This window comes from Streptomyces sp. NPDC024632 (assembly GCF_055559175.1).
Genome location: NZ_JBVHLD010000002.1, coordinates 1 through 57671, shown reverse-complemented (window position 1 = coordinate 57671; position 57671 = coordinate 1). Strand labels below are relative to the sequence as shown.

Here is a 57671-nt window from a genome sequence, read left to right as displayed (position 1 = left end):
CAGCCGACGGTCGCCCGCGTTTTCGAGATCACCGGGGCGGACACGGTTTTCACCGTGCACGCCACGCTGGACCAGGCGCTTCAGGAGTAGCGGGGTGCGTACGGGGGCCATGGGACGTGAGTGGCGATTTCCTGCGGGACGATGTTTGGTGGGCTCCCAGACGTGTTCCCGGAGATCGACCGGGAAGAAGACCGACGGACACCTGTTGGACATCCGTGAGGTGAGGCGCTGATGAGCACCACCCGGCCTTACGCTGCGGACGACCGCGGCTCGGATTCGGGCGAGGGTGAGTCCGACGTGTCGGCGCCCGAGCGGGCCGGTCCCGACGAACCGGTGCGGAAGCTGGCGCTGTCGGGCGAGAGCGGCATTGTGCCGCGCGCCCGTGACTTCACCCGGCAGGCACTGCGCGACTGGGGCTGGCTGCCCGCCGCGAGCGCGGACCGCAGAGCCGCCGCCGAGGACGTGCTGCTGGTCGTCTCCGAGCTGGTCACCAACGCCTGCCTGCACGCGGGCGGCCCCGACGAGCTGCGGCTGCGCCGCAACCCCAAGTCGCTGCGTCTCGAGGTCGTCGACAGCGGCCCCGGCGAGCCGTCGCCCCGTACCCCGCACCGCGCGGGCCGCCCCGGCGGCCACGGCATGTTCATCGTGCAGCGGCTCTGCCTCGACTGGGGCGTGATCCGCGAGGCCGACCGGCCGGGCAAGACGGTCTGGGCGGAACTGGCCGCACCGGCGTAACCGCGACGGCCGCCGCCCGGCGGCCACGACCGGACCCCTCCCGGTCAGGGCGACCTTTCCGTACGGCCGCGCCCGTACGCCCGCACCGGTACGCGCCCGCCCTGACGCGTTCCCGTCCGCGCACGCGTGCTTCCGTACGCCCACGCTCGCCGTCTGTGCGCCCGAGCTCGCCTTCCTCCGCGCACGCGTGCTCCCGTACGCGCACGCACGCCTGCTCCCGTACGCCCACGCGCGCCTTCGCGCGCCTGCGGGTCCGCCTTCGCGCGCCCGGTTTCCGTCGGTGCGACGCCTCTCTTCCCTCTCCGACCTCACCGGCGTACCCTCACGCCAAATCTGATGTGCCGTCAGATCTGCCGGTGCGGGTGGCGGCGGAGGGAGATGGGCCGATGAGCAGGACCAGGGCGGGTTTCGTGGTGGCCGGGATAGCGGCGGGGGCGGTCGTCATGACCGGCGCCCCAGCCGCGCAGGCGGCCACGGTGAACGTCAACTACCACTGCAAGACGCCGATCGGCGACAAGAGCGCGGTCTCGCCGATCGACATCGCGGCCACGCCCAGCGGCTCGTCGTACCGCCTGAAGATGACCTTCCAGAAGGGCGTCTCGTCCAGTCCGATCGAGCTGGGCAAGGGGGCGATGAACCCGCACGCGACGATCCTGCTCGGCGGCGCGGACAGCGGTTCGCTCACGGTGACGGGACCGTCCAACCCGGCCCCGATCCCGGCCAACACGCCGATCAAGATCACCGATCTGTCGGGCACGTACACCCCGAAGGCGAGCGGCAAGGTCACCTTCACGCCCGGCGTGCTGACCATCCTGGCGCTGGGCACGACGACGACCTGCACGGCCGATCCCAAGCCGGGGGTGTCGCTCACCCTCACCGTCAAGGCGGCGGGCGGATCGAGCGGTTCCGGCGGGTCGAGCGGTTCTGGCGGATCGAGCGCGTCCGGCGGTACGACGGGCTCCGGCGGCTCGTCGGGTTCCGGCGGTACGAGCGGAGGTTCGAGCGGCAACCTCGCGCAGACCGGCTCCGACGACGGCGTGGTCGCCCTCGGCACCCTCGGCGGCACGGTGCTGCTGTTCGGGGCCGGTGGCGCGCTCTGGCTGACCCGCCGCACCCGGCGCCGCGTCTGACGACCTGACGGATCGTCAGATACGGTCGGCGCTCTCCATTGACTTCTCTTGACCGCCCGGCCTCAATGGCCACCGTCGGCGCGGGAAATGGGACGCCGCGTCATGAATACGGATCAAGGGGACGACATGAACGCTCATTCGCGCAGGGCGCCGGGCCGCCGAGGTCCACGAAGACCAGCCACCGTCGCGCGCCGGCTCGTGGCGGTCGTCGGTACGGCGGCGCTCGTCGTCGGCGGCGGGACGGTGCTCGCCGCCTCGGCGCACGCCAACACCCCGGTCGACTTCGCCACGCACTGCGTCCCGCCGGCCGTCGCCGGGCTGCCGCCCATCGACGGCACGTCCACCGCCACGGTCACCGTGGACGACTCGACGCCGAAGGTCGGCGACACCGTCCACGTCACCTACACGCTCAGCCGGGCCGCGGCGAGCAACCCGACCGACATCGCCCTGCCCGCCGACGTGGTCACACCGCACGCCGTCGTGGTGCTCGGCGGCGCGCAGACCGGCGCCGTCACGGTGGACGGCCCCAAGAGCAACCCGCCGATCCCCGGCAAGGGCGCCTTCCCCGCGCTGGTCATGCACGGCAGCTTCACCGCCACCGCGGCGGGCACGATCACGCTGTCGCCCGGCGACTACACCATCCACACCAGCTACATCCTGGAGCTGGACACCGTCTGCACCGTGACGAATCCGCCCGCGCCGGTCTCCGAGACGGTCACGGCGAGCGGCTCGGTGCCGACCAACAACCGTGCCATCGCGCTGAGTTCGGCGTCCGGCGACCGGGGTGCGGCGGTGAGGGTGACCGGCAGCCACTTCACCGAGGGTGCCACCGTCACCGTCGCGGGCCGCTCCGGCGCCGACGGGACGGCCGACCGTACGACGGCCACCGCCGACTCCTACGGCGGCTTCACGGCGTCGCTCACCGTCAACGACCCCGCGACCACCGGGATCGTGGCGTACGAGGGCGGCGCGTACGACCCCGCGACCGCCGCCGGACCCGCCGCGTACACCGTCAATGACAACACCCCCGTACCGCCCGGCGCGCAGAAGGTCACGGCGTCGGTCGTCCCGGGCACGCTGTCGATGACGCAGGCCGGTGACACGGTCACCATGACGCCCGTCGACTTCGGCACGGGCGGCACGTCCAGCGGCGCGCTCAGGACCGTCACCGTCACGGACTTCCGCGGCGGCTCCACCGGCTGGTCGCTCACCGGCAAGGTCAGCGACTTCACCGGCCCGGACGGGTCGCGGATCGGCGCGGACAGGCTCGGCTGGACACCCGCCTGCGCGACCGCGACGGGCAGCCCGAGCAACTGCGTGGCGGGCAGCGCCGGTTCCGTCGGCAGTACGGGAGCCACCCTGGCCTCCGCGCCCGACGCCGCGGCGACCGGCGGCGAGTTCACCGTCGACGCCGGTCTCTCACTCGACATTCCGCGGTTCAGCCCCGCCGGAACCTACTCGGGAGTCTTGACCCTGACCCTGACCTGACGCACAGTCAGATACTGCTGCCGACCGAGGGAGTTGACGAGGATGTCGTGGTCGCGAGCACGGTCGTGGTCACCGCCGCCGTCCCGGTCCCGCCCGCGCGCCGCCCGGGTCGGGACCGACGCGCGGACGCGTACGCGGATACGCGTGCGGCCCCGTCCGCCGCTTCCGGACGTGCCCGCGGGCACACCTGCGGGGACACCCGCGGGCACACCTGCGGGCACACCTCCGGGCGTACTTCCTCGCGGACGGGCGCGGGCGCGGGCACGGTCCGCGGCGGCCACGGGCCTGCGCGCGCTCACCGCGACCGGGGCCGTCGTGGCGGTCGGCCTCGCCGCTCTCCTCGGCCCGGCGGCGGGACCGGCCGGCGCCGCCGACAACGGGCGCTGGTCGGTCTTCCCCGCCCCCGCCGCGGGCACCGCCGACCCCAGTGCCACCGGCCAGGAACGGCAGTTCTTCACCCTCCAGGCCGACCCCGGCACCACCGTCAAGGACAAGGTGTCGGTCTCCAACCTCTCCACCGCGCCGATGACCTTCAGGCTCTACGGCGCCGACGCGTACAACACCCCGCGCGACGGCGGCTTCGCCGTCCGGGGCCCCGACGAGACCAACCGCGACATCGGCACCTGGATCCGGCTCGCCAAGACCACGCTGACCGTGCCGCCGCGCACCCGCGCCGACATCCCGTTCACCCTCACCGTCCCGGCCAACGCCTCGCCCGGCGACCACCCCGGCGCGATCGTCGCCCTGGACACCCGGACCGACGAGGGCTCGGGCAAGGTCGCGGTCGGCGTGCGCCGGGCGGTCGGCGCGCGCGTCTACCTGCGGGTCGGCGGGCCGAGCCTGGCCGCGCTCTCCGTCGAACACCTCACCGTCAGCCACGGCGACCCGCTGCTTCCCGGCACCGGCAGCACGGCCGCCACCATCCACTACACGCTGGTCAACCGCGGCAATGTCACCCTCTCGCCGCGCCTGGCCGTCAAGGCCACCGGCCTGTTCGGCCGCACCCTGCTCAACCGCCCGGCCCGCGACCTGCCCCTCGAACTCCTGCCGGGACAGCAGGTCAGCCTCACCGAGAAGTGGGCGGACGCCCCGGCCTTCGACCGCGTCTCGGTCCGGCTGACCGTCAGCACCGCGACCGGCGGCGTCGACGAGCGCGGCACCGCCTCGTACCTCGTCGCACCCTGGCTCGCGGTGGCGCTCGTCCTGGCCGGACTCGCGGTGTCGGCCGTCTGGTACGTACGCCGCCGGCGGTCGCGGCACCCGGCGGCGGAAGCCGCTGAGGCGGCGGCATCTGGCGCAGGGCCGGACGCGGTGCCGGACGCTTCGGATACGTACACGGGCCCCGGTCCGCGTGCGGGCACGGGCGGGGACACCGCCTCAGGTGCGGATACGGGTGCGGACTCCGGGCCCGGCACCGCCGTCATCGGCGCGCCGACGGGCGGGAGCTGACGTGCGGGCGACGCGAAGCGGGCTCCTGGGACGGCGGTTGGGCCTCGGGCGGCGGGCACGGCTCCGGCGGCCGGTCCTCGCCTTCCTCACCGCCCTTGTCCTGACGGCCGGTTCGGCCATCGCGGCACCGGCAGCGCTCGGCGCGCCCGCCGACTCCGCCGTGCTCCGCGCGCCCGCCGCCGCCACGGCGCCGACCGTCGTGGCGCACCCCGGCGCGGCCCGCCCCGGCGGCGACGTCACCGTGGTCGGCGCGGGCTGGAAACCCGGCACCCTGCTGGCCATCCTGCTCTGCGGCCAGGACGCGATCGGCGGCACCAACTCCTGCGCCAACGCCTCCGGCCGGGCCGTCACCACCGACGCGGCGGGGAAGTTCAGCCGCCGGCTGCCGGTCGTGGCGCCGCCGAAGCCGTGCCCCTGCGTCATCCACGTGTCCACGGTGACCGGTGAACAGCTCACCGTGGACGCGCCGTTCACGGTCACAGGACACCCCACCGCGCCGCTGCCCGCGCGGACCGGCACCGGCAGGCTCGCCGTACTGACCGCGCGGCTGCGCGGCGGCGGCGGACTGCTCACCTGGTTCGGCGCGCCCGCGCACCGCACGCTCGTGTTCACCGTCGGCAATCTGGGCTCGGGCGCCGTCAAGGACCCGGCCTTCGACGTCGGCGCCTCGCACGGCGTCTACGCACCCCAGTGGGACCGCCAGCAGTGGCACGGCACGGTCGCGCCCGGCGGCAAACAGCGGATCGGCTTCCCGGTGGAGCTGGGCTCCGGCGCGCACGGCGCGTACACCGTGCAGCTGCGCTACGGCGGAAAGGTGCTGGTCACCGAGGCGTGGTCGGTCGGGCGGCCGTGGGGCGTCACCCTCTTCTGGATCCTGCTCTTCCTGGTCGTCCCGGCCGCCGTCTTCCGGCTCGGGATGCTGGCGGTCGACCGGCTCAGGCCCGGCGCGGTGGCCGCCGTGCCCGGCGGGCGGCCCGCGTGGCACCCGGCGACCGTACTGGCCCACCTGCCGCTGAAGGCCGCCGTCCCGCGCGGACGCCACGCGCCGCCCGGACCGCCGCCACCGGCCTCCGCGCCCCCGCCGCCCTCGTACGCGCCGGACGCGGGCCCGCTGCCCTGGTTCACCCACGGCGCCCTGCCCGCTCTGCGCGGCTCCGTGCCGCCGCGCTCCTCCGACTCCGACTTCGACTCGGGGTCCGGCTTCGGGTCCGGCTCCGGGCCCGGGTCCGGGTCCGGGTCCGGGTCCGACGAGAGCCCCGCCCCGAGCCCCCCTTCGAAAGGAAGCCCGTGACCATACGACGAAGCGCGTCCGCGGCCGTGGCCGCCCTGCTGCTCGGCGGCGGATCGGTGCTGATGACCGCGGGGGCCGCGCACGCCGCGGAATCCGACTTCGCGACCAGGTGCGTGCCCCCGGCCGCGTCAGGACTCGGCCCCATCGACGGCACCACCAAGGCCGACATCACCGCGCCCGCCACCGCCAAGGTCGGCGACACGGTCACCGTCACCTGGAAGACCGTCCAGGCCGCCTCCAAGAACCCCGACATCATCGACCTGCCCGCCGACAAGGTGCAGCCGTCCGGCAAGGTCACCCTCGGCGGCGCCCAGACCGGCACCCTCGACGTCCAGGGACCGCGCCGGAATCCGGCCATCCCCAAGAACAGCGAAATGAAACTCTCCGACATGACCGGCACCCTCAAGCTCACCAAGGCCGGTGACATCACCCTCTCCCCGGGCGCCTACACCATCAACGTCAGCTACCCGATCTCCACCGACACCGTCTGCACCCCCACGGCCGCCGTGCCGGTCGCCACCACGATCAAGGTGACGGAGGGGGACGCGACTTCCGGCGGTACGACGACGGGCGGCACGACAACCTCGGGCGGTACGACGACGGGCGGCACGACAACCTCGGGCGGTACGACCACCGGGGGCACGTCCGGCGGGACGGGCGGCACCTCGTTCAAGGGGACGTCCGTGGACGTGCCGTACGCCTGCAAGACGCTGATCGGTGACAAGTCGGCCACCTCGAAGGTCGAGATCGACGCGGCGAAGGCGTCCTCCGGCTACGACCTCACCGTGAAGTTCGGCAACAGCGTGATGGACAGCCCGAGTCCGATCAGCAAGGGCATGATCACACCGAGTATGACCGTGCTGCTCAGCGGTGCCCAGACCGGCTCCCTCACGCTCACCGGCTCCCCGAACAGCACCGCCTTCGCCCAGAACGCGCCCATCACCATCGACGACATCAAGGGCCGCTTCGTGCCCGGCAAAACTGGCAAGGTCGGGCTGAGCCCCGGCACTCTCGTCATCAAACTCACCGACGGCGGCACCGCCGTCGCCACCTGCACGCCCACGAAGGCCGCCCCGGTCTCCCTCACCCTCGACACCACCGCCGCCCCCGGCGGCGCCACCGGCTCCACGACCGGCGGTTCGAGCACGACCGGCTCCACCACGGGCTCCACCACGGGCGGCGACCTCGCCGCCACCGGCTCCGACGCCAACGGCCCCCTCCGCGCCCTCGGTTACGTCGCCGCCACCGCCCTCCTCCTCGGCGCCGCCGTCCTCACCTTCACCCCCTGGCGCCGCTTCCTCCGCCGCTGACCCGCGCAGGACGGCCCGCGACATCAGCCGGGCGACGGGCTGTTGTCGCGGCCCGCGGGATCACGTAGCGTCGGCCGACGTGAACACCGGACCGGCGCTACGCGCGGCTGTGTGAGCGCGCCGTCGAGTACGGCTTCAGCGGCGAGGGTGTCACAGGCGGTGCTCGGACAGTTGGGAACACGACTGTGCCGACACGTCGTCGAACGATCCGGCCGATTCGGTTGTGACTGCCCGTCAAGCGAGGTTCCGCGGGAGCGCCCGCTGAAGTTTTCGTCCCGGTCAGATGGGATCAAGCAGTCCTTCGGCTCTGGCCCACTCGATGAAGTCCGAGCCGTCGCACGGCAGAAACGCCTCCGCGTCCCGTAACGCGTCGACGACCGCGCAGGCTTGGTGCTCCGTGAGGAGGCCGCCGCGCAGGCCGTGGCAGATCAGTTGGAGCGTAGTCGAAACCGGTACCCCATGGGCGATCGCGACGTTCCGACCGGCCCGGTCGTCGATGACGGCGGTGCACCCGTGTAGTTGGGCGTAAGCGAGAGTGGCTGCTTCACCAAGGTCCTTGGTGTCTCCCGTGCCGCCACCGAGACGGTTGTGGAACGCACTGAACAATGCGAGGAATTCCAGCGAATCGTCGTTGGATTCGGTCAGCCACACCTGGGCTCCCACCAGGTGCAGACGGCTGTGGCGGGCGGCTCCGCGCCGGATCTCGTGCGCGACGGCGTTGGTCAGCAGGCAGGTTCGGCCTTCGACGAGTTTCGCCAGCACCTCCAGTTGACCGGAACGGGCGAAATAGTTCAGCGGCGAGCTGTCGAACACCAGGCTCGTGTCCGTCATGGCAGGAAGGCTCCGACTTCCCCGCGCAGCGCCTCCAGCGGAACCGGGTGGGGCTGGCCGAGGTCTTCCCTGTGCAGTTGCTTGTCCCGGATGATCTCAAGGGAGCGGGTGGCGGAGATCTTGTAGGTCCGGTAGGCGTGCACGGCTGCCGCTCTGACACCGGTGGGCACATGGCCCTCGGGCAGTTCTTCCACGACCTGTATCCCCGCCTCCATGTAGTCGGCGCGCGTGGGTGAGCTTCGATCGAGGCTGCGGTACTCGTCGCTGTCGATCGCTTCGTAGCCGCGCAGTTGGCGCAGGGCCACGGACCAACTCACCCGGTACTCGGCTGCCAGGACGATGACGGCCGGACGCAGTCTGTGCTCCTCGCGCAGTTGCCGGTAGCGGTCGGTGGCACCAGGCGGGAAAAGGAGGGCTGCGGCGAAAGCGTCGATGGCACGTTCGTGGTCGCTGGTGTCGACGCCCCAGTCGGCGGAGTAGGCGTCGGCGAGGATGTGGTGCCCGAATTCATGGGCCAGGGTGCTGCGTCGTCGGCCCGCGTCCAGGGTGCTGTTGATGACGGCGACTCCGAGGTCGCCCAGGGCCGCGTAGCACCCATCGACCCCCTGCGGCCCGATCGGGGTGGACCAGGCGTAAAGACCTGTCCGCTCCACACAGTTGGCCAGGTTCAAAAGCGGCTTGCCGGGGTCTGCTCCCAGCCGGAACCGGGCATCGCTCGCGGCCGCGAGGACGGCCGGGGCGTCGTCGGCGGTGAAGGGAGCGACCGGTTCACCGCGGCTGGCCGTCCCGAGGGCCGCGGCGTCGACCAGCGTGCGCAGATCACGCAGACAGTCCTCCAGTTCGTACTCGCCTGCTCTGTCGTCCCGCTGCGTCGGCTGGGCACGCCTGCTGGCCACGACCGGCGCGGGTGGAGTGACGAACCATGACAGGGGCCGGTCCAGCGCGGTACCGATGGCCGCCAGTTCAAGCGAGTTCAGCTTTCTCCCGCCGACTTCGATCTTCGCGATGGCGGACCGGTCCATGCCGGTGGTCTCCGCCAGTTGTTCCTGGCTGAAGCCACGGACGGACCGTGCCTCTGCGACTCTCGCGCCTACGTCGGCCCACGTCCACTCATCCATTGTTCCAATATCGCACAACGCGAAGGGCTGAAACCAGCGGGCGAGGCTCACCGGCCGGGAGCGCCGGCCCTTTCCGATGTGATGTGGTCCCGCTCGCGCGTTCCTCTGCCGTCTTCGCCCCTCCTCGTAATCCCTCCTGCGGCCCCCGGAATCCGGCCGCCGCAGGGGGCGCGGCGGGTGGCGTGGGGCGGCTCTTCGTACCACCGCCTCCCCGGCGCCCGGTGCGGACTACCATCAAGCCCATGACCCGCGTACTTCTCGCCGAGGACGACGCATCCATCTCGGAACCGCTCGCGCGCGCACTGCGCCGAGAGGGCTACGAGGTCGAGGTGCGCGAGGACGGACCCACCGCTCTGGAGACGGCACTGCTCGGCGCCGTCGATCTGGTGGTGCTCGACCTGGGCCTGCCCGGCATGGACGGCCTCGATGTGTGCCGCAGGATCCGTACCGAGGGACACACCTTCCCGGTGCTGGTCCTCACCGCGCGGGCCGACGAGGTCGACACCGTCGTCGGCCTGGACGCCGGCGCGGACGACTACGTCACCAAGCCGTTCCGCCTGGCGGAGCTGCTGGCCCGGGTGCGGGCGCTGCTGCGCCGCGGCACCACCGAGTCCACCCAGCCCGCCACCCACGGCGTCCGGATCGACGTCGAGTCGCACCGGGCGTGGATGGGCGACGACGAGCTCCAGCTCACCGCCAAGGAGTTCGACCTGCTGCGCGTGCTCGTACGCGACGCGGGCCGTGTCGTCACGCGGGAGCAGCTCATGCGCGAGGTCTGGGACACCACCTGGTGGTCCTCGACCAAGACGCTGGACATGCACATCTCGTGGCTGCGCAAGAAGCTCGGCGACGACGCGGCCAGCCCCCGCTACATCTCCACCGTGCGCGGCGTCGGCTTCCGGTTCGAGAAGAACTGACACGCTGGCTCCATGCGCCGCCGTCTGATCTCCTCCACGCTGGCCGTGGTGCTCGTCGTGATCGCCGTCTTCGGGATCTCCCTGGTCATCGTGGAGACCCGGACGATCGAGAGCAGCGCCCAGGAGAGCGTGGACTCCGAGGCGGTGCGCCTGGTCGGCATCGTGGAGAACCGCATCCTGGCGGGGGAGAGCATCACCGCCAAGGGCCTGGACCGGCAGATCGCCGCCGACCGTTACGCGGTGGTGCAGGTGCCCGGCCACCCCGAGGTGACGCTCGGCGACAAGCCCAAGGGGCGGGTGCTGGCGTCCCGGCAGTCCGGCGGCCACGGCGAGAAGGTGCTGGTCGAGGAGCCGCGCTCCAAGGTCAGCCAGGAGATCGGCCGCACCCTGCTGGTGATCCTGGCGGTCGCGCTGCTCGCGGTGCTGGCCGCCGTGATACTGGCCGTCCTCCAGGCCCGCCGGCTGGTCAGCCCGCTCACCGATCTCGCCGAGACCGCCGAGCGGCTCGGCTCCGGCGACCCGCGCCCCCGGCACCGCCGCTACGGCGTCCCGGAACTGGACCGGATCGCCGACGTCCTGGACGCCAGCGCCGACCGGATCGGCCGGATGCTCACCGCGGAACGACGGCTCGCGGCCGACGCCTCCCACCAGCTCCGTACGCCGCTGACCGCGCTGTCCATGCGGCTGGAGGAGATCGTGGCGACCGCCGAAGACCAGGAGGCGGTCAAGGAGGAGGCGACGATCGCGCTCGGCCAGGTCGAGCGGCTCACCGACGTCGTGCAGCGGCTGCTGACCAACGCCCGCGACCCGCGCAGCGGCTCCGCCGTCGACTTCGACCTCGACGAGGTGATCAAGCAGCAGGTCGAGGAGTGGCGGCCCGCGTACCAGAACGAGAACCGGACCATCGCGCGCTCCGGCACCCGGGGGCTGCGCGCGGTCGGCACCCCCGGCGCGGTCGCGCAGGTGCTCGCCACGCTGATCGAGAACTCGCTGATGCACGGCGCGGGCACCGTCACCCTGCACACCCGCGTCACCGGCAACCAGGCCGTCGTGGAGGTCACCGACGACGGGCAGGGCGTGCCGCCGGACCTCGGCGGGCGGGTCTTCGAGCGGACGGTCAGCGGGCGCAACTCCACCGGGCTCGGCCTCGCGGTCGCCCGCGACCTGGCGGAGGCGGACGGCGGACGGCTGGAACTGCTCCAGCAGCGGCCCCCGGTCTTCGCGCTCTTCCTGTCCCGCGAGATCCCGTCGCCGCCGCCCCGCGCGGACGTCGTGAGCTGAGGACGTCGTGAGCTGAGGCGGCCGGAAAAGAAACGGCCGGAAAAGAAACGGCCGGAAGAGAAGCGGCCCCGTCGAGCGGGACGAGAAGCGGCTCCCCGGAAGAGAAGCCGCTCAGTTGAAGCGGTCGTCTTCCCTGGCCGCCGCGGCCTGCCGGGCCCTGACAGCGGCGCTGGCGGTCGCACCGGACGCCTTCGGCCCCTTGCCGTCGGCCAGGAACGCCTCGGCCTGCTCCACGGCCTCGCGCGCGGGCAGCGCCCGGAAGACCCAGGTCCGGTAGGACCAGAAGCGGAAGAGCGTGGCCACGCCGATGCCGACGAATTTGAAGATGTTGGCCTGGAGCGAGCTGTCCCAGCCGAAGCCGTACACCGCCGTGTAGAGCACGCCGTTCTCGATCACCAGGCCGATGGCGCTGAAGAAGAGAAAGAGGCTGAGCTCCTTCGTGCGGCCCGCCTTGTCGCGGTCACGGTAGGTGAAGTACCGGAAGCCCACGTAGTTGAAGGCGATGGACACCACGGTCGCCAGGATGCTGGCCCGTACGGTCTGGAGCTCGGTGCTGTGCCGCACCAGGTTGAACACCCCGATGTTGACCAGCACACCGGCGGCGCCGACGACCCCGAACTTCGCGATCTCGCGGTACAACAGCCGCAGTCGGGAACGCAGCTCTCGCAGTCCGCTCATGGTGATCGCTCGGCCCTGTCTGTGGAAGGTGGGGGGCGGGTGCCGTCATGGGTGGGAACGGGGTGGAATCCGCTGAGAAACCGGGTGCCGAGGGGGCACGGTCGGTGTCCCTGCGTGTCGCCCCGTGTCTCCGTGTTGTCTCCACCACATGTTAACCGTGCCGTACGGAGCTACGTCGATCGGAGCCGGTCATTCGTGTCCCCGCGTGGCGGATACCCTGGTGGCACCCCCTACGAGTACCAGCCCGCGCACCTCCGGCAGGAAAAAACGTGACATTCCCGGTAGTCGGCATGATCGGCGGCGGCCAGCTCGCCCGCATGACCCACGAGGCGGGCATCCCGCTCGGCGTCAGGTTCAGGATTCTCAGCGACACCCCTCAGGACTCGGCGGCCCAGGTGGTCGCCGACGTGACCGTGGGTGACTACCGGGACCTCGCGACCCTGCGGGCCTTCGCCCAGGGGTGCGACGTGCTGACCTTTGACCACGAGCACGTACCGGCCGAGCACCTGCGCGCCCTGGAGGCGGACGGCGTCGTCGTACGCCCGGGGCCCGACGCGCTGGTGCACGCCCAGGACAAGGGCGTCATGCGCGCCCGCCTCGCCGAGATCGGCGTGCCCTGCCCGGTCAACCGCATCGTCACCGACCCCGCCGACGTCACCCGGTTCGCCGAGGAGCAGGCCGGGGGCTACCCCGTGGTCCTGAAGACCGTGCGCGGCGGCTACGACGGCAAGGGCGTGTGGATCGCCCGCTCCGAGGCCGACGCCGCCGAGCCCTTCCGCGCGGGCGTCCCGGTGCTCGCCGAGGAGAAGGTGGACTTCGTACGGGAGCTGGCCGCCAATGTCGTCAGGTCGCCGCACGGCCAGGCCGTCGCGTACCCGGTCGTGGAGTCCGTCCAGGTCGACGGGGTGTGCGACACCGTGATCGCGCCCGCGCCCGGCCTGTCCGACGCCCTGTCCGCGCGGGCCCAGCAGCTCGCGCTGACCGTCGCGCGCGAGCTGGGCGTGGTCGGCCACCTCGCCGTGGAGCTGTTCGAGACCCGCGCGGCCGACGGCAGCTCCGCCATCCTCGTGAACGAGCTGGCGATGCGCCCGCACAACAGCGGCCACTGGACCATGGACGGCGCCGTCACCTCGCAGTTCGCCAACCACCTGCGCGCCGTCCTCGACCTGCCGCTCGGCGACCCGCGCCCGCGCGCCCGCTGGACGGTCATGGCCAACGTGCTCGGCGGCGACTTCCCCGACATGTACGCGGCCTACCTGCACTGCATGGCCCGCGACCCGGGTCTGAAGATCCACATGTACGGCAAGGACGTGAAGCCCGGCCGTAAGGTCGGCCACGTCAACACCTACGGCGACGACCTGGCGGACGTGCGCGAGCGCGCCCGGCACGCGGCCGACTATCTGCGAGGAACGATCGATGAGTAACCCCGCCGCTTCCGCCGGGAGCCCGCTGGTCGGCGTCGTGATGGGCTCGGACTCCGACTGGGAGGTCATGGAGGCCGCCGCGCAGATCCTCGACGAGTTCGAGGTGCCCTACGAGGTCGACGTGGTCTCCGCGCACCGCATGCCGCACGAGATGATCGCGTACGGCGAGCAGGCCGACGGCCGCGGCCTGAAGACCATCATCGCGGGCGCGGGCGGCGCCGCCCACCTGCCCGGCATGCTCGCCTCCGTCACTCCGCTGCCGGTCATCGGCGTGCCCGTGCCGCTGAAGTACCTCGACGGCATGGACTCGCTGCTGTCCATCGTCCAGATGCCCGCGGGCGTCCCGGTCGCCACCGTCTCGGTCGCGGGCGCCCGCAACGCCGGGCTGCTCGCCATCCGCATCCTCGCCGCCCACGACCCCGAACTCCTCACCCGGATGCGGGAGTTCCAGCAGTCGCTCAACGAGCAGGCGACGGAGAAGGGCAAGCGGCTGCGCGCGAAGGCGAAGGGCGCGGGCGGCTTCGGCTTCTGACCCGCAAGGCGCGTAAGCCCGTAGGCCCGTAGCCCCGCAAGGCCCGCAAGGGCCGCCGCCCTCGGCTCCCGGCCGCCGACGCCAACACCCGCTCCCCACCCGGAGGTACGACGTGGACCACCTGACGCACGCCCGCGAACTGCTCGCCGCCCACCCCGTGGTGGACGGGCACAACGACCTGCCGTGGGCGCTGCGCGAGCAGGTGGCGTACGACCTCGACCGGCTCGACATCGCCGCCGACCAGAGCGACCGGCTGCACACCGACATCCCGCGGCTGCGGGCGGGCGGCGTCGGCGCGCAGTTCTGGTCGGTGTACGTGTCGGTGGAGCTGACCGGCGGCGAGGCCGTCACCGCGACGCTCGAACAGATCGACGTCGTACGGCGGTTGGCCCACCGCTACCCGGCCGACCTGCGGCTCGCGCTGACCGCCGACGACATGGAGACCGCCCGTACCGAGGGCAGGATCGCCTCCCTGATGGGCGCCGAGGGCGGCCACTCCATCGACTGCTCGCTGGGGACGCTGCGCGGCCTGTACGACCTCGGCGTCCGCTACATGACGCTCACGCACAACGACAACACCCCGTGGGCGGACTCGGCGACCGACAAGCCCGTCGCGGGCGGTCTCACCGCCTTCGGCGAGGAGGTCGTGCGCGAGATGAACCGGCTCGGGATGCTGGTGGACCTCTCCCACGTCTCGCCCGACACCATGCGCGCCGCGCTGCGGGTCGCCGAGGCCCCGGTGCTCTTCTCGCACTCCTCGTCCCGCGCCGTCTGCGACCACGTGCGCAACATCCCCGACGACGTACTGGCCGCGCTGCCCGCCAACGGCGGTGTCGCGATGGCGACCTTCGTGCCCAAGTTCATCCTGCCCGCCGCCATCGAGTGGACCGCGGCGGCCGACGAGAACATGCGCGCCCACGGCCTGCACCACCTCGACACCACCCCGGACGGCATGGCCGTGCAGCGCGCGTACGAGGCCGCCCACCCGCGCCCGGTCGCCACCGCGGCCACCGTCGCCGACCACCTCGACCACATGCGGGCCGTCGCGGGCGTCGACCACATCGGCATCGGCGGCGACTACGACGGCACGGCCTTCACCCCCGACGGCCTCGCCGACGTCTCCGGCTACCCGCACCTGATCGCCGAACTGCTCACCCGCGGCTGGTCCGACCCGGACATCGCCAAGCTGACCTGGCAGAACGCGGTACGGGTGCTGCGCGAGGCCGAGTCGGCCGCCGCGGCGATCCGCGCCCGGCGCGGCCCCTCGACGGCGACGATCGCGGCCCTGGACGGCCCGCGCGCCTGACCCCGTGGAGGCGAAGGCGCCGGCTCAGAGCACCTTGCGCCGCACCAGCGCGCCCAGCGTCAGCGCGGCGGGCACCAGCGGCAGCCAGACCGTGACGATGCGGTAGCCGAGCACGGCGGAGGCGGCGGCGGTCGTCGAGGCGCCCGCCGCCACCAGGGCCAGGGCGAGCGCCGCGTCGACCGACCCGATCCCGCCGGGCGTCGGCACGGCCGCCGCCAGACACGTGGCGAGCAGATACGCGAGCGCGACGTGCGCGGCGGAGACCGGTATCCCCAGCGCGAGCGTGACCGCGGCGAGACCGGTGGCCTGGAGCGCGGGGAAGGCCAGCGAGCCGCCCCACAGCGCGAGCGCGCGGGACGGCCGGGTGTGCAGCGTGCGGGCGTCGGTGAGCGCCGCCGCCAGGAAGTCGCGGATCGTACGGCGCAGCGGCCGGAGCAGCGCCAGCGCGAGCGCCGCCGCGCCGAGCACGAGAACGGCCAGCAGCCCGAGGAGCAGCAGCGCGTTGCCGTCGGGCAGCAGGCCGCGCAGGTGCAGCGCGTGCGGGAAGAGCGCGAGCAGCACCAGCAGCAGCGTCACCCGGCCGACGGACTCCGCCAGCGAGTACAGCGCGAGGGCGGCCGAAGAGCGGAGCAGCGGAAGCCCCTGGGTGCGCAGGAAGCGCAGATTGACCGCGCTCGCGCCGATCCCGGCGGGGGCGAGCTGTCCCGCGGCCGAGGCGGCGAACTGCGTGGCCAACAGGCGGGCGGGCGGCAGCGGTTCGAGCACGGTGCCCTGCCGGGCCACGGCGTTGGCGACCCAGCCGAGGCCGGTCGCCGCGAGCGCGGCCAGCAGCCATCCTCGGTTGGCGGCCAGCAGGTCACGGCAGCCGGTCTCGATCAGCGACCAGTGCTGCGACACCCAGCCGCCGACGAGCAGCACGGGTATGAGCCCGGCGAGGGTGCGCCACGGCACCCGCGTACGCCTGCGGGCCGGTCGCCCGGCCGCTTCCCCGGCGTCCCCCTCGTCGGCGTCCCGCTCTTCCCGCCCCTCGTCCCCCTGATGTATTCGTTCTCGCTGCTCCAGTGGTGCGGCTTCCCCCGGTGGTCGTCGCAGGGATGCCCGCAGCCGCAGTGGAGTTCGGAGCATGGCCACCGCTCTCGGTCGTCCCCGCCAGTCACGCGCCTACCGGATCGTAGTACCGCGAGCAGGATGCAACGGCCGGAATACGGCCGGGCGTCGGACGGCCGATGACCAGGGGGCGGAGCGGTGACCGCGCGGCGACGGCGGCGGGGCCGCCGGGGGACGGCGGCCGTTCAGTAGGCGCAGAGGCAGAACGGGTGCCCGGCGGGGTCCGCGTACACGCGCCAGTTGCGCGCGCCGTCCAGGTCGCCCTCCAGGAGCGTCGCGCCCAGCGCGAGCACCTGCTTCTCCGCGCTGTCCATCGCGGCGCGCTCCACGGCGATGTCGAGGTGGAACTGCTGGGGGCGCTCGGGGTCGGGCCAGCGGGGCGCCCGGTGGGCCGGGGCGAGCTGGAAGGACAGGCGCTGGCCGTCCTCGCGGTTGAGGTCGACCCAGTCGTCCTCCGACGCGTCGACCGTGCCGCCGACCAGTTCGGCGTAGAAGGCGGCCAGCGCGCGCGGGTCGGGACAGTCCAGGACGACCGCGCCCAAGGTGCCGATCATGACGGATTCCTCTCGTGGTGGGCTGCCGTGCCACCGGCCGGTGCCGTGGTCACCGGACAGCGGTTAGCGGTGACCAGTACAGCGGTTACCAGTACAGCGGTCTCAGCCGGTAACGGTTACTTCATCATGGCGGAGTGGCGGTAACGTTTCAAGGGTGGAGCAGCCCGGAGAACGCAGTCCCGCGCCTGGACCGCTGCGGCTGGTCCAGGACCTGGTCAACACCGTCGACCTGGAGAGCGGCGACGACGCGCTGCGCACCCCGGCGGAGCTGGCCGCCTGGGCGGGGGAGCGCGGCATCGAGGGGCCCGGCTTCGGCCCCGGAGGGCTCGCCGACGTCCTCGTCCTGCGCGAGGCGCTGCGCGACGTCTGCCAGGCCCACGCGGGCGTCGACATACCGCCCGCCACCCTGGAGGCGCTGGAACGCCTGCTGTCCCGCGCGCCGCTGCGTCTGACCGTCGACGCCGAGGGCGCCGCCGCCGTACGCCCCGCCCCCGGCCTGACCGGACCCCCGGCCCTCACCGCCCGCGTCGCCGCCGCCGTCGTCTCGGCCGTCGCGGACGGCACCTGGCCCCGCCTCAAGGCGTGCGCGGCCGACACCTGCCGGTGGGTCTACTACGACCGCAGCCCCTCGGGCCGCAGCCGCTGGTGCACGATGGCGATCTGCGGCAGCCGCGCCAAGATGCGGGCGTACCGCAGCCGTACGCGCTGAGGCGCGTGCCGCCCGGCCGTTCCCTTCCGGTACGACGGGCCCGTACGGCGGCCCGTACGGCCGGTCATTGACGTGCGCACGTACGAGACACGTGCGCACGTACGAGGGCCCGTACGCGGTGGTGTCGCGTACGGGCCCCGCGGGTGTCGTCGGTTACGCGGAGGGGCGGCCCATCGCGCGGTAGGTCCAGCCGGCCTTGCGCCAGACCGCGGGGTCGAGCGCGTTGCGGCCGTCGAGGATGTGCCGCTCGCGGGCCACGTCGGCGAGGGCGGCGGTGTCCAGCTCGCGGAATTCCCGCCACTCGGTCAGGTGCAGTACGAGGTCGGCGCCGCGGACGGCGTCCAGCGGCGTGGGGGCGTAACGCAGGGTCGGGAAGAGCTGCTTGGCGTTCTCCATGCCCTTCGGGTCGTAGACCGTGACCTGGCCGCCCTGGAGGTGTATCTGGCCCGCCACATTGAGGGCGGGGGAGTCGCGGACGTCGTCGGAGTCCGGCTTGAAGGTGGCGCCCAGCACGGCGATCCGGCGGCCGAGCAGGCTCCCGCCGACCGCCTCGCGGGCCATCTCCACCATGCTGGTGCGGCGCCGCATATTGATGGAGTCGACCTCGCGCAGGAACGTCAGCGCCTGGTCGGCGCCCAGCTCACCGGCGCGCGCCATGAACGCGCGGATGTCCTTGGGCAGACAGCCGCCGCCGAAGCCGATCCCGGCCCTGAGGAATTTGTGGCCGATCCGGTCGTCGTGCCCGATCGCCTCGGCGAGCTTGGCGACATCGCCGCCCGCCGCCTCGCTGACCTCGGCCATGGCGTTGATGAAGGAGATCTTGGTGGCGAGGAAGGCGTTGGCCGCGGTCTTGACGAGTTCGGCCGTCGGGTAGTCCGTGACGATGAACGGCGTGCCTTCTGCGAGCGGTCCGGCGTAAACCTCCCGCAGGAGTGACTCGGCGCGCTCGCTGGTCACGCCGATCACGATCCGGTCCGGGTGCAGCGTGTCCTGCACCGCGAAGCCCTCGCGCAGGAACTCCGGGTTCCACGCCAGCTCCGCGTCCGCGCCCGCCGGGGCCGTCTCGCGCAGCCGCTCCGCCAGCCCGGCCGCGCTGCCCACCGGCACGGTGGACTTGCCGACCACCAGCGCGGGGCGCCGCAGATGCGGGGCCAGCGAGGAGAAGGCGTTCTCCACGTAGCTCATGTCGCAGGCGTACTCGCCGTGCTTCTGCGGGGTGTTCACGCAGACGAAGTGGACGTCGCCGAACTCGGCGACCTCCTCCCAGGAGGTGGTGAAGCGCAGCCGCCCGCTGGAGCCCTCGATCCCGGCCACATGTCTCGCGAGCAGTTCCTCCAGGCCCGGCTCGTACATGGGGACGCGCCCCTGCGACAGCATCTCGATCTTGCTCGGCACGATGTCGAGGCCGAGCACTTCGAAACCGAGCTCGGCCATCGCGGCGGCATGGGTGGCGCCGAGATAACCGGTGCCGATGACGGTGAGCTTCAGAGGCATGCGCAGAGCATAGTAGGGACCGCGCGGACCAAATAGTGGGTGGTCGGGGGGCCGGGGGTCCACAATGCGTGCAGATATCCAAGGGGTGGGTCGAGGGGTGGGGTGCAATCGTGGGTGACGCGAGCGGCAGAGGCGGCGGGACGGACGAGGGGACGGTCCCGACCGGAACGGACGTGACGACGCCGGATCAGCGGCGGGACCGGGGGCCGGACGAGGGGCGGTCGCCGGAACCGGAGGGGATAACGGGGCGGATATCGGGGCGGATATCGGCCGTCAAGCGCGAGCCGGGGTCCGAGCCGGAGCCGGAGTCGGCACTTGAGCCGGATGCGGAGGACGGCCTCGCGCCCGACGGTCCTGACGGCCCCGACAGCCCGGCGCGCACGACCCGGCGGCGCCGCCGTACCCGCCGCGTGCTGTACGCGGCCGTGATCCTGCTCTGCACCGGTGTGCTGCTGGTCGTCGGCACCGCCTACTGGGCCTTCCAGCACTACACCGGCCGCGTCGAGCGCATCCCGAACGCCTTCCCGACCGACGTACCGGCCGCCGCGCAGCCGCAGGCGTCCAAGAGCGGCAGCCAGACCTTCCTGCTGGTCGGCCTGGACGCCAGGTCCGACCTGCCGACCACCGGCAAGAACGCCAAGGCGCCGGAGTGGAAGCCGGGCGCCCAGCGCAGCGACACGATGATGCTCGTGCACCTGCCCGCCGACCACAAACACGCGTACGTCGTCTCGCTGCCGCGCGACTCCTGGGTGAGCATCCCCGGCCACGGCCAGGCGAAGCTGAACGCGGCCTTCTCCTGGGGCGGCCCGCCGCTGCTGATCGACACCGTGCAGCGGCTCACCAAGGTGAAGGTCGACCACCTCGCGGTGATCGACTGGAGCGGCTTCAAGAATCTGACCAACGCGGTCGGCGGCGTGGACATCACCGTCGACAAGACGGTCGACCGCCGCAACGGCCCCGGCGGGGTCTGGACGGCCGGCCCCCACCACATGAACGGCGACGACGCCCTCGACTACGTGCGCGAGCGCTACGGCCTGCCGCGCGGCGACCTGGACCGTACGCACCGGCAGCAGAATTTCCTGCGGGCCGTGCTGTCCAAGATGCTCTCCGGCGGCACCTTCTCCAACCCGCTCAAGCTCAAGCGGACCCTGGACCAGGTGACGTCCGTGGTGAGCGTGGACGACAGGCTGTCCAACGGCGATCTGCGCGACCTGGTGTGGAACATGCGCGATGTGCGCTCCTCGGACATGGTGTTCATGAACGCGCCGATCTCCGGCTTCGACACCATCAAGAAGCAGTCCGTGGTGCTGCTGGACGCCAACGGCTCCTCCGAGCTGTGGCAGGCGCTCCGCAACGACACGATGAGCGACTATCTCGCGAACAACACCGTCGACCGGCTCGGCGACAAGGTGTCGTGAGGCGTTGCGGGGCGTTGTGGTGTGTCGTGCGGTGTTCCGCGGGTGTCATGAACGTCACGTAGGTGGCGCCGCGGGCGCGGGCCTAGGATCATTGGGTTACTTAACGGTAGTTAGCGCTGCACTCGGGGAGTGAGACACCTTGGCCGGATCCTCCGACTTCGACCTTTTCCGTACGTCCGAGGAGCACGACATGCTCCGGGACGCGGTCCGCTCCCTCGCGGAGGCGAAGATCGCGCCGTTCGCGGCCGAGGTGGACGAGCACGGCCGCTTCCCGCAGGAGGCCCGTGACGCGCTGGAGGCCAACGACCTGCACGCGATCCACGTCCCCGAGGCGTACGACGGCCCGGGCGCGGACGCGCTGTCCACGGTCATCGTGATCGAGGAGGTGGCGCGGGTCTGCGCCTCCTCCTCCCTCATCCCCGCGGTCAACAAGCTCGGCTCGCTGCCCGTACAGCTCTCCGGCTCCGAGGAGCTGAAGACGAGGTACCTCGGCGCCCTGGCGCGCAAGGAGGGCATGTTCTCGTACGCGCTGTCCGAGCCCGAGGCCGGCTCGGACGCGGCGGGCATGAAGACCCGCGCGGTACGCGACGGCGACACCTTCGTGCTCAACGGCGTCAAGCGCTGGATCACCAACGCGGGCGTCTCCGAGTTCTACACGGTCATGGCCGTCACCGACCCCGACAAGCGCTCCAAGGGCATCTCCGCGTTCGTGGTCGAGAAGGGCGACGAGGGCGTCTCCTTCGGCGCCCCCGAGAAGAAGCTCGGCATCAAGGGCTCCCCGACCCGCGAGGTCTACTTCGACAACGTCCGCATCCCCGCCGACCGCATGATCGGCGCCGAGGGCACCGGCTTCGCCACCGCGATGAGGACCCTCGACCACACCCGCGTCACCATCGCCGCCCAGGCCATCGGCATCGCCCAGGGCGCCCTCGACTACGCCAAGGGCTACGTCAAGGAGCGCCAGCAGTTCGGCAAGGCCATCGCCGAATTCCAGGGCATCCAGTTCATGCTCGCCGACATGGCCATGAAGCTCGAAGCCGCCCGCCAGCTCACCTACGCCGCCGCCGCCAGGTCAGAACGCGTCTCGGCCGGCGGCAAGGAGGAAGACCTCACCTTCTTCGGCGCCGCCGCCAAGTGCTACGCCTCCGACGTCGCCATGGACATCACCACCGACGCCGTCCAACTCCTCGGCGGCTACGGCTACACCCGCGACTACCCCGTCGAGCGCATGATGCGCGACGCCAAAATCACCCAAATCTACGAGGGCACCAACCAGGTCCAGCGCATCGTGATGGCGCGAAACCTCCCCTAGGGCGGGGGGTGGTGATAGGCGGGTGACGGGGGTGAAGTGGGTGACGGGGGAGGGCGGTTCGGGGGGTTCAGTACAACGATCGGGGGAAGATCGCTATGTCCGACTATCCGGTGTAGTCCGGTGGTTCGGGCGGGGGGGATCGTCACCCGGCGCCGTTTAGCGGGCGGTTTGCGATCAATTGACAAGCGGACGCGGCGGCTTGTAGAGGTTTGAGGGCCACAGGTGGCGCGGGAGTTCGATCCCGCCCCTTGTGTGCCCTTTCCGCGCTTGTGATCCGATCCCGTGAAGGGAAGACGTGTCCATATCCCGCCGTACCGCAATCGCGGTGCGTACCATCGGCGTTGCCTCCGCCGCAGCCGCGCTCGCGCTGGGCGTTGCAGGCAACGCGTTCGCTTGCAACATCTCCGAGTTCTCCGCCCAAGCCTCGTGCGACAACGGCAAGGGCTCGATCGACGTCACCAACAAGGACTACTCCCACACGCTGGTGAACATCACCGTGTCGCAGGGGCAGACCGAGGTCGGTCACCAGGAGAACCTGACCGGGACGCGTCAGGGCGTCACCGTCAACTTCCCGGTCGACTGGTCGCCGTCCACGACGTACACGGTCACCGTCGTGAAGGCTTCCGGCCAGAAGGTCGGCACCACGGACGTGAAGACGCCGGAGACCGCGTGCAAGGTCGACACCCCGACCACGCCCGCGACCGACACGCCGACCACGCCGGCCACCGACACTCCGTCGGACACGCCGACCACGCCGGCGACCGAAACGCCGTCGACGGCCCCGTCCGACACCCCCACCGCGACGCCGAGCACCAGCGGCGCGGCGGCGGTTGACGACACCAACGCTCCCTCGCCCGCGGCCGGTGGCACCACCGACCTGGCCGAGACCGGCGGCGGCAGCAACACGGGCATGATCGCCGGTGTCGCCGGCGCGCTCGTGGTGGTCGGCGGCGGCGCCGTCTACGGCCTGCGTCGTCGTACGGCCGGTGCGCGTCACTAAGGTCACGATCCGGCCAACTACGCGTCGCTGAGGTCTCGTTCGTCACCGGCGTGTATCAATGCAAACCCTGCGCGTACCTGACAGGCAGCAGGCGATACGCTGCGACGCCGTCGTCATCCGACGGCGTCGCGGCAATCGTCCACACACCTGAAGCAGGGGGACCCTTTATGGCCATTCGCAAGTCCACGATGCAGGAGCAGGTGGCTCAGGCCATCGCGGAGATCAACCCGAGCGACCGTCCGATCGCCACGATCCACACGGTCACCGGACCGAGCCCGTGGCTGATCAACTCGCTCGGCCTGATCGCCCAGGCATTCGTGAAGTACTACTTCGTCACGGTCACCGAGCAGGCCGTGGTCTTCCACAAGGCGGGCCGCATGAGCTCCCGCCCGAAGGAGCTCGTCGCCGCGATACCGCGCGCCGAGGCCGCGGGCCTGGTGTCCGAGGTCAAGCGGAACGCCCTGTGGAGCTCGCTGAAGTTCCAGCTCCCCGGTGAGCCCAAGCCGACCCGGCTGAACGTGGCCCGTTACTGGCGCACCGAGCTCGACCAGTGGGTGCCCGCCGTGACCGGAGCCCCGGCCGCCGTCTGAGCCCGAGGCGTCCAGCCCGAGGCATCTGAGCCCGAGGCGTCAGACCCCGAGGTGTCAGACCTTCGAGGATCAGATCCCGAGGCAGCAGACTCCGTACCGTCACCGAAGGCCCCGGCCCCCGCAGCGACGATTCGCCGCGGGGGCCGGGGCCTTCAGTGTGTGCCGTCCCGTCGGTGCCCGCCCGGTACCTACTTGGTGGCGGTCACCTTCTGGTCGTTCTTCAGCTCGTCGAAGAGCGTCTTCGCCTTCGTCATGTCCCACTTCACGGCGTCGCCGTCATTGGGCGTCATGTAGTTGGCGTTGCCGATCGGGACCGTGACGGAGTTGCCGTCGCCGCCCGTGACGCCCTTCATGGCCCAGAACATCGAGGCCAGGTTCATCAGGCTCATCTTCTTGTCGACGATGAGCGTGTCGAGCCCGGAGCCGATCACCGGGTAGAGCTTGAACGGGTTGAGGATCGTCGTCGGCGAGGCCGCCTGGTGGGCCAGCGTCGACAGGAACTTCTGCTGGTTGCGCATCCGGCCGAGGTCCTGGTCGGCCTCCTGGTGCCGCTGCCGGACGAAGGCCAGCGACTGCTTGCCGTTGAGCTTCTGGCAGCCCGCCGCGAAGTCGGCGCCCGACGCCTTGTCCTTCAGCGGCTTGTCCAGGCACATGTTGACACCGCCGAGCGCGTTCACCAGGTTCACGAACCCGGAGAAGCCGATCTCCGCGTAGTGGTCGATGTGCAGGCCGGTGTTGTACTCGATGGTGCGGGTCAGCAGCTCGGGGCCGCCGTCGGAGTACGCGCGGTTCAGCTTGTGCGTGGAGGCCGCGTACCGCTTGCCCGACTTCTGGCCGGTGAAGGCCGGGATCGTGACGTACGAGTCGCGCGGCAGGCTCATCATGGTGGTCCCGTTGCCGCCGGTGTGCAGGATCATCATGGAGTCGGTGCGCTGGCCGTCCGCGGCGCCGGTGTGCAGGTCCTTCTCGTCCTGCTTGGTCAGCCCCTCACGGCTGTCCGAACCGACGATCAGATAGTTGGTGCCCTTGCCCGTCGGCGGGCGGTCCTCGACCTTGCTCAGGTCGACCTCGCGGCGCACCTTGGAGTCGGCCCAGAAGTACGTGGAGACGGACACCACCAGCAGCGCCACGACCAGACCGAGCGCCGTGATGCCGATCTTCTTGCGGGTGCTCCAGCGGGGCCTGCGGGGGCCGGTGGCGGTCCCGCCGGGCGGGGGCGGGCCGAAGCCGCCTCCGCCCTGGCCGCCTCGGCCGGGGCCCGCGGGCCCCGCGGGGCCGGGACGTCGGACGGGCTGCGGCGGTACCCCGCCCGCCGCGGCGGCGGCCCGGCGCGGCGACAGTTCAGGGGGCAGCGGCGGCTCGGCGCCGCGGCGCTGCTCGGTGTCATCGCTCCAACCGTTCATGGTGGAAAGTGTGCCCGGCCTCGGGCGACGACCGGGAATCCACGGCGGTTCTGTAGCAGACCCGATGCATTCGGCCACCGGCCGCGACCGTTTCGCAACGGACATAAGGTTGCTGTCATGATCGATCGCCCCACCCCCGAGAGCCCGGCAGTCCCCGAGAGCCCAGCCGCCCCCGAAGCCCCGGCCACGCCTGAGGCCCTGGCGGCGCCTGAGGCCCTGGGGGCACCTGAGGCCCTGGCCACGTCCGACGTCCCCGCTCCCGACGGCGCGGCGCTCCCGGGCAAGCCGACCTCGGCGTCCCGCATCACGCTCTCGCACATCATGAGCGCGCACGACACCAATCTGCTGGGCACCGTCCACGGCGGCGTCGTCATGAAGCTGGTGGACGACGCGGCGGGCGCCGTCGCGGGACGGCACTCGGGCGGCCCCGCCGTCACCGGCGCGATGGACGAGATGATCTTCCTCGAACCGGTCAGGGTCGGTGACCTCCTCGCCGTGAAGGCCCAGGTCAACTGGACCGGCCGCACCTCCATGGAGGTCGGCGTCCGCGTCATGGCCGAGCGCTGGAATGAGTCGGGCGTCGCCAAGCAGGTCGCCAGCGCCTACCTCGTCTTCGTCGCGGTCGACGTCGAGGGCAAGCCCCGGCACGTACCGCCGGTCCTGCCCGAGACCGACCGCGACCGCCGCCGCTGGCAGGAGGCCCAGATCCGCCGCACCCACCGCCTGGCCCGCCGCCGCGCGATCGTGGAGCTGCGCCGCCGCCGCGCGGCCGAGGGCCTGGACGACCAGGGCGTGTCCTGAGCGGTTCGGAAAGTCGGCCGGGGGCCCCGGGGACGCACCCCGAGACCCCCGGCCGTCCGGCCCTCAGGCCGTTGAGCAGCCGATCGGGTCAGCAGCGGATCAGTTGAGCAGCCGGTCAGTTGAGCAACCGATCCGATCAGCGTCCGGTCCGATCGGCACCTCATCCGGTCAGCACCCGACCTCGTCACCCGTCAGCGCGGAGTCCATCGTCCCCGACGCCCCGCCGTCGTCCGCCGTCACCGGCGTGACCGCCTTGTAGTCGGAGCCGAGCACCACCTTCATCGTCTTGCCCTGGCCGGGCACGGCCACCAGCTCGGAGCCGGGCAGCGCGGTGGCGAGGGACTGCGCGGAGCGGTCCCAACGGGGGTCGTAGCGGATCACGGTCCGCGCGCTGGGGTGCTCGGACGTCCCGGGGGTGCCGACGGTCGAGAAACCGGTGGCGGCCAGCGCCTTCTGCGCGGCGGCGGCCAGCCCGCTGGTGTCGGTGCCGTTCTGGACCGAGACCCTGATGGTCGCGGGGTCGACGTCCACCTTGACGCCCTTGTGTTTCCTGGCCGTCTTGTGGTGCACCGCCAGCGGCCGGTCCGCGCGGATCGCCGCCCACATCTTCCCGGCCTTGGCGGTGTCCCACTTCACGGTGGAGCCGACGCCCGGGACGGAGTAGTCCGTGTCGCTCAGCGGCACGGAGCCGAACTCCGACGAGCTGGCCGTGAGGCCCTTCATGCCCTCCGCGAGCGCGATCAGGTCACCCGCCTTGAGGTTCTGGTCGGCGCGCACCGACCCGAGCACGGTCGAGGCGACCCGGCTCAGCTCCAGCGGGTTGGCCAGCGTCCCGCCGCTGGTGATCTTGTGGATGACCTGGGCCACGAACCGCTGCTGCCGCTGCATCCGCCCCAGATCCGCCGCCGCGTCCAGATGCCGGGCGCGTACGTACTGGAGCGCCTGTCCGCCGTCCAGCTTCGTGGTGCCGACCGGCAGGTCGAGGCCGGTGTAGGAGTCCTTCAGCGGGCGCGTCGTGCAGACCGGGACGCCGCCGATGACGTCGACCGTCTTCATGAAGCTCGTGAAGTCGACCTCCAGGTAGTGGTCGATGTGCACACCGGTGAGCTGCTCGACGGTACGGACGGTCAGCTTCGGGCCGCCGTCCGCGTACGCCTGGTTGATCTTCGCCGGGTGGGTGTCCGCCTGGACCTCGGCGGCGGGCGCGGCACCCGCTGTACCGGAGGCCGTGCCGGACGGCGTGGCCGAGGGTGCGGCGGACGGCGTGCCGGGCGGTGACGCGCTCGCCGGAGGGGACCCGGAGGACGACGCGTCCGCCGACGGCTGGTCCGGCAGGCGTACGTACGTATCGCGCGGGATGCTCACGATGCTCGCGTGCGAACGGTCCTCCGACAGGTGCACCAGCATGATCGTGTCGGTGCAGTGACAGGGCGCGCCGCCCAGGTGGTACGCCTTCCTCGTCGCCGGGTCCAGGCCGTCGCGGCCGTCCGTGCCGACCAGCAGGAAGTTGGTGCCCTTGGACCCGTCGGGACGCCCCTCCATCCCGCCGAAGGCGTCCACCCGGTCGATCGCGCCGCTGACCCCGTTCAGCACGGCGTGGCCCACTCCGCTCGCGGTGATGATCAGCAGGGCCAGGCCGCCGATGATCCGGGTGCTCCAGCGGATCGGCGGACGTCGGCGCGCGGGGGGCACTCGGGTGGGCGGCACACGGGTGGGCGGCACAGGGAATCCCTCCGTGCGGTGACAGGGGCGTGCGGACCCGTTCAGGCTAGGGACAAATAGGACAGTAGGTCTTGACCCCACGCGCTGGGGTCCCCCATTAGCGGTAACGTTTGCCGCGATGAACGCCGCCGCTCCTGACCCCGCCACCCGTGCCGCCGCGCCGCAGAACCCCGCGCCCCCGGCAGTCTCCGTGATCATGCCGGTGCTCAACGAGGAGCGCCATCTGCGCGACTCGGTGCGGCACATCCTGGAGCAGGACTATCCGGGCGAGCTGGAGGTCGTCATCGCGCTGGGCCCGTCCACGGACGGTACGGACGCGATCGCCGCCGAGCTGACCGCCGCCGACCCGCGGGTCCACACGGTGCCCAACCCCACCGGCCGCACCCCCGCCGCGCTCAACGCGGCGATCAAGGCGTCCCGGCACCCGGTCGTCGTACGCGTCGACGGGCACGGCATGCTCTCGCCCGACTACATCGCCACCGCCGTCCGCCTCCTCGACGAGACGGGCGCGGCGAACGTCGGCGGCATCATGCACGCCGAGGGCGAGAACGACTGGGAGCGCGCGGTCGCCGCCGCCATGACGTCGAAGATCGGCGTCGGCAACGCGGCCTTCCACACCGGAGGCGCCGCCGCCCCCGCCGACACCGTCTACCTCGGCGTCTTCCGCCGCGAGGTGCTGGAGCGGCAGGACGGCTACAACGTGGAGTTCATCCGCGCCCAGGACTGGGAGCTGAACTACCGCATCCGCGAGGCCGGCCACCTCATCTGGTTCTCGCCCGAACTGCGCGTCTCCTACCGGCCTCGCCCCACCGTGCGCGCGCTCGCCAAGCAGTACAAGGACTACGGCCGCTGGCGGCGCGTCGTCACCCGCTACCACCGCGGCTCGGTCAACCTGCGCTACCTGGCCGCCCCCGTCGCCCTGTTCGCCAACGCGGCGGGCATCGTCGTCGGCGCGGCCGTCACCCCGTGGGCGCTGCTGGTGCCCGCCGCGTACGTGGCCGCCATCACCGTCGGCTCGCTCCCGGCGGGCCGCGGCCTGTCCTTCGGCGCCCGGCTGCGTATCCCGCTCGCCCTGGCCACCATGCACATGTGCTGGGGCTACGGCTTCCTCACCAGCCCGCGCTCGCTGGCCCGCCGAGTGATCGCCAGCCGCCGCCCCGCGGTGCGCGACGCGGAGTCGCGACAGCAGGGCCAGCAGGACGGGCAGGGCCAGCAGGACGGCCAGCAGACGGAGACGGCCCGCGCGGAGGCGTGAGCCGCTCCCCGCGCGGGCCGGTCGTACCGCCTGCCGGTCCCGCCCTCTCCCACCCGCGTCCTACCAGCGGTAGATCGGCAGCACCTCCATGCAGCCGGTCGTGTCCGCGCCGTTCACCGCCTCCGCCGTCGTCGGCACGGAACCGCTCTTCGGCAGCGTCTTGCTGAAGTCCGTACCGGTCTTCCAGTCCGCGCCGATGGTCAAGGTGATGGTGTCGACGTCCGCGGACGCCTTCACATTGCCCGCCGGGATCTTCAGCGCCTTGCCCACCGCCGTGGCGTCGGCCTTGCCCTGGTCACCGCTGCTCGTCGGATACGTGAGGGTGGTGCCCGGGCTCGGCTTGGTCTGCTGGCTCGCCTCCGCCTTGGTGAAGCCCGCGGTCTTGAGCGTGGTGGCGATACCGCCCGCGCGGTTCGGCGTGGCCACGCCGTCCGAGGTGCCCGCGGTGCCGTTGACCACGGAGACCGCGATGGTGTCGGAGGCCGCGGCTGGCGGGCCCTGCGGCGCGGTCGTGGCCGGTGTCGTGGCGGGCGCCCCGCTCGCCGGGGTCTTCGCCTTGCCGTTGCCGTCCATCGCCACGTCGTTGCGCAGCAGCGACCAGACCTGGGGCGCGTCCGCCGACGGGATGTAGTGCGCCAGCGGGGCCTTCGGGTCCGCGTCGTGCGGCATCGTCAGCATCGTGATGCGGTCCGACGGCACGGTCTTGAGCTGCATGCCCAGGTCGTACAGCTTCTTCGGGGTGCCGATCTCCTTGGAGACCTCGAACGCCTCCATCGCGGTGGTCGCGATCTTGTTGAGCTTGCCCGGGTCGGTGAAGAGGTTCTGGCTGCGCAACTGCCGGATCAGCGCGCTCATGTACATGTGCTGCGCCTTGGCCCGCGCGGCGTCGCTGCCCCAGGCGTGCCGGGTCCGCAGCCACTTCAGCGCGGTCTCGCCGTAGATCTTCTGCTTGCCCGCCTTGAGGTGCAGGTGCGAGCCGCCGGGCTGGGCCGGGGTCGAGTGGTCGTCCACATTCTGCTTCACGCAGACCTCGACGCCGCCGACGACGTCGGCCATCTTCACCACACCGGAGAAGTCGATGGTCAGCCAGTGGTCGATGTAGACGCCGGTCAGATTCTGCACGGTGGCCAGGGTGCAGCCCGCGCCGCCGCGGCCGAGCGACGCGTTGATGATGTCGTTGACCGGCGCGAACTTCTCGTGCGTCTTGGGGTCGGTGCACGCCGGGATGTTGACGCGGGTGTCGCGCGGGATGCTGACCACGGACATGTTGCTGCGGTCCGCGGACAGGTGCGCGATCATGATCACGTCGGCGCGGGCGGCGTCGCCCACGGTGTTCTTGGCACCGCCGAGCTTCAGATCCTCGGGGTCGTTGCGGCTGTCGGAGCCCAGGATGAGGATGTTCATCGCCGTCTTGCCGGCGGCGTTGGCCTTCGTCTTCGCCACGGTCGAGCTGCCGCTGACGCGCTCGCCCTTGCGGATCTTGCCCGCCAGGTACTCGTAGTAGCCGTAGGCCGCGCCCGCCGAGCCGAGCACCGCGACCGCGGCGCCGATGGACACCCACTTCAGGACCCTGCGCTTACGGCTCTTCGTGCGCCGCCGTGAGCCGCCACGCCGGTGACCGCCACCGCCCGCCGCGCCGCGCTGGCCCGGTATTCGCTCGGGTGGCTCCTGCCCGCCGTCGGAAGAGGCGGGGTCGGCGTCCGGTCCCGCGCCGGAGCCCGCGCCGTCGTCGCCGCCGGAGTCCGTACCTGATGGCGCGCCGGGCGCGTAGGCGCGGGCGTCGTCCCGGTACAGGCTCTCGTCCCATCCCCGGTGGTCCGGGTTGGGTGCCGTACCGAAGCCGTTCCCTCCCACTGTCCCGTCGCGCATCCCGAACCTCCCTGTGGCGCGCATCGTCATCACGGTGACCGGCCGCGCGCCTTCGCGCGGGGTGTACGGACGGTGCACGCCGACGCGCCGCCCTACCCGGGTCATACTGGGTCGCCCCACTGTCAGACGGCTGTGAGCGGCGAGGAGTTGCACCCGGAGATCGTCAATTAGCGGACGCCGGGACTCCGGCGCCCGCCCGGATCACATCAGAGGGTGACGGAGGTCACGGCATTCGCCGCGTTCACCGGATTGACCGTATTCACCGCGTTTACGGTATTCACCGCGTTCGTCGCGTGCGCGACATCCGTGACCTCACTTCACGCACGCCGTGTCGGCGGCCTCGGTCTTCGGGAGGTCCGAGGGAGCCGCGGTGGGCGGGCCGATCGGGGTGCCGGGCGCCGTGAAGTCCTTGCCGAGAGTCAGCTTCATGTACGCGAGCGGCGCCGCGTCCGTCGTGCCCTGCTTCAGCGCGGAGGCGGGCAGCCCCATCATCGCGGCCAGCGAACGCGCCTGGTCGGCCTGGTTCGGCGCGTACTCCAGGACGGTCCTGGCGGTGGCGGGCGCGTTGCCGCCGTTCGCCGAGCGGTTGACGCCCTGGGTGTTCTGGAGCCAGTTGACGGTGCTCTGCGCCGCGCCGAAGGTCCCGCTGCCGTTGAGCACGTTGACGCGGGTGTCGTGCGGGGTCGCCTTCGGCCCGCTCAGCCGGGGGTCGGGCGTGGCGGACGGCTTCTTCACCGCGGTCAGCGACACGTCGTTCTTGATCAGCGCGAAGAGCTGCGGGGCCTTGACCGGGTCGACGACGACGGTGGCGTGCACCTTCTCGTTCGGGTTGTCGAGCACCGGCAGGGTGGTGAAGCTGATGTGCTTCTCGTCCACCTCGCTGAGGTCCTTGGCCAGGCTGGTGAGCTTGCTCACGCTGCCGATCGCGCTGTCCACGGTGAGCGCCTTGGTGGCCGCGTCCGCCAGCGTGAACAGCTTCTTCGGGTTGGTCAGCGTGCCGCTCGACTTGATCTTCCGGATCATCGCGCTCAGGAAGTTCTGCTGGAGCTTGATCCGGTCCAGGTCGCTCTGGTTCTTGAGCGCGTGCCGGGTCCGTACGAACTCCAGCGCCGTCTCGCCCTGGATGTTGTGCGGTCCCGCGCTCAGGTTCAGATGGGACTTCGGGTCGACCAGCGGCCGGGCGAGGCAGACGTCGACACCGCCGACGGCCGTCGACAGGGCCTTCACCGCCTCGAAGTTGACCATCATGAAGTGGTCGATCGGCAGCCCCGTCATCGCCGTCACCGCGCGCATGGTGCAGCCGGGGTCGCGGCCGTCCACGCCCAGGCTCTCGTTGAACTTGGGCGTGGTGAGCTGCGCGGGCGTGCCCGGAACCGTCTTGGTGCTGCCGTCCTTCTGCTTCGTCGGGCAGTCGGGGATGGAGGTGACGATGTCGCGGGGGATGCTCATCGCGGTCGCGTTGCTGCGGTCGGCCGACACATGGAAGAGGATCGTGGTGTCCGCGTGGCCGACGCTGCCCGCGTCGCCGTACTTCTTGCCGAGGCCGACCCGGCTGTCCGTGCCGATCACCAGCACGTTCATCGGACCGGTGTGCGTGACGTCCTTGCTGCCCGCGTTGCCGACGTCCACCGTCGTGATGTTGTTGTTGAAGTGCTGGTAGACGAGGTAGCCGCCGACGCCGACCGCCACCAGCACGAAGCTCACCGTGCCCGCGGTCCACAACAGGACCTTCTTCTTACGGGACTTCTTGTTCCTCGCCTTGCGACGGCTGGTCGGCGTGGACACGTCGGCCGAGCCGCCCCCCAGTCGCGCCGAGCCGGTGGTGGAGGTCGTGGCACCGGTCCTGGCCGCGAGGCGGGCCGCGCGCCGGCCGCCGGGGGGCGGGGCGGGGCTGTCCGTCGGGCCGGTCCCGGCCCCGGTCGCGTCGTCGTCCCCTGCGGTAGGAGCTGAGTCGCGCCCTTGGCCGCGCCCGGCGTCCCGCGGTGCGGGGGAGGCGTCGCGATGACCGCTCTGCCCCGGCACGGTGGGCCTCGGCGCCGCGTCCGGCTCCAGCCGCAACTGGTACGTACCGGTCGCCGGGTCCAGGACCCACTGGTCCGCCGGGTCGATGTTCCTACGGCCTTGCGTGTCCACGGTCGCTCGGGTCCTCCATCCGGGATCGGCCGGATCGCTCACACTAGCCCCACAGTTCAGCGCCGATGCGCGCCCGTGACAAATCGAGCGCCCCTACAACCGGACAAAGCTGCCGATCCCGCCTGCCGACCAGGTGGACTCTTTAGCGGGATTTCACCCGCTCTTGCCACAGATGTCGCGGTCCGCGGTCGTCCCGCGGTACGTGGGGCCCGTGGGGGTGGTCGTGGGCGTGGCCGTAGAGGTCGAGCCCGCGGACGGGGTGCCGGGCGTACGCGTACCGCCCGCGCTGTCACCGCCGCCGTCTCCGCTGTCCGGCGCCTTGTCCGACACGTTCACCGGCCGGTCGTCGCGCAGCGTCTTGAAGAGGGTGTCGGCGGCGGGCTGGACGAGCTGGTCGCGGTTGATGTCGTTGACGTACTGCTCGCGCGGCACGGTCAGGAAGTGCACGTTCCCGGTCGGTATCTGCTGGAGGCTGTGCGCGAGGGTGTACAGCTCGCTCAGCGAGTCCAGGCCGGGGTCGGCGGTCAGCGACGAGGTGGCGGCCGACAGCAGCGGGTAGAGCTTGGTCGGGTTGAGCAGCACGCCGTTGCTGCTCACCTTCTTCAACAGCGAGGCGAGGAACGCCTGTTGCCGGTCCATCCGCATGGTGTCGCTGCCGTCGCCGATGCCGTGCCGGGCGCGTACGTATCCCAGCGCCTGCTCGCCGTTGAGCGTCTGCCGTCCCGCGGGCAGGTCGAGGTGCGCGTACGTGTCGTGCACCGGCTCGGCCAGGCACACATCGACACCGTTCACCGCCCCGACCATCTTCTTGAAGCCGTTGAAGTCCACGATCAGGTGATGGTCGACGCGGATGCCGGTCATCTTCTCGACCGTACGGATGGTGCAGGCCGCGCCGCCCGACTCGAACGCCCAGTTGAACTGCTCGAAGCGCTCGTGGTCCTCCTTGCCGCTCGGCAGGGTGCAACGCGGCACGTGCGTCATCAGGTCACGCGGGAGGCTGACGGCGGTGGCGCTCTTCCGGTCGGCGGATATGTGCAGCAGGATCGTGGTGTCCGAGCGCTGAGTGCCGCTGTCCTGGCCGTACTTGCTGTTGCCGTTCCCGCGGTTGTCCGAGCCGATCAGCAGGATGTTCTGGGCCTCCGTCGGGCCCTGCGTGGGGCGCTCGGAGGCGTGCACCTTCAGGTCGTTCTCGGTCGCGGTGTCGGTCGTGATGTTGCCGTTGAGCCGCTGGTAGAGGTACCAGCCGGTGCCCGCGCAGGCCAGCACGAGTACGGCGGTGCACAGGGCGACGACCTTCAGCCAGCGCCAGTTCTTGGGGGTGGCGGGCTCCTCCGCCGGGGCGGCGGGACCTTCGACCGGCGGCGTATCCGTCTCCGTATCGGCAGCCGGCTCCGCGGCCTTTTCCGTATCGGCGTCCGGTTCCGTCCCCGCGTCCGCGTCCGTCCCCGCGTCCGCGTCCGCTTCGGTCTCGGCCTCTGGTTCTGCCTCAGCCTCGGCTTCGGTCTCGGTCTCGGCCTCTGCCTCTGGTTCTGCTTCCGCTTCGGTCGTCGGCTCGGCGGGCTCGTCCGACCGCGCCTTCTGTGTGCCGGACGCGTCGTCGGAGCCGTCGGAGGCGGGGGGAACGGAGTCACCCTGCGGAGGCTCTGCTGGCGTGGTCACGTCGGGGCCCGTCTCTCGGAAGTCGCCGGTTACCGGGGACAGGCTTGCGATTACCCGCCCGGCATTCGTTCAGACAGCCGAATACGGTGGTTGGTTGCCTGGGTACCCGAAATCCACAGACAGCTGTTGACGAGATGTGACGGAAGTGACGACAGAGGCGTCCGGCGAGGCCGGGGCGCGTGACCGCTACAGAGATACGGTGACGCGCTCGGCGTCCTTCCGCTTGGCCAACTGCTCCTCGGGCAGCCGGTCGAGGTTGCGGCAGAGCACCACGGAGGCGTCGGCGGCGAGCGGCGCGAGCAGCCCGGCCGCGAGCCCGTCCCACGTGTCGAAGGACAGCGGCGACAGCAGCCGTCCGCCGCGGCCGAGCCCGAGTGCGGCGGCCGACGCGCGCGCCTTGGCGACGACCTCGGACGCGGTCAGCACACCCCCGCCGTCCGGCAGTACGAGCGCGGGCGCGTCCGGGCCGACCGGCGCGTAGGGCGCGAAACGGTCGCCCTGGCTCGGCACCTCCACCGCGTAGTCGACGAAGCCCGCGGGCGGCTGCGGGAAGCGTCCGCCCAGCGGCCGGAGCGCGAGCGCGACCCGCTCGCCGCCGCAGGCCCGCGCCGCGTCCAGGGTGTCCGGGCCGCTGACCACCAGGTCGGCACCGGCCGGATCGCCGCCGGGCGCCACGACGACGCCCGCCGAGAAACCGGCCAGCACCCACACGGCCGTCTGCCAGTGCGCGGGCAGCAGCAGCGCCAGCCGGTCGCCGGGCTGCGCGCCCAACTCGTCCTGGAGCAGATTCGCGGTCTTCGCCACCCAGTTCCCGAAGGTCGCCACCGACAACTCGACGCGTTCACCCGTCGCGTCGTCGTAGAAGGTGACCAGCGGGCGGCCCGGATCACCGCGCAGCGCGGCGTCGAGCAGCCCGGCGGGAGTCGCGGGGCCCTGGGGAGTGCGGGGCGTGTCGGGCGTGTTGGCGGTCGGCGTCACGCGTGTCAGGCTACCCCCAGCGATCACCACGGCCTGTGCCCGTACGGGTACGGGGCCGGTTCCCCGTGCGGCCGTCGCGGGTGGCGTCCCCGTCCGACTCGGCGCGTCCGACTCGGCTCGTCCGTACGGGTGTCAGTGCGGCGGCGCGGCCGACTGTCCGTCAGTTCGTGAATACTCATCTTTACGGCTTATGTCACTATGCTTGCCATGCGAGCACACCCCGCCTCCGCCGTCAGCGCGGAGCGCCCCGTGGAGAGCCCTGCGGCAACCGAAGCGATCCTCCTGGTCGGGGGCAAGGGCACCCGGCTCAGGCCGCTGACCGTGCACACCCCGAAGCCGATGGTCCCGGCGGCCGGAGTCCCGTTCCTCACCCACCAGCTCGCGCGCGCCAGGGCCGCCGGGGTCGAGCACGTGGTGCTCGCCACCTCCTACCTCGCCGAGGTCTTCGAACCGCACTTCGGCGACGGCTCGGCGCTCGGCCTGCACCTCGAATACGTCACCGAGACCGAGCCGCTGGGCACCGGCGGAGCCATCCGCAACGTCGCCCACCGGCTGCGCTCCGCGCCCGGCGACCCCGTCTTGGTCCTCAACGGCGACATCCTCACCGGCCTCGACATCCCCGCCCTCGTCGGCACCCACCGCGCCACCGGCGCCGACATCTCGCTGCACCTGACCAAGGTCGCCGACCCGCGCGCCTTCGGCCTCGTCCCCACCGACGCGGACGGCCGCGTCACGGCCTTCCTGGAGAAGCCGCAGACGCCGGAGGAGATCGTCACCGACCAGATCAACGCGGGGTGTTACGTCTTCACCCGCTCGGTCATCGACACCATTCCGGCCGGGCGGCCGGTCTCCGTCGAACGCGAGACCTTCCCCGACCTGCTCGCCGCCGGCGCCCACCTCCAGGGCATGGTCGACTCCACCTACTGGCTCGACCTCGGCACCCCGCAGGCGTTCGTCCGCGGCTCCGCCGACCTCGTGCTCGGCCACGCGCCGTCCCCCGCCGTCGCGGGCCTCGGCGGCGACCACCTCGTCCTGACCGGCGCCCATGTCGCCGCCGACGCCAAGCTCTCCGGCGGCACCTGTGTCTCCACGGGCGCCGTCATCGGGGCCGGCGCCCGCGTCGACGGCAGCACCGTGCTGTCCGGCGCCACCGTCGAGCCCGGCGCCGTCGTCCGCGACTCGCTCGTCGGCATCGGCGCCGTCATCGGCGCCCGCACCGTCCTCGACGGCGCCGTCGTGGGCGACGGCGCGCACATCGGCCCCGACAACGAACTGCGCGACGGCGTACGGATCTGGTGCGGAGCCCGGATTCCGGCGGGCGCGGTGCGGTTCTCGTCGGACCAGTAGGGCGGGGGGCTCGGCTTTACGGGGGCGGGGCGGCGGGTGCGTCGGAGGGGGCGGATACGCTCGCCGGGTGCCTCTCCCGCGACCCCGACCCGCCTCCACCACCACCGCCACCGCCGCTTGCGCGGGGTCGGTGTCATCGGCGGCTCCCGCGGCTCCGCGTACCCGGTCCTGGTCGCCTGCCGGGCCGCTCGACATCCGGCTCACCCTCAACCCGCTCTGCCGCGGTTACGGCGACCCCGCCTTCCGGATCGACCCGGACGGCACCGTCTGGCGGGCGAGCCGCACGCCCGACGGCGCGGGCACCCTCCGCCTGACCGGAAGTCCCGCCACGATCGAGGCCCACGCGTGGGGGCCCGGCGGCCAGTGGCTGCTCGACGCGCTGCCCGCGCTGCTCGGCGCCGACGACGATCCGGCCGCGTTCACGCCCCGGCACCGGCTCGTGCACGCCGCGCACCGGCGCCACCCCGGTCTGCGGCTGACCCGTACCGGGCTCGTCCTCGAATCGCTGATCCCCTCCATCCTGGAACAGAAGGTCACCACCACCGAGGCGTACCGGGCCTGGCGGCTTCTGCTCCACCGCCACGGGGAGGCCGCGCCGGGGCCGGCGGGCGCCGAGCGCATGCGCGTCATGCCCGACGCGCGGGGGTGGGCCCTGGTCCCGTCCTGGGACTGGCACCGGGCGGGGGTCGACAACAAGCGCGCCTCCACCGTCCTGCGGGCCGTCCGGGCCGCCTCCTCGCTCGAAGGGCTCACCGCCCTTCCACCCGGCGAGGCGGCCACGCGGCTCCAGACGGTGCCCGGGATCGGGCCCTGGACGGCTGCCGAGACGCTTCAGCGCAGTCATGGGGCCGCCGATGCCGTGACGGTCGGGGACCTGCACCTGCCGCATCGGGTCGGGTACGCCCTCACGGGTGAGCGCCGCTCTTCCGATGAGGTCATGCTCGGTCTTCTCGCGCCCTACGCGGGGCAGCGGCACCGTGCCGCCCGCCTCATCCTCCTCAACTCTCCCGCCCCGCCCCGCCGCGCCCCCCGCCTGGCCCCCAACCCTCCTGGCCGCTAGCCCTCTTGCCCTTTGTCTTTGCCCGCCCGCCCACCCGTGCGGGTGTTTTGTCGTCTGCGGGTGCCGCTTGTGCCTGGGTCGGTGCCGGTCCGGGGCACCTCCTCGAAATGCGGCTACCTGGTCTCCTGTATCCGGTGCCCTTCTTGTCACCGCATTTCTGCGGGGGCACCCCGGCCCGTCCCCTCCCGGTACGTCGGCGTCCGCCCGCCGGTGGGGGTTGCCGGGGGAGGGGGTTCTTTCGGCGGGCCGCCCTGCGCCGGTGCCCCCTCCCGGTGAGTCGGAATGCTCGGGCCCTTCCTCCAACAGCCCCACAAAACCCCTGCGGCCAGCCCCACACCCGCCCTGAGGACCAGGTGGCCCTTTACCCCCCCGCCCCCCACCCCCTCCGGCGGCCGTCAGGTTGCGGGCCCGAGCCGAACCGTCAAACCCCGCAAGACCCGGGCTTCGCCCCCTTCACCCGAGCGAAGAGCCGGGCGGTGCATGGCCCACCCCCCGGCCCCCCTGTCCAGCCCACCCGCCCGGACGGCCGCTGGCGGAGACGCCCGGCCCCCACCCACCCCCCTCCCAGCACCCCCACCGGCGGCCGGACGCCCCCGCACCTCGGCCCACCCACCCCCGCCCCGGCACCGCAGCGGACCGTCGGCCGCCCCCGCACCTCGGCCCACCCACCCCCCTCCCGGCAACCCCCACCGGACAGGCGGACGCCGACGTACCGGGAGGGGACGGGCCGGGGTGCCCCCGCAGAAATGCGGTGACAGGGACGGTGCCGGATACAGGAGACCAGGTAGCCGCATTTCGAGGAGGTGCCCCGGCCCGGCACCGACCCAGGCACAAGCGGCACCCGCAGACGAAGAAAACACCCGCACGGGTGGGCGGGCGGGCAAAGACACCCCCCGGAGGGGGCTCAGCGAACGGCGATGAAGGCGGCGGAGTCGCGAGCCGGCCGAACGGCCGGCGCGGCGGCCGGCCGCCCAATGGCCACGGCCCCCATGGGATCCCAGTCGGCGGGAAGCCGAAGGACGTCGCGGACGACGTCACGGCAGAACATCGTCGAGGAAACCCACGCGGAGCCAAGCCCCTCCCCGGCAAGCGCCACAAGAAAGTTCTCGACGGCCGCCCCCACCGCCACCACGAACATCTCCCGCTCCGCGGCCCCCCGCCGCGCATCCGGATAGGCGTGAGCCCCGTCGGCGACAAGGCACGGCACGACGAGATAAGGAGCGCGCCGCAGCACGTCCCCCCGCCGAAGCCGCCGGGCCACGGACTCCTCGGAGAAACCGTCGCGCCGCAGGTCCGCCGCCCAGGCGTCCCGCATGGCGTCGAGCAACCGCTCCCGTGTCTCGGCCGACTCCAGGAGAACGAACCGCCACGGAGTGGTGTGGTGGGGGGCGGGCGCGGTGACGGCGAGCGCGACGGCACGTCGAACGGCGGCGGGGTCGACCGCGTCGTCGGTGAACTCCCGTACGGTCCGCCGCAGCGAGACGGCCTCGCGTACGGCCTCGGAGGTGCCGAGCCGGAACATGTCGTTGGCGGCGGCCCGCACAAGAGGCCGCGCGCCGGAATCGTCGCCGTCGGCGAGAGCGCCCTCGGCGGCGACGACCTCGCCGAGCCCCCGTACGACGGCCACCGGCAACCCCCCGACCTTCCCCTTGACCAGGTCCCCGGCGGCGGCCAACTCGTCCCCGGTGGCGGTCACCGTCACGGACATGAGGTTGCCGTGGCTGTCGAGACCGCCGCGGAGGTCGTCCAGGACGCGGACCCCGGCGGCGCCGATGGCGACGTCGGTGAGACCTTCGCGCCAGGGCCGCCCGAAGGTGTCGGTGACGATGACGCCGACGCGTACGCCGAGGATCTCGCGGAGGCCGTCCCGGACGCGCCGGGCGGAGGCGTCGGGGTCCTCGGGGAGCAGAAGGATGGTTCCCGCCGCGGTGTTGGAGGCGTCGACGCCCGCCGCGGCCATGACGAAGCCGTGCCGGGTCTCGACGATGCGGGTGGGTCCGCGGCGGGCGACGAGGCGTACGGCCTCGGCGTCGATGGCGGCCTCGCGGTCGTCGGCGTTGACGATCCGGCCCTCGGCCTTGCTGACGATCTTGGAGGTGACCAGCAGGACGTCGCCGTCGGCGAGTTCGGTCCCGGTGGCGGCGATGAGCTTGGCGATGTCGGCGCCCGGCTGCACCTCGCCGATGCCGGGGACGGCGAACACCTCGTAGCGGGGCGCGTTCATGCCCGTACCTCCTCGGCGAGCGTCAGCGCCTCCCTGGCCATCTGGGCCGTGGCCTCGGGGCCGTCCATGAGCAGGGGGATGGCCCGGCAGCGGATTCCGGCGGCCTCGACCTCGGGGACGGCGGCGGCGTCGACGGTGTCGACCAGCCAGCCGTCGAGCAGCCCGGAGCCGTAGTGCGCGGCGACGGCCGCGGCCGTCGACTCGACCCCGACGGCGGCCAGCACCTTGTCGGCCATGCCGCGCACGGGGGCGTCGCCGATGAGCGGGGAGAGGCCGACGACCGGCACCCCGGCCTCGGCGATGGCCTCGCGGATGCCGGGCACGGCGAGGATGGTGCCGATGCTGACGACGGGGTTGGACGGCGGGAAGACGATGACGTCCGCCTCGCCGATCGCCTCCAGGACGCCGGGCGCGGGCTTGGCGCCCTCCGCGCCGACCGGCACGACGGCGTGCGCGGGGACGGAGGCGCGCAGCCGTACCCAGTACTCCTGGAAGTGAACGGCCTTGCGCTCGCCGTCGATCTCGACCAGCACGTGGGTCTCGATCCGGTCGTCGGACATCGGGATGAGCCGCACGCCGGGCTTCCAGCGGGCGCACAGCGCTTCGGTGACGGCGCTGAGCGGGTAGCCCGCGCCGATCATCTGTGTGCGCACGATGTGGGTGGCGAAGTCCCGGTCGCCGAGACCGAACCACTCGGGGCCCACGCCGTACGCGGCGAGTTCCTCCTTGACCGCGAAGGTCTCCTCGGCCCGCCCCCAGCCCTGCTCCTCGTGGATGCCGCCGCCGAGGGTGTACATCACGGTGTCGAGGTCGGGGCAGACCTTCAAACCGAACAGATGGATGTCGTCTCCGGTGTTGCCGATGACGGTAATCTCCGCCTCCGGCGCCGCTGCCTTCAGGCCGCGCAGAAAGCGCGCCCCTCCAATACCTCCGGCCAGAACCACGATTCGCATGGTTCCCAGTCTGTCAGCCCGCCGCGGCGGCCCGTGAGGTATCGGCCTGCGGGGCGGCGGACGTGCAGGCGTACGGGGTCATCTTGGTGAGGCCGGGGAAGTAGACGTGCAGGCTCACCGCGGGTTCCAGCGCGTCGTTGACGACCTCGTGGACGTAACCGGGCGCGAAGGCACGCTGCGCGCCCGCCGACAGCACCCGGTTGACCTCGCGGCCGACGCCGCCCGAGGTGCCCGTGCTTGCATCCGGCAGCGCCCGCTCGCGCAGTGCGCCTTGGAGCACGGTGAGCACACCGGACGACAGGCCGTGGTCGTGCAGCCCGCTGCTCTGACCGGGCAGCCAACTCAGCAGCCACACCTCGTAGCCGGGTCCGCGGCGCAGCCGCGCGTACCAGCGGGTGGTGGCGTCGTAGCGCACCTGGGGGGCCCATCGCTCGCGGTCGGCGGCGATGGAGCGGGCGAGCCCGGCGAACTCCGCGACGGTGCGTGGGTGTTGCGGCACCGGGGGGAGCAGGTGGGGAAGGGCGAGCGGGTCACCGGCGATCGAGACATCGCTGTACATGAAGGTGTGTTCCTCGTGATGCGCGAGTGGCTAGGCGGTGCCAGGTCCGTGACAGGTCCTGGGCAGGGGGCTCAGCGGCAACAACAGGAACGACAACAGCTCTGGGCGAGCGCGACGCAGCGGGACTCGCGACGGCGAGTCCGGGTAGGCGCGTGGTGCTCAGCAGGCATGCCGTCAAGGAGACCGGTCGCGCCCGTACCTTGTCAACCGGATGTCCGGAATGTCGCGAATCTTTCACCTGATCCGGCTGGAAGGGTTGGTGAAAGGTTTGTGCGCAGAAGTGTGCGGATATGTGGTGCCCAACCGCATGAAGAGCACGTTGTGCTGTTGTGCTTCTGTGATCGGAATGTGATCCACAACGCTTCACCCGAATGGCGGAACGTGGCGCGTCGCCAAGGCGTCTGACGAGGTGTGAACGGTGGATCGACGGGACCATGGTTGACGGATACCGGATTTTAGGCCGATATCAACACTTTCTGTCACCTCTTGGTTCAGCGGAGTGAATAACGGGCCCAATAGCAGATCTCGGCTTGACTGGCCCGGATCGGCACACTTGTAATTTCACTCGTGTCGTTAGGCCGCACATGGTGACGGCAACATCACGGGGAAGCACGACAGACGAGGGGCGCGCATGACCGAGCAGTTCCAGTTGCTGCTGGCCGAAGAGGCCGACGAGGAACTCGGCTGGCAGGAGCGCGCGCTGTGTGCGCAGACCGACCCCGAGTCGTTCTTCCCGGAAAAGGGCGGTTCCACGCGTGAGGCGAAGAAAGTCTGCCTCGCCTGTGAAGTCCGTTCCGACTGCCTGGAGTACGCCCTGGCCAACGACGAACGCTTCGGCATCTGGGGCGGCCTGTCCGAGCGGGAGCGCCGCCGCCTGAAGAAGGGCGTCGTCTGACCCACGCGACCGGGCCGACGACCGGTCCGAGGACCGGGTCCGCGGCAGGGCGCCGACCGAGCCCTGACCGCGCCCCCGGCCCCTCGCGCGGCACCGCGCACCGGCCCGATCACAGCTCCCGCACACCCCGCTTCCAGCCCGCGTACAGCCCGCTTTCCGCGCCCACCGGCACGGGAGGCGGGCTGCCGTTGTTCTCACACTCGGACGGAGCCCCCGGCGTAAGCCGTTAGTGTGGGGGCCCGTCCGAGACGTTCCCCGCCGCCGGCGGCCGATGCGTCAACCGCAGTCCAGCGAACCGGGGCCCGAACCTCGATGTCCGTGAACAGCCCAGCACCGGCCTTCTTCCCGGCCGGCATCCCTGAGTTCCCGCGCCACGTCGTCACCGCCGTGCTCGTCGCGCACGACGGCGCGCGCTGGCTGCCCAAAGCCCTCGCCGGCCTGCTCTCCCAGGACCGCCCTGTCCAGGACGTGATCGCCGCCGACACCGGCAGCGCGGACGACTCCGCGCGGCTGCTCGCCGACTCCCTCGGCGACCAGCGCGTCCTGCACCTGGCCCGCCGCACCGGCTTCGGCGCCGCCGTCGAGGAGGCCGCCAGGGTCGCCGCGCCGCTCAGCGCCGAGCAGTTGCCGTACCTGGGACGCCGCAGCGGCTGGGACCCGGTCAGCCGCAGTTGGAACGACGACGCGTACGACGAGCCCGAGCAGCCGCACGGCGACCCCGTCCAGTGGCTGTGGCTGCTGCACGACGACTGCGAGCCCGACCCCGGAGCGCTCGCCGCCCTGCTGCGCACCGCGGACGCCTCGCCGTCCGCCTCGATCATCGGCCCCAAGCTGCGGAGCTGGTTCGACCGCAGGCAGCTCCTCGAAGTCGGCGTCAGCATCGCCCGCAGCGGTCGCCGTTGGACCGCGCTCGAACGCCGCGAGCAGGACCAAGGCCAGCACGACCAGACCCGCCCGGTGCTCGCCGTGTCGTCCGCGGGCATGCTGGTGCGCCGCGACGTGTGGGAGGAGCTGGGCGGATTCGACCGCAGGCTGCCCCTGATGCGCGACGACGTCGACTTCTGCTGGCGCGCCCAAGCAGCGGGCCACACCGTGCTGGTCGCCCCCGACGCCGTCATGTGGCACGCCGAGGCCGCCTCCCGCGAGCGCCGTCCGGTCGACTGCGCGGGCCGCTCCTCGGTCAACCCGCACCGCGTCGACAAGGCCGGCGCCGTCTACACCCTGCTGGCCAACACCCGCGGCCCGCTGCTGCCCTATGTGATGCTGCGGATCGCCGTCGGCACCATATTGCGCACGCTCGCCTATCTCGTCGGCAAGGTGCCGGGACAGGCCGTCGACGAGATCGTCGGACTGCTCGGCGTCCTGCTGCGCCCCGGACGGGTGCTGGCCGCCAGACGCAGAAGAGGCCGCGGCACCGTACCGCCCTCCGAATTGCGACCGCTCTTCCCGCCGCCCGGCGCGACCGTACGCGCCACCGTCGACCAGGTCGTCAGCAACATCGCGGGCCGCGCGGACGCCGCGTCCGCCGCCGCGGGACGCCACGGCGGCTCCGTCGAGTCCGGACCGGGCGACGAGGACGGCGACTTCCTGGAAGTCGAGCAATTCGCGCGGCTCAAGCGCGTCGCCCGCAAGCCGGGCCCCGTGCTCTTCGCCGTCCTGCTCGTCGTCTCGCTCGCCGCCTGCCGCTCACTGCTCGGCGGCGGAGCCCTCTTCGGCGGCGCCCTGCTGCCCGCCGACCCCGGCGCCTCCGACCTGTGGGGCACCTACACGGGTTCCTGGCACGCGCTGGGCACCGGCGGCACCCAGGCCGCGCCCCCGTACATCGCGGTCCTCGCGCTCTTCGCGACCGTGCTCTTCGGCTCCACGGGACTCACCCTCACCCTGCTGCTGGTGGCCTCCGTGCCGCTGGCCGGGATCACCGCCTACTTCGCCTCCCGCCCGCTCGTCGAGTCGCGCCTGCTGCGCGCCTGGGCGTCGGTCGCGTACGCCTTCCTGCCCGCCGCCACCGGGGCGCTGGCCACCGGACGGCTCGGCACCGCCGTCCTGGCCATCCTGCTGCCGCTGATGGCGCGCGCCGCCGTCGGCACCGCGGGCCTCCAGCTCGGCGACGGCGCGATCGAGCGCGGCGCACGGCCCGGCTGGCGCTCCACCTGGGCGCTGGCGCTGATGCTCACCTTCACCACCGCCTTCACCCCGGTCACCTGGCCGATCGCCCTGACACTGGCCGCCGCCACCCTCGGCTGGCGCATGGCCCGCGGCCAGCAGCAGCTCCTGGTCCCGCAGCTCCTGCGCTTCGCGGCCCTGCTGATCACCCCGATCGTGCTGCTCGCCCCCTGGTCGCTGACGCTGCTCGCGCACCCCGGACGCCTGCTGCACGAGGCGGGACTGCCGTACGGCGAGAAGGGCGTCTCCGGCATCGACCTGCTGATGCTCAGCCCCGGCGGACCCAAGGCGGGCGCCGCCTTCCTGCTGATCGGCGTCGTCCTGGCCGCGCTCGCCGCCCTGATGCGCGACACCCGCCGCCCGGCGATCGTCGCCGCCTGGGCCGCCGCCGCGACCGGACTGCTCTTCGCCGTCATCGAGAACACCAAGGCGTGGGCGGGCCCCGCCACCCTCGTCTACGGTCTCGCCCTGCTGGCCGCCGCCGCGATCGGCGCGGAAGGCGCCAAGGAGCGGATCGCCGCCAGCGGCTTCGGCTGGCGCCAGCCCGTCGCGGGCCTGATCGCGCTGGCCGCGGCCCTCGCGCCGCTGCTGGCCGCCTTCACCTGGGTCGCCGACGGCGCGAACGGCCCCATCAAGCGCCAGGACCCGCAGCAGGTGCCCGCCTTCGTCGCCGAGGAGAGCACCTCCCGCGACCAGGCCCGCACCCTGGTGCTCAACGGCACCGCGGGCCGCATCTCGTACTCCCTGGTGCGCGGCGCGGGCGCGCGGATCGGCGACGCCGAACTGGCCGCGGAGGCGTCCCGCGACAGCGAACTCGACACCGTCGTCGCCAACCTGGTGGCGGGTTCCGGCGCCGACCAGGGCAGCCGCCTCACCGGATACGCCATCCGCTACGTATTGGCGCAGAAGGGCGCGCCGCGCTCGGTGGGCCGCGTCCTGGACAGCACCCCCGGCCTGTCCCGGGTGAGCCAGGCGGACGGCAGCGAATTGTGGCGCGTCAACGACGCGGTCTCCAGGATCGCGATCACCAGCAAGGGCGCGCAGCCCGTCGCCGTCGCGGCAGGCAAGGTCGAGGCGCACACCACGGTGCCCGCGGGTCCCGAAGGCCGCGTATTGCGCCTGGCGGACTCCGCCGCGCCCGGCTGGCACGCCACCCTGAACGGATCCGCGCTGCCCAGAACGACCGTCGACGGCTGGGCACAGGGCTTCCAGCTGCCCGCCACCGGCGGCCGTCTGGACGTCACCTATGAGGAGCCGTTCACCCACACCTTCTGGCTGGGCGCGCAGGGACTGCTGCTGCTCGTGGTCATCGTGCTGGCCCTGCCGGGCCGCCGCCGCGAGATCGACGACGACCTGCCGGAGGCCGACGCGCCCAGCGCCGTCCAGATTCCCGCACAAGGTGCGGGCGAGGGCCGTCGTGCCCGCCGCCTCCAGGCGGCGGCCGACGCCGAGGCCGCCGCGGCCGATCCCGACGCCGCGGAGGCCGAGGGCCAGGAGCAGGCGGCCTACGCGGCCCAGCAGGCCCACCACGGCCAGCAGGGCCAGGACGGGCCCGCGGGCCCCGACGCACCGCCGCAGACCCCGTACGACCCCTCTGAGGGCGGTTACGACCCGTACGCGGTGCCTGCCCCCGACACCGGCGAGCAGTTCTACGGCTACCCGCGGCAAGACCCCGGCTACGGCACCGACCCCGCCCAGCAGCAGTGGGACGGGCAGCAGCAGTACGCGGCGGAGCCGGGCACGTACGAGCAGCAGCAGGTCGGCTACACCGACCAGTACGGCTACCCGCAGCAGCCCCCGCCGCCCTACGACCCGTACGCGACGACCGGCCACGAAGAGGCGGCCGGTTACGACGAGACGGCGGGTTACGACCAGCAGCAGCCGCCGCAGCAGCAGTACGACGGGCAGGCGCCGTACGGCGGACAGCAGCCCTACGACCCGGCCGCGTACCCCGACCCGGCTGCCCCGTACTACGCCGAAGACGACCAGCGCCGCGACGGGAGCGACCACCAGTGAACCGCAGCACGATCTCCCTGGCGGGCGCCGTCGCCGCCCTGGCCGTACTGACCGGCGCCGCCGTGGTGTCCGGCGGCGGCGACCGGGACACCGCGCCGGTGGCCTCCGCGGCCCGGCTGCCCGTACAGCGCAGCAATCTGCTCTGCCCGGCGCCGTCCTCGTCGGAATTCGCCAACACCACCTACACCTCGTTCACCCCGCAGGGGACGGCGGGCGCGACCGGCTCCGGCAGCGCGCAACTGGTCCCGGCGACGCCCAGGGGCAAGGCGCTCACCCCGCTGAAGGCCGCGGGCAAGCCCGCCACCAGCTCCACCGACAAGCCGGACGCGCCCGCGCTGATCGGTACGGCCGACGGGCCGCTCGCGCCCGGCTGGACCGTCCAGCAGACCACCGTCGTGGACACCGGGGCGGGTCGCGGCCTGCTCGGCGCGTCCTGCGTGGCACCTGACAGCGAATTCTGGTTCGCGGGCGCCAGCACGGGACCCGACCGGCAGGACTTCCTGCACCTGGTGAACCCCGACGACACCCCGGCGGTCGTCGACATCGAGCTGTACGGCAAGGACGGCCTGCTGAAGGCGTCCACCGGCGACGGCGTCACCGTGGCGGGCAAGTCCGCCAAGCCGGTGCTGCTGTCCACCCTGGTCGCGGACAAGGCGCAGGACCTCACCGTGCACGTCGTGGCGCGCAGCGGCCGGGTCGGCGCGGCCGTTCAGGCCATCGACAAGAAGCTCGGCAGCGACTGGCTGACCCCGGCCGCCGAGCCCGCCACCAGCCTGGTGCTGCCCGGCATCCCCGCCGACGCCGCGACCGTGCGCCTGGTGGTGTACGCGGCCGGTTCCGACGACGCCGACCTCACGCTGAAGCTGGCGACGCCGACCGGCTCGATCACCCCCGCGGGACACGAGACGCTGCACGTCAAGAGCGGTATGACCAGCGCGGTCGACCTCGGTGACCTCACCAAGGGCGAGGCGGGTTCGCTGGTCATCACCTCCAGCCAGGTCCACGCGGCGGTCCCCGTCGTGGCGGGCCTGCGGGTGACGCGCGGCAAGGGCGCCAAGCAGGAGATGGCGTTCCTGCCCGCCACCCCGGCGATCGAGACCCGCTCCACCGTCGCCGACAACCGCACCAAAGGCTCCACCTTGTCGCTGGTCGCCGTCGGCCAGGACGCCAGTGTGAAGATCACCGCGTCGGCCGGATCCTCCGGCGGTGAGCCGGTGTCGAAGACGGTCAGCGTCAAGGCGGGGACGACCGTCGCCGTCCCGCCGCCGCTGCCCGCGTCCGGCAAGGGCACGTTCGCCGTGACCGTCGAGCGCGTCTCCGGCGGAAGCGTCTACGCCTCACGGACGCTGGCGCTCCCGCTGGACGGGGTGCCGATGTTCACGATCCAGCCGATGTCCGACGACCACGGCATGGTGGATGTTCCCGCGGCCCGCGCCGACCTGGGGATTCTCAACCACTAGAGCGTTTTCCCGCACCTGGTGCGGTCCGCGCGGGCCGCACCATATGCGGGCGGTCCGCGTCGGGGCCGCGCCGGGCCGTGTCAGTCCTCGCCGTACTTCGGGTCGATGTTCTCGGGGGACAGGCCGAGCAGCTCCGCGACCTGCTCCACGACGATCTCGTGCACCAGGAGCGCCCGCTCGTCGCGGGTCTTGGCGCGGATCTCCACCGGGCGCCGGTAGACCACGATGCGGCTCGGCCGGTCCTTGCCCGCGCCGATGAGACGGCCCAGCGGCACCGTGTCGTCGTCCGTCGGCGGGGTGTCCTGCGGCCAGGGCACCTCCTGGACGGCGAATTCGACGTCGGCGAGCTGCGGCCAGCGCCTTTCCAGCCGGTCGGCGGCGTCGCGCACCAGGTCGTCGAAGGCGTCGGCGCGGCTGAGCGCCAGCGGCACCTGCGGGGGCGCGATGGGCCCGCGCATCCCACGTCCGTGGCGGTCGCGGTGGCGCGGACGAGGTGCGGAAGGAGGAGGTGCCGAGCTTTCCATCAGCGATGAGCCTAGCCCTCCCGCCGGGTGCGCACAGGACGGACACCACGCAGTCAGCATCTGGCCATAGATCAGACGCATATGCGCCAGCCGCCGCCTTTCCCGGCCGTGACCGCGTGTCGTACTTCTCCCGCCCCGCCGCGCCGCGCCTGCCATGTGTTTTCCGTCCGCGCAGGTCAGCGCGGCGGCCGTCGCACGGCACGATTCCGGGGGCACGTGACGACACGACCGGGTGAGCTGGCGGAGAGTCGTCGCGGCCCGCTCAAGAGTGCGGTACCGTCCAACCTCGTGAGCCTTGTACGTCGCTGTTCGCGCACCGCATGCGGCCGTCCCGCCGTCGCGACGCTGACGTACGTCTACGCGGACTCCACCGCCGTTCTCGGACCGCTCGCCACGTACGCGGAACCGCACTGCTACGACCTGTGCTCCGAGCACTCCGAGCGGCTGACCGCGCCCCGTGGCTGGGAAGTCGTGCGCCTGGCGACGGACACCGGTCCCGTCGGGCCCAGCGGCGACGACCTCGAAGCGCTCGCCAACGCGGTGCGCGAGGCGGCCCGCCCCCAGGAGCGCCGCCAGCAGGGCCCTGGCCCGCGCGACATCGACCCGCTGGAAGTGGCCCGCCGCGGCCATCTGCGCGTGCTCCGCTCGCCCGAGCAGTAGCAGCCAGCCTCACCTCCCGTCCCCACCCGGCGCAAGCCGCCCCTCGCGCCGTCCCGTTGACCCTTTCGGGGCTCCCGTGACGCCACCCCTTGCGTCGCGGCGGCGGCGAAAAACTCCGCTCACCCCATCGGGGTAGGTTGTGGTGGAAACTCCACCGCGCCGCCCACCGGCGCCGTTCCGACCCTTCACCAGAGTTCACCAGAGGTGTGCAGTGGCCGATTTGTCGCAGCTCGTCAAGGCCTACGACGTACGCGGAGTCGTACCCGACCAGTGGGACGAGCCGCTCGCCGAGATCTTCGGCGCCGCCTTCGCCACGGTCACCGACGCCACGGCGATCGTCGTCGGACACGACATGCGGCCCTCGTCCCCCGGCCTGTCCGCCGCCTTCGCGCGCGGCGCCGCCTCCCGCGGCGCGGACGTCACCGGGATCGGCCTGTGCTCCACCGACGAGCTGTACTTCGCCAGCGGGCAACTCGACCTGCCCGGCGCCATGTTCACGGCCAGTCACAACCCGGCGCGGTACAACGGCATCAAGATGTGCCGCGCGGGCGCCGCCCCCATCGGCCAGGACACCGGCCTCGCCGACATCCGCGCGCTCGCGGAGAAGTGGCTGGAGAACGGGGTCCCCGCCGTCGACGTGGAAACCGGCACCCTGGTGCGGCGCGACGTGCTCGGCGACTACGCCGCCTATCTGCGCTCGCTGGTCGACCTCTCCGGAATCCGGCCGCTCAAGGTGGTCGTGGACGCGGGCAACGGCATGGGCGGCCACACCGTGCCCACCGTCCTCGACGGGCTGCCCGTCGACCTGGTGCCGATGTACTTCGAACTGGACGGCACCTTCCCCAACCACGAGGCCAACCCGCTCGACCCGAAGAATCTGGTCGACCTCCAGGCGCGGGTCCGCGAGACCGGCGCCGACATCGGCCTGGCCTTCGACGGCGACGCCGACCGCTGCTTCGCGGTGGACGAGCGCGGCGAACCCGTCTCCCCGTCCGCAGTGACCGCCCTGGTCGCCGCCCGCGAACTGGCCAAGCACCCCGGCGCCACGATCATCCACAATCTGATCACGTCCTGGTCGGTGCCCGAGGTGGTCAGGGAACACGGCGGCGTCCCGGTGCGCACCCGTGTCGGCCACTCCTTCATCAAGCAGGAAATGGCCGATTCCGGCGCCGTCTTCGGCGGCGAGCACTCCGCGCATTACTACTTCCGCGAGTTCTGGAACGCCGACACCGGCATGCTCGCCGCCCTCCACCTGCTGGCCGCCCTCGGCGCCCAGGACGGCCCGCTGTCCGCTCTGGTCGCCGCCTACGACCGCTACGCGGGCTCCGGCGAGATCAACAGCACCGTCGCCGACCAGGCCGCGAGCACCGCGGCGGTCCGCGCCGCCTTCGCCGGCCAGGACGGCGTCACCTTCGACGAATTGGACGGGCTCACCGTCACCTCCGCCGACTGGTGGTTCAACCTCCGTGCCTCCAACACCGAGCCGCTGCTGCGGCTGAACGTCGAGGCGCGCGACGCGGAGGGCGTGGCCCGCGTCAGGGACCAGGTCCTGGCGATCGTCAGGGCCTGAGCCCGCGTGGTCTCGCGGGCCCGACGCGGGGTGGGTCCTACGCGGCCGGGGGTACGCGGGCCGGCCGTCGTACGCGCCTGGTCGTCGTACGGGTCCGGTCGCCGTACGGGTCCCGTCGTCGTACGGGCGCGGTCACCGTACGGGCGCGGTCCCCGCATGGGCGCTCCCGGAGTTATCCACAGGCCGCACTCGGGGCCGGGCGCTACGGCTATAGGCTGAGAACGTACGCGGCGGGAGCCGTCGGCCCGGCCCGGGACCGTACCGCTCGGAGCACGCGCCCGCCGTTTCCCGACCGCAGTCCCGCGCGCGGTGGCACCTCGCCGCTCGCCGCACCCAGCACGGAGGACCCCACCATGCCGCTCGTCGAACCCAGCCTCCTGGAAATCCTCGCCTGCCCGGCGTGCCACGCCCCGCTCCGCGAGGACGCCGACGCGAACGAGCTGGTCTGCACCTCCGACACGTGCGGCCTCGCCTACCCCGTACGCGACGACATCCCCGTACTCCTCGTCGACGAGGCCCGCCGCCCCCGCTGACACCCCCGCACGACCGCCGGACCGCCCGTCCGCCCCATCCATCCGCCGACCCTGACCAGGCCGCTTCCGACCGGGAGGTCGCGTTGTTCGACGAGTCGCTGCTTGAGGACCCCGAAGCGCTGGCCCGCGCGGACAGCCGCGGACTGCTGCTGGGCGTCGCCGCCGCCGGTGCCCGCGTACGCACCGCGCTGCGCCTGGCCGAAGAGGCCGGAGTCACCGCGCTGCGGCCCGACGGCCGCCCCCGGACCGTCCTGCTCGCGGCCAGCGGACCCGACGCCGCCGCGGTCGCCGACCTGCTGGTCGCCCTCGGCTCCGGGACCTGCCCCGTCGAGGTGCTGCCGCCCACAGGACCCACCCCGCAACAGTCCCGCTGGACACTGCCCGGCTGGGCGGGACCGCTCGACCTGCTGCTGCTCATCACCCCGCAGGGCAGCGAGCAGGGCCTGACCGACCTCGTGGAACAGGCATACCGCCGCGGCTGCACCGCCGCCGCCGTCACCCCGGTCAAGGCACCGCTCGCCGAAGCCGTGGAACAGGTGCACGGCATGGCCCTGCCGTTCGCCGCGCCCTTCGGCAACGGCGCGGACCCCGCGGACGAGGACCCCGCCAACGACGCGGGCGCCTTCTGGGCGCTCCTCGCCCCGCTGCTCGCCCTCGCCGACCGGATCGGCCTGCTGAGCGCACCCGCCCAGGCGCTGTACGGCGTCGCCGACCGGCTCGACGAGGTCGCCGCCCGCTGCGGCCCCGCCATCGCCACGTACACCAACCCGGCCAAGACCCTCGCGGCCGAACTGGCCGACGCCCTCCCGCTGTTGTGGAGCCAGGGCCGGCTCTCCGCCACCGCCGCCCGCCGCTTCGCGACCGTGCTCGGCACCCGCGCGGGCCAGCCCGCGCTCACCGCGGAACTGCCCGCCGCGCTCACCGTCCACGGCCCCCTCCAGGCCAGCGCCCTCGCCCTGGCCGCCGACCCCGAGGACTTCTTCCGCGACCGCGTCGAGGAACCCGGAGGACTGCGCCTGCGGATCGTGCTCCTCCAGGAGAACTCCGAGCAGCCCGGACCCGCCACCCCCGCCGCCCGCGAGCAGGCGTACGCCCACGACACCCCGCTCAGCGAGATCGCCGCCGCCCCCGGCGGCCCGCTCGACACCGCGGCCGAACTGATCGCCCTCGCGGATTTCGCCACCGTCTACCTGACCGTCGCCTCGGCTGAGAGATCATGACCGCATGAACCGCCTCACCAACACGATCCGCCCCTACGCCTGGGGATCCACCACCGCCATCCCCGAACTGCTCGGCACACCGCCGACCGGCGAACCCCAGGCCGAACTGTGGATGGGCGCCCACCCCGGCGCGCCCTCCCGGATCGACCGCGGCGAAGGCCCCGTCGCACTCGACACGGTGATCGCGGCCGACCCCCGCGCCGAACTCGGCGACACCACCGTCAAGCGCTTCGGCCCCCGGCTGCCCTTCCTGTTCAAGGTGCTGGCCGCGGGCGCGCCGCTCTCCGTCCAGGTCCACCCCGACCTCGCGCAGGCCAAGGCCGGATTCGCCGACGAGGAAGCCCGCGGCATCCCGACCGACGCCCCCGACCGCAACTACAAGGACGCCAACCACAAGCCCGAAATGCTCGTGGCGCTCTCCCCGTTCGACGGACTGTGCGGCTTCCGCCGCCCCACCGACGCCGCCGACCTCATCGACGGCCTCGGCGTCCCCGCCCTCGCGCCCTACGCCGACATCCTCCGCGCCCACCCCGAGGACAAGGCGCTGCGCGAAGTCCTCGCCGCCGTCCTCACCGCGGAACCCGAGGCGATGGCCGAGTCCGTCACCGCCGCGGCCGAGGCCGCCGCCCGGCTGTCCACCACCGACAGCACGTACGCCGCGGACTACGCCGCCTACGCCCAGGCCGCCCATAGCTTCCCCGGCGACCGCGGCGTCATCGCCGCGATGCTGCTCAACTACGTACGCCTGCAACCCGGCGAAGCCCTCTACCTCGGCGCGGGCGTCCCGCACGCCTACCTCGACGGCCTCGGCGTGGAGATCATGGCCAACTCCGACAACGTCCTGCGCTGCGGCCTCACCCCCAAGCACATCGACGTCCCCGAACTCCTGCGCGTCGTCCGCTTCGAGGCCGGCGACCCCGGCGTCCTGCGCCCCGAGGCCGCCCCCGACGGCGAAGAGCTGTACGCGGCGCCGATCGACGAATTCCGGCTCTCCCGCTACGTCCTGGCCCCCGGCGCGCAGGCCCGCACCCTCGACTCCGGCACCCCGCAGATCCTGCTCTGCACCGCGGGCCGGGCCGAACTGCGCGACGGCGACGGCATCACCTTGACGCTGGCCCCCGGCGAGTCGGCGTACGTCCCCGCGAGCGAGCGCACCACCCTGACCGGCGAAGGCACCGTCTTCCGGGCCACCGTGGCCGCCTGACGCACCAAAAGCCCGACGGGCTGCAACAATGTGCGTCCGCAACGCCCGGTACGACAAGACACAGACCCCGGGCCGACGAAAGGGACCCCAGCACCTATGAGCGCGTCAGGCGGAACACGGGCGATCGTCGCGGCGCTGAGCGCCAACCTGGCCATCGCCGTGGCCAAGTTCGTGGCCTTCGCGTTCAGCGGCTCGTCCTCGATGCTCGCCGAAGGCGTGCACTCCATCGCCGACTCCGGCAACCAGGCGCTGCTCCTGATCGGCGGCAAGAAGGCCAAGCGCGCCGCCAACGACGAGCACCCCTTCGGCTACGGCAGGGAACGCTACGTCTACGCCTTCCTCGTCTCGATCGTGCTGTTCTCCGTCGGCGGCATGTTCGCGCTCTACGAGGGCTACGAGAAGATCCGCCACCCGCACGAGATCGAGCACTGGTACTGGCCGGTCGGCGTCCTCGTCTTCGCGATCATCGCCGAGGGCTACTCCTTCCGCACCGCCATCAAGGAGTCCAACCACACCCGCGGCAAGCAGTCCTGGGCCGAGTTCATCCGCCGCGCCAAGGCACCCGAACTCCCCGTCGTCCTCCTGGAGGACTTCGGCGCCCTCATCGGCCTCGTCCTCGCCCTGATCGGCGTCGGCATCGCCCTCGCCACCGGCGACGGAGTCTGGGACGGCATCGGCACCCTCTGCATCGGCCTGCTGCTCATCACCATCGCCCTCGTCCTCGCGGCCGAGACCAAGTCGCTGCTGATCGGCGAAGGCGCGGGACCCGACTCGCTGGCCAGGATCCGCGCCGCCGTCGTCGACGGCGACACCGTCACCGGCGTCATCCACATGCGCACCCTGCACCTCGGCCCCGAAGAACTCCTCGTCGCCGCCAAGATCGCCGTGCAGCACGACGACACCGCCGCCGAGGTCGCCCGCGCCATCGACGCCGCCGAGGAACGCATCCGCGCCGCGGAACCCTTCGTCCGCGTCGTCTACCTGGAACCCGACATCTACAGCGAGCAGGCCGCCGCCGCGGGCCCCGACCCGGACCAGACTCCTGGCGGCCGGTGACCGGAAGCGCACTGGGGCGGACCGCCCGTCCGGTGTAGCTTTGTCGTAGCCAGACGTCGCTGCTGATGGCGGTCGGGCGGGTCATCTCGCGATGCCCGGCCGAGGGAGAGAGGGCCTCCGACGGATTGCGCTGCCGCTAGGGGACGGGTGTGTCCGCACGAGGGCACCCCCGTACACGCCCCGTGGCCGCGCCGTATCCACGTCCGCCTCGACCGCAGCACCGAGGAGCACTTCATATGACCACCACCGCCACCGACTTCAAGGTCGCGGACCTCTCGCTTGCCGCCTACGGCCGCAAGGAGATCACCCTCGCCGAGCACGAGATGCCCGGCTTGATGTCCATCCGCAACGAGTACGCTGCCGCGCAGCCGCTGGCCGGCTCGCGGATCACCGGCTCGCTGCACATGACCGTGCAGACCGCTGTCCTGATCGAGACCCTCGTCGCCCTCGGCGCCGAGGTCCGCTGGGCGTCCTGCAACATCTTCTCCACCCAGGACCACGCGGCCGCGGCCATCGCCGTCGGCCCGGACGGCACCGAGGAGAACCCGCAGGGCATCCCCGTCTTCGCCTGGAAGGGCGAGACGCTCGAAGAGTACTGGTGGTGCACGGAGCAGGCCCTGACCTGGCCGAACACCGCCACCGGCGGCCCCAACATGATCCTGGACGACGGCGGCGACGCCACGCTCCTGGTCCACAAGGGCGTCGAGTTCGAGAAGGCCGGCGCCGCCCCGGACCCGGCCACCGCGGAGAGCGAGGAGGAGCAGTTCGTCCTCCGCCTCCTCAACCGCACCCTCGGGGAGAACCCGCAGAAGTGGACGCAGCTCGCGTCCGAGATCCGCGGCGTCACCGAGGAGACCACCACCGGCGTCCACCGCCTCTACGAGATGCAGCAGGACGGCTCGCTGCTCTTCCCGGCGATCAACGTCAACGACGCGGTCACCAAGTCGAAGTTCGACAACAAGTACGGCTGCCGCCACTCCCTGATCGACGGCATCAACCGCGCCACCGACGTCCTCATCGGCGGCAAGGTCGCCGTGGTCTGCGGCTACGGCGACGTCGGCAAGGGCTGCGCGGAGTCGCTGCGCGGCCAGGGCGCCCGCGTCGTCATCACCGAGATCGACCCGATCTGCGCGCTCCAGGCGGCGATGGACGGCTACCAGGTCGCCACCCTCGACGACGTCGTCGGCATCGCCGACATCTTCGTCACCACGACCGGCAACAAGGACATCATCCTGGCCTCCGACATGGCCAAGATGAAGCACCAGGCCATCGTCGGGAACATCGGCCACTTCGACAACGAGATCGACATGGCCGGCCTCGCGAAGATCCCCGGCATCGTCAAGGACGAGGTCAAGCCGCAGGTCCACACCTGGACCTTCCCCGATGGCAAGACGTTGATCGTGCTGTCCGAGGGCCGCCTGCTCAACCTGGGCAACGCGACCGGCCACCCCTCCTTCGTGATGTCCAACTCCTTCGCGGACCAGACCCTGGCCCAGATCGAGCTGTTCACCAAGCCGGAGGAGTACCCGATCGGCGTCTACGTGCTCCCCAAGCACCTGGACGAGAAGGTCGCCCGTCTCCACCTGGACGCGCTGGGCGTCAAGCTCACCACGCTCCGCCCGGAGCAGGCCGCCTACATCGGCGTGAAGGTCGAAGGCCCCTACAAGTCCGACCACTACCGCTACTGATCCACCGCGCGCTGGCCCCCGTCTCCCGTCCGAGGCGGGGGCCTCGCACGTCACCGGCACACCGAAAGACACCGAGACCCCACCATGCCCCGAGGCCGTTACTCGTTCCACGACACGCACGACCACACCCCCCTCGGTGCAGAACACTTCCACTGCGCCACCGGCCCCTCCGGCTGGCGCTACACCGCGCAGACCACCACCCCCAGCGGCGATCACGCGGGCTCGGTCGACCTCACCCTCGACCAACTCGGCCGCCCCATCCGACTCGAACTCCACGCGTCCGCCTGGCAGGTACGCGGAGCCGCACTCGACGGCGTCACCTGGGTCCGTACCGACCCCACCGGCGAACACGCCCAGGAGGGCAACGCCGCCGCCCATGCCTTCACCGGTGCCTCGCCCGCGTTCCTGATCGCCACCGCGCGACTGCTCCGCCTGGAACCCGGCGGCCCCGCCACCCGCGTACGTCTCGTGTCATTCCGGCCCCCCGTGCTCGCGCCCCTCACCGTGGACCAGTCCTGGTCCTTGATCACCAGGACAGCACACCCCACTGACAACGGGCCGCTGGCTGTGGACGAATACCAGGTCAACGACCTCGCGACCGGCGATCAGCACGACGTCCACATCGCCGGGGACGTGGTCCTCGCGGCCCCTGGCATCGAGCTGGAAGACCTGGAGACCCCTCCGTCGACCTTCGCGTGAGGCCGCCTGAAAGTTCCTCACCGTGAACCGTTGACTCAAGGTTGGCGGGGAGGTAGGTTAGAACGGTTGTCACGAGCTGGACAGGTCCGCTGGTGACCGACTAGGATCCATGTCGCTTCGCTCGACGAAGACACACCACCCAAGCCGAGAGAAATCTCAGTTCGGGCATCCGTGTCTCCGAAACGCGAGTGGTAATTCCGACCAGTGAACTTCTGCTAAAGTCGGAGACACGACGAAGGGAAAGCCCGGAAGGCCGGTGAAACGGTCTGAAGGAAGCTTCCGTTCCTTGAGAACTCAACAGCGTGCCAAAAGTCAACGCCAGATATGTTGATACCCCGTCTTCGCG

The 57671-nt window shown here is 72.0% G+C and carries 48 protein-coding genes (1 of these 48 running past the window's edge); 32 read left to right on the top strand and 16 right to left on the bottom strand.

Annotation, left to right across the window (positions count from 1 at the left end):
• From ACZ37P_RS03670 to ACZ37P_RS03640, 7 genes are all read left to right on the top strand, one after another.
• Positions 1 to 90, top strand: the final stretch of a protein-coding gene (locus ACZ37P_RS03670; RefSeq protein ID WP_355346986.1) for an STAS domain-containing protein. Its footprint begins 279 nt before the window's first position; only the last 90 of its 369 coding nucleotides appear in the window; the start codon falls outside the window, past its left edge; it ends in the stop codon at positions 88 to 90.
• A gap of 141 nt (positions 91 to 231) precedes the next feature.
• Positions 232 to 735, top strand: coding sequence for an ATP-binding protein (locus ACZ37P_RS03665; protein ID WP_355346989.1), 504 nt, complete (start codon positions 232 to 234; stop codon positions 733 to 735).
• A gap of 386 nt (positions 736 to 1121) precedes the next feature.
• Complete coding sequence (locus tag ACZ37P_RS03660; RefSeq protein WP_391162263.1) at positions 1122 to 1865, top strand: peptidase; 744 nt, start codon at positions 1122 to 1124, stop codon at positions 1863 to 1865.
• A 126-nt stretch (positions 1866 to 1991) separates the two neighbouring features.
• Entirely contained in the window at positions 1992 to 3353 is a 1362-nt protein-coding gene (locus ACZ37P_RS03655) for a beta-xylosidase (RefSeq protein ID WP_467344696.1), read from the top strand.
• 315 nt (positions 3354 to 3668) lie between these two features.
• On the top strand, positions 3669 to 4802 hold the full coding sequence (locus tag ACZ37P_RS03650) for a DUF916 domain-containing protein (RefSeq protein WP_467344694.1): 1134 nt from the start codon (positions 3669 to 3671) through the stop codon (positions 4800 to 4802).
• 1 nt (position 4803) lies between these two features.
• Positions 4804 to 6093 carry a hypothetical protein gene (locus ACZ37P_RS03645; protein WP_467344692.1) on the top strand — a complete coding sequence of 430 codons (1290 nt, stop codon included), beginning with the start codon at positions 4804 to 4806 and terminating at the stop codon, positions 6091 to 6093.
• Positions 6090 to 7403, top strand: coding sequence for a hypothetical protein (locus ACZ37P_RS03640; RefSeq protein ID WP_467344691.1), 1314 nt, complete (start codon positions 6090 to 6092; stop codon positions 7401 to 7403). The genes ACZ37P_RS03645 and ACZ37P_RS03640 overlap by 4 nt, the downstream gene beginning before the upstream one ends.
• Positions 7404 to 7682: 279 nt before the next feature.
• Here the strand turns inward: ACZ37P_RS03640 and ACZ37P_RS03635 are convergent, their stop codons facing one another.
• Together ACZ37P_RS03635 and ACZ37P_RS03630 are read right to left on the bottom strand one after the other, a co-directional pair.
• Complete coding sequence (locus ACZ37P_RS03635; protein WP_391162256.1) at positions 7683 to 8234, bottom strand: PIN domain-containing protein; 552 nt, start codon at positions 8232 to 8234, stop codon at positions 7683 to 7685.
• The gene (locus tag ACZ37P_RS03630) at positions 8231 to 9352 is read right to left on the bottom strand and encodes a helix-turn-helix domain-containing protein (RefSeq protein WP_467344689.1); all 1122 of its coding nucleotides are present in this window, start codon (positions 9350 to 9352) and stop codon (positions 8231 to 8233) included. The genes ACZ37P_RS03635 and ACZ37P_RS03630 overlap by 4 nt, the downstream gene beginning before the upstream one ends.
• A gap of 242 nt (positions 9353 to 9594) precedes the next feature.
• Here ACZ37P_RS03630 and ACZ37P_RS03625 point away from each other — a divergent pair, with 242 nt between their 5' ends.
• On the top strand, positions 9595 to 10269 hold the full coding sequence (locus ACZ37P_RS03625; RefSeq protein ID WP_188285980.1) for a response regulator transcription factor: 675 nt from the start codon (positions 9595 to 9597) through the stop codon (positions 10267 to 10269).
• 12 nt (positions 10270 to 10281) lie between these two features.
• Positions 10282 to 11550 (top strand): ATP-binding protein, encoded by a 1269-nt coding sequence (locus ACZ37P_RS03620; RefSeq protein ID WP_467344687.1) that lies wholly within the window; start codon positions 10282 to 10284, stop codon positions 11548 to 11550.
• Positions 11551 to 11661: 111 nt separating this feature from the next.
• Here the strand turns inward: ACZ37P_RS03620 and ACZ37P_RS03615 are convergent, their stop codons facing one another.
• Positions 11662 to 12228, bottom strand: a complete 567-nt coding sequence (locus ACZ37P_RS03615; RefSeq protein ID WP_355347007.1) for a GtrA family protein — start codon at positions 12226 to 12228, stop codon at positions 11662 to 11664.
• 290 nt (positions 12229 to 12518) lie between these two features.
• Between ACZ37P_RS03615 and ACZ37P_RS03610 the strand changes: the two genes are divergently transcribed.
• The 3 genes from ACZ37P_RS03610 to ACZ37P_RS03600 all read left to right on the top strand — a co-directional run bounded on the left by ACZ37P_RS03610 (position 12519) and on the right by ACZ37P_RS03600 (position 15490).
• On the top strand, positions 12519 to 13652 hold the full coding sequence (locus ACZ37P_RS03610) for a 5-(carboxyamino)imidazole ribonucleotide synthase (RefSeq protein WP_391051693.1): 1134 nt from the start codon (positions 12519 to 12521) through the stop codon (positions 13650 to 13652).
• The gene (purE, locus tag ACZ37P_RS03605) at positions 13645 to 14184 is read left to right on the top strand and encodes a 5-(carboxyamino)imidazole ribonucleotide mutase (protein WP_355347013.1); all 540 of its coding nucleotides are present in this window, start codon (positions 13645 to 13647) and stop codon (positions 14182 to 14184) included. Before ACZ37P_RS03610 ends, purE begins: the two co-directional genes overlap by 8 nt.
• 112 nt (positions 14185 to 14296) lie before the next feature.
• Positions 14297 to 15490, top strand: coding sequence for a dipeptidase (locus ACZ37P_RS03600; protein ID WP_467344686.1), 1194 nt, complete (start codon positions 14297 to 14299; stop codon positions 15488 to 15490).
• 24 nt (positions 15491 to 15514) lie between these two features.
• Here the strand turns inward: ACZ37P_RS03600 and ACZ37P_RS03595 are convergent, their stop codons facing one another.
• The gene (locus ACZ37P_RS03595; RefSeq protein WP_467344685.1) at positions 15515 to 16441 is read right to left on the bottom strand and encodes a lysylphosphatidylglycerol synthase transmembrane domain-containing protein; all 927 of its coding nucleotides are present in this window, start codon (positions 16439 to 16441) and stop codon (positions 15515 to 15517) included.
• 341 nt (positions 16442 to 16782) lie between these two features.
• Complete coding sequence (locus ACZ37P_RS03590; protein WP_467344684.1) at positions 16783 to 17151, bottom strand: VOC family protein; 369 nt, start codon at positions 17149 to 17151, stop codon at positions 16783 to 16785.
• 154 nt (positions 17152 to 17305) lie between these two features.
• On the opposite strand from ACZ37P_RS03590, the gene ACZ37P_RS03585 reads away from it, so the two are divergent.
• A complete protein-coding gene (locus ACZ37P_RS03585; RefSeq protein ID WP_467344683.1) occupies positions 17306 to 17860 on the top strand; it encodes a CGNR zinc finger domain-containing protein in 555 nt (184 codons plus the stop codon).
• A gap of 153 nt (positions 17861 to 18013) precedes the next feature.
• Here ACZ37P_RS03585 and ACZ37P_RS03580 read toward each other — a convergent pair whose 3' ends face one another.
• Positions 18014 to 19354: a UDP-glucose dehydrogenase family protein gene (locus ACZ37P_RS03580; RefSeq protein ID WP_467344681.1), complete on the bottom strand. Its 1341-nt coding sequence runs from the start codon at positions 19352 to 19354 to the stop codon at positions 18014 to 18016.
• 173 nt (positions 19355 to 19527) lie between these two features.
• Between ACZ37P_RS03580 and ACZ37P_RS03575 the strand changes: the two genes are divergently transcribed.
• From ACZ37P_RS03575 to ACZ37P_RS03560, 4 genes are all read left to right on the top strand, one after another.
• Positions 19528 to 20772, top strand: coding sequence for an LCP family protein (locus ACZ37P_RS03575; RefSeq protein ID WP_467344680.1), 1245 nt, complete (start codon positions 19528 to 19530; stop codon positions 20770 to 20772).
• A gap of 139 nt (positions 20773 to 20911) precedes the next feature.
• Positions 20912 to 22084 carry an acyl-CoA dehydrogenase family protein gene (locus ACZ37P_RS03570; protein ID WP_391051522.1) on the top strand — a complete coding sequence of 391 codons (1173 nt, stop codon included), beginning with the start codon at positions 20912 to 20914 and terminating at the stop codon, positions 22082 to 22084.
• Positions 22085 to 22379: 295 nt separating this feature from the next.
• Positions 22380 to 23084: an LAETG motif-containing sortase-dependent surface protein gene (locus ACZ37P_RS03565; protein ID WP_391162248.1), complete on the top strand. Its 705-nt coding sequence runs from the start codon at positions 22380 to 22382 to the stop codon at positions 23082 to 23084.
• Positions 23085 to 23251: 167 nt separating this feature from the next.
• A complete protein-coding gene (locus ACZ37P_RS03560; protein WP_355350031.1) occupies positions 23252 to 23674 on the top strand; it encodes a hypothetical protein in 423 nt (140 codons plus the stop codon).
• A gap of 188 nt (positions 23675 to 23862) precedes the next feature.
• Here the strand turns inward: ACZ37P_RS03560 and ACZ37P_RS03555 are convergent, their stop codons facing one another.
• Positions 23863 to 25077 carry an LCP family protein gene (locus tag ACZ37P_RS03555; protein WP_355350028.1) on the bottom strand — a complete coding sequence of 405 codons (1215 nt, stop codon included), beginning with the start codon at positions 25075 to 25077 and terminating at the stop codon, positions 23863 to 23865.
• 321 nt (positions 25078 to 25398) lie between these two features.
• On the opposite strand from ACZ37P_RS03555, the gene ACZ37P_RS03550 reads away from it, so the two are divergent.
• Entirely contained in the window at positions 25399 to 25878 is a 480-nt protein-coding gene (locus tag ACZ37P_RS03550; RefSeq protein WP_391051690.1) for an acyl-CoA thioesterase, read from the top strand.
• A gap of 168 nt (positions 25879 to 26046) precedes the next feature.
• Here ACZ37P_RS03550 and ACZ37P_RS03545 read toward each other — a convergent pair whose 3' ends face one another.
• A complete protein-coding gene (locus ACZ37P_RS03545; RefSeq protein ID WP_467344675.1) occupies positions 26047 to 27600 on the bottom strand; it encodes an LCP family protein in 1554 nt (517 codons plus the stop codon).
• 118 nt (positions 27601 to 27718) lie between these two features.
• Here ACZ37P_RS03545 and ACZ37P_RS03540 point away from each other — a divergent pair, with 118 nt between their 5' ends.
• Positions 27719 to 28855 carry a glycosyltransferase family 2 protein gene (locus tag ACZ37P_RS03540; RefSeq protein ID WP_467344674.1) on the top strand — a complete coding sequence of 379 codons (1137 nt, stop codon included), beginning with the start codon at positions 27719 to 27721 and terminating at the stop codon, positions 28853 to 28855.
• Between the two features lie 60 nt (positions 28856 to 28915).
• On the opposite strand, the gene ACZ37P_RS03535 is transcribed toward ACZ37P_RS03540, so the two are convergent.
• The 4 genes from ACZ37P_RS03535 to ACZ37P_RS03520 form a co-directional block, all read right to left on the bottom strand.
• Positions 28916 to 30724 carry an LCP family protein gene (locus ACZ37P_RS03535; RefSeq protein ID WP_401310167.1) on the bottom strand — a complete coding sequence of 603 codons (1809 nt, stop codon included), beginning with the start codon at positions 30722 to 30724 and terminating at the stop codon, positions 28916 to 28918.
• A gap of 312 nt (positions 30725 to 31036) precedes the next feature.
• A complete protein-coding gene (locus ACZ37P_RS03530) occupies positions 31037 to 32857 on the bottom strand; it encodes an LCP family protein (protein ID WP_467344672.1) in 1821 nt (606 codons plus the stop codon).
• A 153-nt stretch (positions 32858 to 33010) separates the two neighbouring features.
• On the bottom strand, positions 33011 to 34516 hold the full coding sequence (locus ACZ37P_RS03525) for an LCP family protein (protein ID WP_467344671.1): 1506 nt from the start codon (positions 34514 to 34516) through the stop codon (positions 33011 to 33013).
• 186 nt (positions 34517 to 34702) lie between these two features.
• A complete protein-coding gene (locus ACZ37P_RS03520; protein WP_355350010.1) occupies positions 34703 to 35494 on the bottom strand; it encodes a TIGR03089 family protein in 792 nt (263 codons plus the stop codon).
• Positions 35495 to 35701: 207 nt separating this feature from the next.
• Between ACZ37P_RS03520 and manB the strand changes: the two genes are divergently transcribed.
• Both manB and ACZ37P_RS03510 read left to right on the top strand, forming a co-directional pair.
• Positions 35702 to 36841 carry a mannose-1-phosphate guanylyltransferase gene (manB, locus tag ACZ37P_RS03515; protein WP_401716027.1) on the top strand — a complete coding sequence of 380 codons (1140 nt, stop codon included), beginning with the start codon at positions 35702 to 35704 and terminating at the stop codon, positions 36839 to 36841.
• Positions 36842 to 36908: 67 nt separating this feature from the next.
• Complete coding sequence (locus tag ACZ37P_RS03510) at positions 36909 to 37901, top strand: DNA-3-methyladenine glycosylase family protein (RefSeq protein WP_467344669.1); 993 nt, start codon at positions 36909 to 36911, stop codon at positions 37899 to 37901.
• 904 nt (positions 37902 to 38805) lie between these two features.
• Here ACZ37P_RS03510 and ACZ37P_RS03505 read toward each other — a convergent pair.
• Genes ACZ37P_RS03505 through ACZ37P_RS03495 form a run of 3 tightly spaced genes read right to left on the bottom strand, consistent with a single transcriptional unit; the run spans position 38806 to position 41637 of the window.
• Positions 38806 to 40125, bottom strand: coding sequence for a coenzyme F420-0:L-glutamate ligase (locus ACZ37P_RS03505; RefSeq protein WP_391052906.1), 1320 nt, complete (start codon positions 40123 to 40125; stop codon positions 38806 to 38808).
• A complete protein-coding gene (gene cofD / locus ACZ37P_RS03500; protein WP_355350057.1) occupies positions 40122 to 41078 on the bottom strand; it encodes a 2-phospho-L-lactate transferase in 957 nt (318 codons plus the stop codon). Before cofD ends, ACZ37P_RS03505 begins: the two co-directional genes overlap by 4 nt.
• 13 nt (positions 41079 to 41091) lie before the next feature.
• Positions 41092 to 41637 carry a cysteine dioxygenase gene (locus ACZ37P_RS03495; RefSeq protein WP_467344667.1) on the bottom strand — a complete coding sequence of 182 codons (546 nt, stop codon included), beginning with the start codon at positions 41635 to 41637 and terminating at the stop codon, positions 41092 to 41094.
• A gap of 631 nt (positions 41638 to 42268) precedes the next feature.
• Here ACZ37P_RS03495 and ACZ37P_RS03490 point away from each other — a divergent pair.
• The 3 genes from ACZ37P_RS03490 (at position 42269) to ACZ37P_RS03480 (ending at position 48171) form a co-directional block, all read left to right on the top strand.
• The gene (locus ACZ37P_RS03490; RefSeq protein WP_031519519.1) at positions 42269 to 42532 is read left to right on the top strand and encodes a WhiB family transcriptional regulator; all 264 of its coding nucleotides are present in this window, start codon (positions 42269 to 42271) and stop codon (positions 42530 to 42532) included.
• A 312-nt stretch (positions 42533 to 42844) separates the two neighbouring features.
• Complete coding sequence (locus ACZ37P_RS03485; RefSeq protein WP_467344661.1) at positions 42845 to 46711, top strand: glycosyltransferase family 2 protein; 3867 nt, start codon at positions 42845 to 42847, stop codon at positions 46709 to 46711.
• Entirely contained in the window at positions 46708 to 48171 is a 1464-nt protein-coding gene (locus tag ACZ37P_RS03480; protein ID WP_467344659.1) for a DUF5719 family protein, read from the top strand. Before ACZ37P_RS03485 ends, ACZ37P_RS03480 begins: the two co-directional genes overlap by 4 nt.
• Positions 48172 to 48251: 80 nt before the next feature.
• On the opposite strand, the gene ACZ37P_RS03475 is transcribed toward ACZ37P_RS03480, so the two are convergent.
• Entirely contained in the window at positions 48252 to 48695 is a 444-nt protein-coding gene (locus ACZ37P_RS03475; protein ID WP_467344657.1) for a metallopeptidase family protein, read from the bottom strand.
• 237 nt (positions 48696 to 48932) lie between these two features.
• On the opposite strand from ACZ37P_RS03475, the gene ACZ37P_RS03470 reads away from it, so the two are divergent.
• From ACZ37P_RS03470 to ACZ37P_RS03435, 8 genes are all read left to right on the top strand, one after another.
• Positions 48933 to 49355 (top strand): DUF3499 domain-containing protein, encoded by a 423-nt coding sequence (locus ACZ37P_RS03470; RefSeq protein WP_355350091.1) that lies wholly within the window; start codon positions 48933 to 48935, stop codon positions 49353 to 49355.
• A 211-nt stretch (positions 49356 to 49566) separates the two neighbouring features.
• Positions 49567 to 50925: a phosphomannomutase/phosphoglucomutase gene (locus ACZ37P_RS03465; RefSeq protein WP_401725729.1), complete on the top strand. Its 1359-nt coding sequence runs from the start codon at positions 49567 to 49569 to the stop codon at positions 50923 to 50925.
• A 353-nt stretch (positions 50926 to 51278) separates the two neighbouring features.
• Positions 51279 to 51458: a Trm112 family protein gene (locus tag ACZ37P_RS03460; RefSeq protein ID WP_188283872.1), complete on the top strand. Its 180-nt coding sequence runs from the start codon at positions 51279 to 51281 to the stop codon at positions 51456 to 51458.
• 83 nt (positions 51459 to 51541) lie between these two features.
• Positions 51542 to 52678, top strand: coding sequence for an SIS domain-containing protein (locus ACZ37P_RS03455; protein WP_401856929.1), 1137 nt, complete (start codon positions 51542 to 51544; stop codon positions 52676 to 52678).
• Between the two features lie 4 nt (positions 52679 to 52682).
• Positions 52683 to 53882 (top strand): mannose-6-phosphate isomerase, class I, encoded by a 1200-nt coding sequence (gene manA / locus ACZ37P_RS03450; protein WP_467344653.1) that lies wholly within the window; start codon positions 52683 to 52685, stop codon positions 53880 to 53882.
• A gap of 96 nt (positions 53883 to 53978) precedes the next feature.
• Entirely contained in the window at positions 53979 to 54938 is a 960-nt protein-coding gene (locus ACZ37P_RS03445) for a cation diffusion facilitator family transporter (RefSeq protein WP_391052882.1), read from the top strand.
• Between the two features lie 236 nt (positions 54939 to 55174).
• Positions 55175 to 56626, top strand: coding sequence for an adenosylhomocysteinase (gene ahcY / locus ACZ37P_RS03440; protein ID WP_467344651.1), 1452 nt, complete (start codon positions 55175 to 55177; stop codon positions 56624 to 56626).
• Between the two features lie 84 nt (positions 56627 to 56710).
• Positions 56711 to 57325 (top strand): hypothetical protein, encoded by a 615-nt coding sequence (locus tag ACZ37P_RS03435; RefSeq protein ID WP_401314633.1) that lies wholly within the window; start codon positions 56711 to 56713, stop codon positions 57323 to 57325.
• Positions 57326 to 57671: the final 346 nt, after the last annotated feature.

Excerpts from the sequence above, each read along its gene's own strand:
- ACZ37P_RS03665 (WP_355346989.1), top strand. The coding sequence starts at position 232 with ATGAGCACCACCCGGCCTTACGCTGCGGACGACCGCGGCTCGGATTCG.
- ACZ37P_RS03660 (WP_391162263.1), top strand. The coding sequence starts at position 1,122 with ATGAGCAGGACCAGGGCGGGTTTCGTGGTGGCCGGGATAGCGGCGGGG.
- ACZ37P_RS03655 (WP_467344696.1), top strand. The coding sequence starts at position 1,992 with ATGAACGCTCATTCGCGCAGGGCGCCGGGCCGCCGAGGTCCACGAAGA.
- ACZ37P_RS03635 (WP_391162256.1), bottom strand. The coding sequence starts at position 8,234 with ATGACGGACACGAGCCTGGTGTTCGACAGCTCGCCGCTGAACTATTTC.
- ACZ37P_RS03630 (WP_467344689.1), bottom strand. The coding sequence starts at position 9,352 with ATGGATGAGTGGACGTGGGCCGACGTAGGCGCGAGAGTCGCAGAGGCA.
- ACZ37P_RS03625 (WP_188285980.1), top strand. The coding sequence starts at position 9,595 with ATGACCCGCGTACTTCTCGCCGAGGACGACGCATCCATCTCGGAACCG.
- ACZ37P_RS03620 (WP_467344687.1), top strand. The coding sequence starts at position 10,282 with ATGCGCCGCCGTCTGATCTCCTCCACGCTGGCCGTGGTGCTCGTCGTG.
- ACZ37P_RS03615 (WP_355347007.1), bottom strand. The coding sequence starts at position 12,228 with ATGAGCGGACTGCGAGAGCTGCGTTCCCGACTGCGGCTGTTGTACCGC.
- ACZ37P_RS03610 (WP_391051693.1), top strand. The coding sequence starts at position 12,519 with ATGATCGGCGGCGGCCAGCTCGCCCGCATGACCCACGAGGCGGGCATC.
- purE (WP_355347013.1), top strand. The coding sequence starts at position 13,645 with ATGAGTAACCCCGCCGCTTCCGCCGGGAGCCCGCTGGTCGGCGTCGTG.
- ACZ37P_RS03590 (WP_467344684.1), bottom strand. The coding sequence starts at position 17,151 with ATGATCGGCACCTTGGGCGCGGTCGTCCTGGACTGTCCCGACCCGCGC.
- ACZ37P_RS03580 (WP_467344681.1), bottom strand. The coding sequence starts at position 19,354 with ATGCCTCTGAAGCTCACCGTCATCGGCACCGGTTATCTCGGCGCCACC.
- ACZ37P_RS03560 (WP_355350031.1), top strand. The coding sequence starts at position 23,252 with ATGGCCATTCGCAAGTCCACGATGCAGGAGCAGGTGGCTCAGGCCATC.
- ACZ37P_RS03555 (WP_355350028.1), bottom strand. The coding sequence starts at position 25,077 with ATGAACGGTTGGAGCGATGACACCGAGCAGCGCCGCGGCGCCGAGCCG.
- ACZ37P_RS03550 (WP_391051690.1), top strand. The coding sequence starts at position 25,399 with ATGAGCGCGCACGACACCAATCTGCTGGGCACCGTCCACGGCGGCGTC.
- ACZ37P_RS03540 (WP_467344674.1), top strand. The coding sequence starts at position 27,719 with ATGAACGCCGCCGCTCCTGACCCCGCCACCCGTGCCGCCGCGCCGCAG.
- ACZ37P_RS03535 (WP_401310167.1), bottom strand. The coding sequence starts at position 30,724 with ATGCGCGACGGGACAGTGGGAGGGAACGGCTTCGGTACGGCACCCAAC.
- manB (WP_401716027.1), top strand. The coding sequence starts at position 35,702 with ATGCGAGCACACCCCGCCTCCGCCGTCAGCGCGGAGCGCCCCGTGGAG.
- ACZ37P_RS03505 (WP_391052906.1), bottom strand. The coding sequence starts at position 40,125 with ATGAACGCGCCCCGCTACGAGGTGTTCGCCGTCCCCGGCATCGGCGAG.
- cofD (WP_355350057.1), bottom strand. The coding sequence starts at position 41,078 with ATGCGAATCGTGGTTCTGGCCGGAGGTATTGGAGGGGCGCGCTTTCTG.
- ACZ37P_RS03495 (WP_467344667.1), bottom strand. The coding sequence starts at position 41,637 with ATGTACAGCGATGTCTCGATCGCCGGTGACCCGCTCGCCCTTCCCCAC.
- ACZ37P_RS03490 (WP_031519519.1), top strand. The coding sequence starts at position 42,269 with ATGACCGAGCAGTTCCAGTTGCTGCTGGCCGAAGAGGCCGACGAGGAA.
- ACZ37P_RS03485 (WP_467344661.1), top strand. The coding sequence starts at position 42,845 with ATGTCCGTGAACAGCCCAGCACCGGCCTTCTTCCCGGCCGGCATCCCT.
- ACZ37P_RS03475 (WP_467344657.1), bottom strand. The coding sequence starts at position 48,695 with ATGGAAAGCTCGGCACCTCCTCCTTCCGCACCTCGTCCGCGCCACCGC.
- ACZ37P_RS03460 (WP_188283872.1), top strand. The coding sequence starts at position 51,279 with ATGCCGCTCGTCGAACCCAGCCTCCTGGAAATCCTCGCCTGCCCGGCG.
- manA (WP_467344653.1), top strand. The coding sequence starts at position 52,683 with ATGAACCGCCTCACCAACACGATCCGCCCCTACGCCTGGGGATCCACC.
- ACZ37P_RS03445 (WP_391052882.1), top strand. The coding sequence starts at position 53,979 with ATGAGCGCGTCAGGCGGAACACGGGCGATCGTCGCGGCGCTGAGCGCC.
- ahcY (WP_467344651.1), top strand. The coding sequence starts at position 55,175 with ATGACCACCACCGCCACCGACTTCAAGGTCGCGGACCTCTCGCTTGCC.
- ACZ37P_RS03435 (WP_401314633.1), top strand. The coding sequence starts at position 56,711 with ATGCCCCGAGGCCGTTACTCGTTCCACGACACGCACGACCACACCCCC.